Source organism: Caulobacter sp. FG121 (assembly GCF_057809815.1).
The window spans coordinates 1-57,671 of record NZ_JBMDKR010000006.1; the positions used below are offsets into that span (position 1 = coordinate 1).

Here is a 57,671-nt window from a genome sequence, read left to right on the forward strand (position 1 = left end):
CAACGGCCTCACACCATGGCAGCGTGTGAACAACCTTCTTGGAAACGACAGCTAGGCGTGTGGTTTAGAAGTTGGGGGCTTCGTCCCGTCGAATCCGTCATCTAGGCGGATCTATAGAATGGATACACAAGTTCAGGGCTACGACCCGCGCCCCATCCCAGCAACGGGGCAACGATCGAAGGTTCACTTCAACGGTTCCAGCGATTGGCCGCCTATCCGGGCACACGCCGCGCGCGCTGGACGACATGCAATGCCGCCATCCCTTCGCGCTGACGCCTCGGCAAAGTGGGCACCCCCTCGCTTCAGGGTGTTCGTTGGTGGGGAGGGAGACTAGGGGCTTGTGGCCTTGGGCTCGCTATCGCCCGCTTTATGCGGACCACCGCCTCGATCTATACGTGCGACCAGAGGCTATGTGGGGGCATATGCAGGAACGCCGCTAAACCTAACTCTACCCGTCTGTGACATGGTCACCCTCCCCCAGCTCCGGAACTGTAGTGTTGAAGGGGGAGGCTTTGCGTGCCTCTGTGCACGCCGAGATGGTCGGAACGAGCCTACGGCGTCATAGACCCAATTGACCTCGCGTCGTGCGGTGGACGCCCGCTGGCGCTGAATTGATCGCAAGAACTTCGCGGAGTGTGGCCGTACCTCTTTGCATACCCCTCACGCTCATGTTATCCGCCGGGAATGGTGACTGCAAAGGCGCGTATCAGGTCCTCCAAGGCCCCGGGCATCGCCCCTAGTCCGCTCCCAGTCCTCAGCCTTGGGATGTTGCTTGGTTACCATGTTAGCATTGCCGTCCCCCTACTTGGCGGAACGGTGCCAAACATCATCGGAATTCCATTCGCCATAGCGGCTGTCGCTATTCATCATCGCCGAATTTCGCTTCGTTTCGTAGGCGCTGGACTTGCGATGACCTTGTTTTTTGTCGTCAGCGCGCTTTGGGGCATTTTGGCTCACCGTGCCCACACGTCCGTGTTCAGTGCAGTAGCGCTTTGGCTCTACACAATCATTTATGCCACTGGCGGCTATCTGGCGATCACCGCATGGAATCCAAAAGCCGTCAGAGGATGGTGCGCGCTTCTATCTGTCGCTCTGATTCTCGGCGCAGCAATTGAGGTCGCCACACCACTGAAGGAAGTCGTTTGGGCGTTCTGGGATCGTTTCGGCATCCTTATGGGTGACACCGTTGCCATGAGTCGAGACTTGAATGTTTTCGGCGGCTACCGGCCTCGGATGTTCGCTTCTGAACCGGCGCATCTTGCCGCAACGGTCGTGGTCCTTCAAGTAGGCTGGATTGCTTTGACCCCGCGGATAAGTCCAAAATTACTAGCTCAAATTGCGATCTCCGTGTTGTCCGCCTTGTTTGTGATTAGGAGTCCTATTACGATACTTCCGTTTTTGTTCATCGTCGGGCGCATGACATTTAGTGTTCGGCGCGACGATAATAGAATGGGCGTCGCGCCGTTTCTGGCGCGGACTTCACTCGTTGTCCTGGGCGGCACGGTAATGGTCATCCTTGCCGGGAGTGTGCTCAGTTTTGTTTTTGCTACTCGCCTACACGATATTTCAAAAGGGGCAGACTGGAGCACGACAATTCGCACCTATGGCTCGGCCATCGCTGGGTGGCGAGCCGCCTTGGACTCCCCAATGTTCGGCGCCGGCATCGGGAATTTGAACCCCCTCTACGCCGTGTTTCAGCAAACCTATCTAGAATTTGGAGTCCCCCCGTCTGTCGTGTATTCTAACGCGCTGGATAGTATTATGGCCGGGAACGCCATCGCAGCAATTCTAATGTTCTTTGGGTTTATCGGGAGCGGAATCTACTTGTACCTGTGGTTAGGCCTATTCAAGGCGCTGGCACCGCAGGCATCGCCATACATTACATGGGTAATATTTTTTATGGTTTCATCGACGGCGGGGTCGATCTATAGCCCCGTCTTTGTCTATCCAGTTCTGTTGCTTGTGGGTACAATTGCGATGGCGACGCCGGTTCTGAAGGGCAAGGATGGTGCTCGTGATCCAAGATTTTCGCAGACTCGAGTATCGGCCACTATATCCGGCACGCGCAGCGACGGTGCCTAACACTATTCGGGGGTCAAGCTCGCCAACCCTCCACTCCATAGGGGTGGAAATGGCAGGGCATGACCCGACCGGGCAGCGTTTCCAGATAGCTTATGAGCCGGTGTCGTTTATCGGGGTCGGCGAATAGCAGTAGGAACCCCCCCCCGCCCGCCCCTGAAAGCTTTGCCGCCCGCGCGCCGTTCTGGAAACAACCTTCAATGAGAGCGTCGATTTCGTGGCTCGAGACCCCCGCAGCGGTGGATTTTTTTGCGATCCAACCACGGTTCAGCGTGTTGACGAACGCGTCAAAGTCGTGACGCAGCAGCGCGTCCTTAATCTCAAACGCCTCTGCCTTAAGCATTCTTAAGCCCGCGAGGGTCGCCGAATCGAGTGTCCGCATGTTGCTCTGCTGTGCCTGAATAACTGTAGCAGAATCGCGCGCCTGGCCGGTATAATATAGAACAATGGAAGCCTCTAGTTCGGTGAGGGTCGATGGATGAATACGCAGCGGATTGACCACAACACGATTGTCCCCGTAGAATTCCATAAAGTTGAAGCCGCCAAATGCCGCAGCGTACTGATCCTGGTGACCCCCCGAGAGGCCGAGGTCGTCTCGTTCAATTTCAAAGGCGAGGCGGGCCACCTCATGTTGCCTCAATGGAATGCGCAATAATTCTCGATAGCCTTCCACCAAAGCGACAGTGAGCGTGGACGAAGAGCCTAGGCCAGAACCAGCGGGAACATCCACGGTGGTCAAGACCTCGACCGATAACGGGGCACCGGCGTTGAATTGTCGCACTATTCGGTTGTAGACGCCCACATGTAGCTTAGCCCCCCGATCGGTCGGGAGATCACACGCCGCCTTTGCCTCAAAGTATTCGCCAATATCAGCAGCCTCGAAACGCACCAGCCCATCCGAGCGGAACCGCAAATGCGCATAGGCGTAGAGGCCAATTGTTGCATTGAGCACGCAACCCCCCTCGGTGTCACAAAAGGGTGACACATCTGTGCCGCCTCCCGCGAAACCGAGGCGCAGTGGGGCCCTGGCACGCACATTGCCGCCCGATGCATTCTGGCTGGGAGTGAACGCAGATGGTTCAGTCTTGGGGGGCATTGACAGCCTTTCGGTTCGTTGAGCCGTTCCAGGGGCGCACAAGGGTAACCAAAGCGCCCATCCGCCTGATAATTACCCCTTCACTTACATATTGGCGAGGACCCGCGTGACCAAACTGAGGCTCAGGAACTATTCAATCCAAAGGAGTGCGTTCACGCCGAAGGCCAGCGTTGGCTACGTGTCGTTAGCTCCGCATCCCGGGATATGCTATCGAAACGAGACGCTCGTAGGTTAGGGAGTACCTTCTTGAGATGTAGCGTTCTAGCTGGTCGCCGTTTCCGGGGAACGCAGTACAAACACGAACATCGCCCGAGGCAGTTGATGGCTGAGCAAGGATGCCTTAGGTTTTACCTGTCGTTGCAGGATTTGACGGCGGCAGACTTGCCGGTTGCCCCGGTTTACCAATGTGGGTGAGTCCTCTCGCGTATGCCTCAATCCGCGCTATCGGTTCGTCGGACACTCAACGCGGGCATCGATCCGGCACCGATCGGCAATTGTGGCTCGAGATGGTGAGCCCGGGCCGTCCACATGTGAGCCCGTCGGCTGTATTTCACCTCTGCCATGGTAGCGGAGCGGATCGCCCAAGTGGGTTCAACGGCTTAGTTGGCTCGGGCTCAGAAAGACGGTGACCGCCAAGTGGCTGAAGCGCACTCAACCCCTGAGCTTTTTTGAAAGTGAAACTTAAGGTGCCGCGAAGTCATCTCCGTTCACACTCACGCGTGAATGGCCGGCATAGGTTCGTCATCCAGTCGACTCGGTGAAAAATGGAGCCATTAGATCACCGCCCGTAGACCCCCAGCGGATCGCCTGAATGCGCGCCCAACGTCAATTGGCGTTTGATACAATGGGCTTGACCGGCTCCCCTAGCTTCACCGGAAGCTGTATTAGCGACATTTCACCACAAACTGTCCGCATGGACACGGAATTGCTTGGCGGCAGCGTCCAATGCAACATATGTCCGGAGGAAGAATGAAAAACTCTATAGAAGTGGCCCCCGTTACCCCCCCGGGTTCGACTCGACAGGCAGTAATTCTGGTCGGCGGACGCGGCACGCGCTTGGGTCACCTGGCAGCGGATACTCCCAAGCCGTTGATGGCGGTTGCAGGAGATCGCGTATTCTTAGATTTCCTTTTGTTGAATATCGCTAGGCATGGTGTGTCCGACATCGTTCTTCTTGCGGGTCACCTGGGCAACAAAATTCACGAACGCTATGATGGAAAACGCATATTGGGGGCCACGATTTCGGTGGAAATCGAACCGGTTCCAGCGGGTACCGCGGGAGCGTTGCTATATATCGAGGACCGATTGGACCGCACTTTCTTCTTGCTTAATGGTGACGGGTTCTTGGACTTCAATATCTTTTCGCTTTCGGCACAGCCGCTTCCGCCAGGTAGCGCCCGACTAGCACTTCGTTCCGTGGATGACGCGGCGCGGTACGGCCAGGTTCAGACTAGTGGTGAGCGAATAACTGCTTTTAGGGAGAAGCGCCAAGGGTGCGAAGCCGGTCTGATCAATGGTGGAGTATACTTGATCGATCGCGACGTTCTGAAGCTGATCTATACCACTCCTTGCTCGATAGAGGAGGACGTCTTTCCCGCGCTCGCAGAGGCAGGAAAGCTATTTGGCATTGAGACGACCGGGTACTTCATCGACATCGGCTTGCCCGAGACTCTCGCGCAAGCGCAGCGTGAACTGGTCCAGATAGAAAGGCGGCCGGCGGCCTTTTTTGACCTCAACGCTATACTTTGGCGCGGCCACCCCGGCGGGAGCTCCGCACCCCCCTTTTGTTTGGCGGATAGTGCGATAAGGATTATTCGGCGGTACAATGATGCTGGTTGGTACGTATTCATTTTCCGATGCCGATTTCGGACCGGATCGGATATCAATGAAGGGGCATCCGACCATACTTTGTTTAGTCACATAAATGGAGCCCTCGCCAGTTCTGGTGGTCATGTTGAGGCCCTCTATCAATGTGACTTGGATATTGGTGGAGATGATGAGCAGTATAGGCACTGCAGTGATCATAGTTGTCTCGGCCTGGATGTTGTGCTGCGGGCCGCCGGCGAATGGCCGGTGTGCCTTGAAGGCTCATTTCGGGCTGGCGGTGACGTCAGGAACGCGGCCGCCGCTGCTGTTGGCGGAATAAAAGTTGTGCCTCTGGGGGGGGGCGACATAGAGGAGGAGCTCAGGAAGGCGGACGTCCTTCCGGAAAGTGGGAGGCGCTGATGCGCGATTTACGACTTCAACTCTGCGCTCAAAGGGCCCGCACTTGGCTCTTTGATTCCGCTCTGCCGATATGGCTCAACGAAGGGTTTGATCGCAAGGTCGGCATTTTCGCCGAACAAATCGGTGAAGCGGGTAGGTCAATTCCGCTCGATAGACGGTTGCGGGTCCAAGCGCGCCAGACTTACGTTTGCGCTGAGGCAGCCGTTCTTGGTTGGCCAGGTGATTGGAATACGCCCCTTACGGCGGGCGTGAAAGTGCTCACCGGGGTAGGACGGCGCGCGGACGGCGGCTTCGTCCATCTTTTCGATCCAGCTGGAAAGGTAAAGGATTCACGAGCCGACCTATACGACCACGCCTTCGCGCTTTTCGCCCTTGCAAAGGCAGCGACAGTACTTGACGCGCCTAACCTTATCGCGGTCATCGATGATGGCTGGAGCTGGCTCGACAACCATTGGGCGCATCCGTCAGGTGGATACCATGAAGGGGAAATAGTGTCAGCGGTTGTTCGACGCCAGAATCCGCACATGCATCTTTTTGAAGCGGCACTGGCGTTGCACGAAGCTGATCCAGCGTCCGACGGACTTCAGCGTTGCGGGCGACTCGCAGAGCTGTTCTGCTTTCGCTTCTTTGACGAAAAGCATGGGGCGCTCCCGGAATATTTTGATCAATCGTGGAGGGCGTTGCCGGGTGACATTGGCAGGATAACTGAACCGGGCCATCATTTTGAATGGGCATGGTTGCTGCGCAAGTATTCGGTCGTATCGGGTGATATGCGAGTTTTGCCGGTTGCCGACCGACTAGTTGCCCACGCCCGTCGATATGGCATCGATCCGAAACGTGGCGTCGCGATTGGTGAAGTCTGGCTCGATGGAAGCACAAAAACCCCGGACGCACGACTTTGGCCCCAGACAGAGCGTCTCAAAGCTGCCGTTAGCGACCTGGCTCGCGATCCTGCGGTGGGTACGATCGAAGTCGAGGCGGCGCTTGATGGCCTGTTTCGCTTTTTGGACCAGCCTATTATTGGGACGTGGCGCGACGTATTACTGGAGGATGGTTCTCTGGCACCGGGAGCCTCACCAGCCAGTTCCCTCTATCATATCACCTGCGCGATCGGAGAGTTAGTCCGGGCAGCGGAAGCGTCAATCAATACGAAGGGCCTTTGAATAATCGTCGCGCGCTGACTACCTATTCCGAGGAGGTCTTTCGAATATGTGTTTCTTTTGGGGGAGGGGGAGGGCAGGCGATTATTGGAGCATTATTGTTTCGGTCGGTCGGTTGGCAGAAAGTGATCGGCTCTCCATAGCGGCTGCTCTTCCCTTTAGCTTCTCTCGAAAATGTGACCAATAGGAGCGGGGGTTTTCATATCTACAGCTAGATTCAGTAAGCAATGGTGCTGCTGGGATTCGTGAGTTGCTGTTTCAAGACTTTTGGACGCGAGCTCTGATATGGCCAAGCGGATCCGCTGGCTCTGCAACGAGGAGTGGGTGTGGCTCGAGCCCCTGCTGCCCCGCAGCCGTAAGAGAGTGCATCGGGGGGACAACTTTAGGGTGACCTTAGGTCTCATGCACACGCTCAGATGCGGCACGCGCTGGCGCGATTGTCCGGCGAAGTCTTGCCCTTACACGACGGCCTAAAGTCGCTTCAACCGCTGGGGTCGTCAGGGAAATCTGGCAGGACACATTCTTGGCGCCGGCCGGCCATAAAGGCATCTATGGTCGGCCGGCCTGAAAGACGAGGACGGCCGACCCCGCCTGCTGCTGGCCAGCGCCGGTATCTTCAACGACATCACCATGGCAGCCGCCCTAGTCGGTGCCGCCGGTTCCATCCCCAGGCAGCTCGGCGACCGCGCCCACGACGCCAACCACGTGCGCCAGCGGCTCACCTATATCGGCGGCAATGCATTCATCCCGTCGACGAGCTCGCGCAAGCTACCGATCCCCCACAACCCCCAAATCCTACAGGGATCGCAACCACGCCGAGCCCATGTGGTGCAGGCTCAAGGGCGTCCGGCGCGCTGGAATCCTATACGATAGCTCGCCCGGAATTGCCTCTCCGGAGCCCCACTCGCCGCCACATTTACCCACCGGCTCAACTGAGTCCGACCCCTAGCGGGCAAGCCAGGGAATGAGGAGCCGCCGTATGGAAGTTGTGATTCTGTGCGGCGCAGGAGGCTTTCATGCTGCTGCAGGCCGCGAAGGAGTTGTGGTTGGCGTACGTTCGTTAGGAGCCGGCGGTTCCGGGCCGATGTTCTACGTCTGGTGCTAGGAGCGTGCTAGCTTAGGGTGGTCTGAGATAGAGCGGCTACGATAAATGCGAGACCAGAATGGCTGTACCGAACAAGTCGGGGCGGATTTGCCACCCGGCGAGGAAATGCTGATGGGCGTCATCGCGCGAAAACTCTACGAGCCGCCGCTGAGGGTACTCCCATCTCTCACGTCGCTCTAGCGAGAGTCCTAGGTCGGCATGGACCTGTTGAATGGTTGTTTGGAAGGGGTATCTGCGCTGGGGTTTCAGGCCGCGGTGCATGCTCAAGGTTCTACCCGGAGCGTGATGGCATACTCCCCGAGCGTCAGGTCAGCGATCAAGGGGGTTGGCCGCGGTCGAAGATTGCCGCGTGCCCTTCCCGCAGAGGAGGATGAGCAGACAGAGGTGGGCAATGGGGGCATGTCACTTGTAAATTGTTGCCAAGCTAACTTAGTGCGGCAGAAGGGCATCTGCCTTCGTAAGACCCGCATCTTGCTCGCGCATGAAGATCATGATCTTCTTCTCCCTGAAAATCGACCAATTCATTCGCTCGTCCCTTTCCTTGGGGTGGAACTTCATTCTTTGGGGTGGACCTTCATTCTTTTTCGAGAGGCGATTTACTAGCGGCACATGACCAGCTGTACCCAAGGCAGTTGCCGGGTCTATCCCGCTAGGGGTTTCTGCCTATGGGCCACTGCAACCTGCAGCAGCTGCCTTGCGATGCGTAAGTAGGCAGGACGCCGCGAAGGCGAACACGCAGGCGAGGGCTTGTGTTCGAAGGGGATAGTCGACGACTGAATGAGCCAACAGGATAAAGGTAGAGATTCCTCCTGCGCGTGCGATTGTGACACGCGAAGAAAAGGGACCCTGCCAAACGTCCAGCGACGCCTTCGCGATCCAGAGAAGAGCGAAGAGCACAACTACGGGGCCAAGCCAGCCAGTTTCAAGCCAGAGCTCAAGGTAATCGTTATGGGCGTGGTTGACGAACTTGGGCGCCATTAGGTCCAGCGGCTCGTAGGCCCTGTAAACCGGTACGAACGAGCCTAAGCCGGTTCCAAAGGGAACGAATTCAGCACCCGCCTTCAACGTCGTCGACCATATGTCGAAGCGACCGTCACCTTCGGCAAGGATTGCGAACCGATCATACGCTGCACTGATCGCGAACTGGGCCACGAACACCAATGCGGCGGCGGCTATGCCAGCAATCAGCAGAGCTATACCCCGCAGTCGGCCAGCGCCGGAGGCAAACCAGAAAATGCCGATGCTGGAAATTATTCCTGGCCCCGCAAGGGTCACCGCCGCTCGGGAGCGAGTAACTAACGTGCCAACGACCAATAGCGCCACTAGGGCCGCGAAAACGATTCTCGCGGCGCGCCGTTGGTGTATCGCGTAGGAGTTCCAGATCGCCGCGAAGGCCGCTGCGATTGGAAGCGCGGCTACCATAGCCACGCCCTGATGATTGCGGTTCGCAAAGAAGCCGATTGGAATATCGGTATGCCCCCCCGCGGGGGAAGCGAAAAGACCGCCATCCTGGTCGGAGATCTGCAAGCCGCCCAATACTAGGCTGGCGATACAGAGCGCCAGTACAACCCCGGCCAGCCAGAAACGCGCGTCGACGTCGAGGTCGGCCACCGCAAGAAAGAGTGCCACCGGTGGAACTAGCCACAGAAAACACCGAAACGTCGACTCCGGATCCAGGCTAAGCGGCGCCCAGCCCGGTTCAACACCGGCGAGCCGGAGCGTGTCGGCAAATTCACATCGACCGGGAAGTGTCTCCCAGATCTCTGCTGGCATCGGGATGAGTTGCAACAGCGGAATGAGAAATACCGCACAAAGCAGGATGGTCTCCGGCCAGCCCACCCTCCAAGTCTTGGATCGCAACCCCGACCAAGCCGTCACGGCCAACACAAGGACAGCCATGAGCTCGATAGCCATCGTCGAAAGCGGATTGTCGCGACTCTGGCCCCCGAAGACGAAAGCGATCGTTAGCAATGCCGCGGAGGACCAAAAGGTGAGCGACAAGCGCTGCCACTGGGCGCTGCTTAACCGCGCATGACTACTGCGAACTGGGTTGCTTCCGTAACGATTCGTTTCGGTCATAGCCCGAGGTCCGGTTCCTGACTGGGATTGGAAACGGTAGTGGCTCGACGGATGTCGATATCGTCGATCGACAATTCAACAGTCTCACGGCGGTCGCCAGTAACCGGCACGACTTGAAGCCACTGCGCCTCACAGGCCTCCGGCGGTACGCCGAAGTGCGCATGTAGTCGCGTCGTGGATCCCGGAACCCCGCTTAGTGTCATCGAGACCAGCCTGGGTCCGCCCTCACAGGTGATCTGAAGTTTGAACCGTCCAGCGGCGGCGGGGTCCTCAACCCACGTTCGGGCGGTAACCTCATATGAGCCGGCGGAAAGAAGAATGAGTTGCCTGACCAAAGCGTCAGAAGAACTGAATCCGTCGTGGCTTACGCGCAAATTGCCCAAGGGCTCGCCGTTGTCCAAGGTCCAAGTAGCGCTTCCACCCGATCCGGCTGTGGCCTGCCAGTTCAGGGGTGGCGGGCCCGGGAGGCCTGCAAATCCGCCGTCGTAGACCAGGGTCGCCGGATGAGCCGATGAGCCCATAAGACTGTCGAAGTATACCTTCGCCTGCCGGTACTTCGCCTCCGACAAAAGGCGACTGAAGAAAACCGCTGTCTCCTCGCCTGTAGCCGGGGTGGTGGTGCGTTTGAGCGCCTCGAGCAGCGCTGCCACGTTGAGTTCCGCGGCATCCCTGCCCACCAGATCGAGGAATGTACCGCGCCACGGCGGCTGGCGAGAAAGTTGTCGCACAAGGGCGGCGCGCATCACGCCGTCGCCAAGCCGGGCGGAGAGCGTGAGGGATACCGCCGGCCAAACGTCTGGTGACCGCCGCATCACGGCGTCCGCGTGCGCAACCGCGAGGCTGTAGTCAGCCCGCAACATTGCATTTTCGAACAGCCAGTTCTGGGTCCGGGCATCCCGTGGATTGAGCTGGCCGGCCCGGCTCATCAGGGCAAGTGCCACGGCCGCCTGCCCCCTGGCCGATGCTGACAGAGCCAGCGTACGTAAGGCGTCGGCCCGCAATGCTGACTGATGCAGCGCCCGGCGGGCCATGGCGTCCGCGGCCGGGTAGTCGCCTTGTCGGACGAGTGCATCAGACCCGATGGCCAATGCTGCCGGTGAATCATGGCGCCAGCGCAACGCCAGCGGGCCGTTTTCATTCTTCTCAAAGTGGCCAGCCACGCCAGCCATGATCACGTCGTACGCCAACCAAACGCACAATCCGGCTACCAACGCAGGAAGGACGAGCCCCACCCAGCGGGACCGGAATACGTTCTCCATGTCTTCTCCCAGGAGCGGTTAGCGTCAGGCAACTTCCTTGTCGATGCGCTTTGGGCCGTACTCGTAGGAGTATGCGTAGCTGTAGCCATAACCATAGCCATAGCTGGAGGACTTTGCGTCAAACTTGGTCAGCAGGGCACCGAGTAGCCTGGCGCGAGCCTGGAGCAGCCGTTTGGTCGCAATTCGCACCACACTGCGCCTTGCGCCGCCGGCCTCAACTACCAGTATCGTCGCCGCGGCCCGCGACGCGAGGATCGGTGCGTCGGCTAGGCCGATGACCGGTGGTCCATCGATGATCAAAAGGTCGAACCGAGACCTGGCCTCCTCCAGCAGTTGGGCAAAGCGGGCGCCGGCGAGGAGTTCGGCCGGATTGGGCGGCAGCGGCCCACAAGGGATGACGGACATGCCAGGCTCACCAACAGTCTGCATGACAACATCCAGCTCTTCGCCGGTCAGAAAGTTGCTTAGGCCAATGCTGTTGTTGAGGCTAAGCAGCCGATGCATGGACGGATTGCGCAGGTCAGAGTCGACCAGCAGAACCCGCAGCCCAAGGTGAGCAAAGCTCCGAGCCAGCGACAGCGCTGTCGTGCTTTTGCCTTCCGATGGCCGGGAACTGGTGACCAGCAGACTTTGCGGCATGCCTTCGGTAGTAGAGAACTGGAGCGACGTTCGCGCCGAAGAATAGGCCTCAGTGAAGGCGGACCGCGGATCGGCGAGGGCGTTCAGTGGGGTGGCGCCTTTCTCTAGTTCGGGAATTGCGCCGACAAGCGTCAGTCCAAGTTTGGCGACGACGTCATCTGGCGTCCTGATCGATTCATCGAGCAGTTCGAGCAGCACCGAAACGCCGACGCCGAGCCCCAGGCCGAGCAGCAGGGCCAGCGCCACGTTAATCAGGGGTTTAGGCGATGATGGTCCATTGGGCGCGCGCGCGCGATCGACGACCGAGATGTTGTTCGAACCGAGCCCCCCGGCAACGCCGACTTCCTTGTAACGCTGAAGCAGACCTTCGTAGAGGGTGCGGTTGGTGTCCACTTCACGTTGAAGAATGGTGTATTGAATGTTGCGTTCGCGCAGGTCCATAAAGGACCCTTTGAGCTTTTCTACCTGCTCAGCGAAGGATCGTTCCTGTTTGAGCGCGATCTCATACTGTGACCGGATCGCCGAGAGATTAGCGTTGGCAACCGTGTTGATCTGCCGGTCGACCTCGTCGATCTGAGCCTGCAGCTGCTGCATCTCGGGGAAGTCAGGCCGATAGACTTTCAGCTTCTGTTGGTAGGTTGCCGAAAGGGTCGCGCGATCCTGCCGCAGGCGCTGAACCGTTGGATCCCCCAACACCTCAAGGAGCGACAGCACCGGAGTGGATTGTGCCTGGCGCCAACGCTGCTCGGCCTTGATGCGCTCTGCCTTTGCGGCGGTTAGCGCGGAGTTCAATGCTGACAGGTTTGAAGCCGTCAGCGACTGGGTGGCGCCCTCAGCGGTCGGGCCCGACCCGGATTCGGTAACCACGTTGATGATTTGTTGCTGTGCCGCATAGGCGACCAGCTGTTTTTCGGTGTCTTCCAGCTTCTGTTTGACCTGTCTAAGCCTCTCTTCAAGGAAGGTTCGGGCATAGGAGGACGCTTCAAAGCGGCGCTCCAGACTTGTCGTGACGAAGTTCGCGGCGAGGGCGTTGGTGACGCGCGCGGAGAGAGCGGGATCTGGACTCGTGAAAGCAATGCTTACTAGCCTCGAACCGCGCTGCTGCGTCACGGTCGTATTGCTCATCAGGGTTTGGGTCAGTTGGTCTTCTAGGGCCGTGGCGGACATGGTTCGGCCTCGGGCCTTGGCCGGGCGCCGCTTGTCGGACCGATCTTTGCCGGCCATGCGCATAAAGGTTTGGTCTTGGCTGAGATTCAACGATTGGACGACGCGGCGCGCCAGGGTCTCGCTCTTGAGCAATCCTACCTGCGTGGTAAGGAACTCGTCGCCGGTTAGCGCCTCTCTTGGCGCAAAATCTTCTACGTTCAGCACCTTGCTCGATTCCCGGTCGATCTGGAGCAGGGTTTGGGACGTATACAGCGGTTGCATGAGGAGGGTCGCGGCGATGCCGATCATAAGACAGCCGATGACCGATCCGATGATCACCCACTTGTGCTTGAGAGCAGCGCCCCAAATCGCGGCCAGCTGAAGTCGCTGAGACTCGTCGAACCCCGATGCCCCCCAACCATCACCGTCATCGAAACGCCCCTCGTCCCGCACAACAATCGGGTCGAAACGCGAAGTCAGCATCCGGTCGGACGGGAGCGGCGCGGCTCCACCTTCGTAGTCACCTCTGGCAGCCATGAATCGTCAAACCTCGAAATGAAACATAGAAACTACGCACGCAGCTTAGAAATAGCTGAAGACTGCTAGCCCCGGCAGTGCGGTCAGGATTTCGCGGAACACACTTTTCGTCGCCGAGCCTTCCACGACAATGACGTCGTTGCCCAGAATCACAGGGTCAACAGCTTGGCCCGCACGGATGGCCTTCAGGTCGAAAACAGCTGCTGCCCGCTGACCGTTTATCGTCCTGAAAATGGCCACGTGGTTGAGGTTGGCGTACTTCATGTCGGGGCCCTTGGCCATCGCCACTGCCTGTAGGAGCGTCGTGGGACCGCTCATGGTATAGACGCCAGGCTCGACCACCGAGCCATCCACCGTAACCTTTTGGCTGACAGCTTCGGCCACCGATACGGAAACCTGAGGCGATTGAAGCTGCCCCTTCAGTCGGTCGGCGATCTCAGTTGACAGCTCCTGCGTGGTTTTGCCGGCTGCAATGACACTCCCGATGAGGGGCAAGTAAATGCGGCCGCTGCCATCAACCTGGATCTTCTCGACCGTCAGGTCCTTGACCTGAAAAACCGTGATGTTCAGCTTGTCCTGGGGGCCGATACGGTAGTCTGGCGCCGCCTCAGCCTGAGGCTGGATCCCGGCGGCCAGGAAGGCGGCCTGCCCTTGCCCGACGCTTTGCGAGGCGCCCTGCGAGGCGCAGGCGGTCGTGGAAAGGACAGCTACGGTCAGCCCTGCGACCACCATCATCCTCGAACCGATCAATGTAGAAACTCCCCAAAGTCACTATGGTGCCGGATGGCACCTTACCCGATCAAAATGTCCACGGCGCGCAATATCCCAATACCGTGGCAGTGCTGTGGCATCTGATGGGAATCGCCGATCGAACAGCTTCGTCCAGTCCGGCGCTGATGGTTTGTCGCTTGTCTCGACGACCGTTTGCGCTGCCTGAGAGCGCAATCCATATCGCTGTATATCAAGCGGGGTGATGTCCGTGCCGCAAAACTGAGCTGGGCCAGCCAATCACTGCCATCTGAGGCGCCAGCCATGTCCTTGCGCCAAAGACGGATCGCCCAGGCGCGAACGCTGAAACCCCCGAACACTGACATGGCGACGCCGACGTGACTCAAGACAAAGGCCGCTGCCTGTTTAGCCAGCGGCCTCCATCAAGTAGCCCAACTAATTCTGACAGACCCGAAGGCCCGTCGAAATCTTAGTCGCTGGCGCCGTCGTCGTCGTTCGCGGCAACGACGATGCCGAGCGTGACGACACCGAACACCAGGTACAGGAGCGGGATACCGGCGAACTCGTTCGAGCGGCCCGATTGGGCGCCGACGCGTTCAACAGCACTCGTGGTAGCTTTGACCGACACTTGCTGGGCGAAGGCTTGGCCGGAAAGGCAAACCAGGCTGACAGCGAGGGCGGTGGCACATTTGCGGAGCATGATTCACCTCTTCGTGAGTTACAACGCAAGGACCGTAGGAACCTGAGCGTCAGAAAGACCAATACCAGCTGGAATTACCGGCGCAACCCCCGATTTCATGACACTCCGGCGAAAAGATGATCCGGGTTGCCAAATCGCGACACCTGCCCTCGGCGACCGTGCGATCAGTGTTGCATCTGGCGCGAAAATTTCACGCAGAAGGCGAGAATCCCGGGATTTTGTCAACCTGCCGGTAATTGATCTGAAGCCGGTCGCGGGATCGCCCCGCCGTCTGACACCGCCGCTGCCCGGGCCCGGATCCGGAATCATAGGTTGATTTGATTCCACCCGTGGACACGCCGCCCAAAAAGCCGAAAGGCCCCGGTGTTTCCACCGGGGCCCCGCTTTGGTTCAGCTTTACGCCGAAGATCGGGATCAGAAGTTGATCGAGATCGTCGAACGGCGGTTCAGCGGTTCCTTCACACCATCGCCGGTGGCGACGGCGAGATCGGTTTCACCCTTCCAGTCCACGGCCAGCGTACCGGCCGAGACACCCAGGCCCACCAGCGCATCGGCGACGGCCTTGGCGCGGCGTTCCGACAGGCGGACGTTGTAGGCGGGCGAACCCGAGGAGTCGGTGTGACCCACGACCACAACGCGCGTGGCGCCGCCGGCTTGAGCGTACTGGGCCGCTTCAGACACCACCGACTGGGCTTCCGGCGTCAGCACGTACTGATCGAACGGGAAGTAGACGATGAATTCCCGGGCTTCGTACTGCGGCGGCGGAGGCGGCGGCGGCGGAGGCGGGGGAGGAGGCGGCGGAGGCGGCGGCGGCGGGGGCGGCGGGGGCGGAGCAGCCGCCGGCGCGCCAAAGGCGTAGCGAAGGCCGAACGTCACCGACTGGTCAGCATAACCGCCGTTGAAATCCCCGGGGTTGAACGCGGGGGACGAATTGGTCGAGTTGATCTGCAGATCGCTGCCGTCGAGGTAGCGATAGGTGAGGTCGACGTTCATGCGGTCGCTCACATCGAACGACACGCCGGCGAGCAGCTGCCACGAGAACGCGGTGTAGGTATCGTCGATGTCGATCGCGCCGACGGGAACATTGCCCCGCGCGGCGACCCGGACGTCCGCCCGGTTTACGCCGACGCCGGCGCCGATGAAGGGGCGGAACTGGCTTTCCGGGAAAAAGTCGTAGATCACGTTCCCCATAAGGGTCCAGGCCTTGATGGACCCCCCGGGCGCCCGACAGGGGGCGATGCCGGACAGGCTGCAGAGCTGGTTGGGCAGCGGCCGGGCGGGGTCGCCCCTCGCGCTTTCAATATTACCGGGGCGGGAACCGCCCTCGAGTTCGACACGCCAGTTCGGGTTGATCCGGTAGCCAAGGCGGGCAAAGCCGACCACCTTGTTCTCGGTCTGGAAGTCGAACTGGTAGGGACGGCCGTCCGACGCGTTGTTGGACGACGTGGCGTCCCAGCCCGACGGCCAGTGGTAGCCGAGGTCGAAAGCGCTGTACCAACCGCTGTCCGGCTGGGCGAACGCCGCCGGCGCCAACGCCATCGCGCCGAGCAGAGTGCTCAGCATCAATGCTCTTTTATTCATGATCGAGCCCCTCGCTCTTGGTGCGCCATGCACCGAAAAGCCGGCGCATGCATCTGGAATACGGCCAGGGAGGCGCGGATGTCGGTCGGGCTGGTTTCCATAGCGGACCCCCCAGCCAATTCCGTTGACGCCTCAACTGAATACCGATGCAGCAACGCCCTCACCCCGGAACGGTTCCAAAGACAGAGCCTGTCGTCGTATTCCTGTGGCTGACATGGCTCATGAAGCCACGCCGCGCCTGTGCGTCAGCCGGGCGGACCTTGCCGGGGCGGAGGCGGCGGCGCTGGCCGCTAGTCGGGCGTATTGGCGTCCAGTTCGGCCAGCCAGACGTCCGCGCGCGCGTCGGACGGCATGCGCCAGTCGCCGCGCGGCGACAACGCGCCGCCCGACGAGATCTTGGGACCATTCGGCACCGCCGAACGCTTGAACTGATTGGCGAAGAACCGCGTCAGAAAGAGGCGCAGCCAGCGTTTGATCTCAGCCAGGTCATAGGCCTTTCGCTCGGCCGGCGGCACATCGTCCGGCCAGCCGCCGCGCGTCGCGTCGCCCCAGGCGACGTGCGCCAGCCAGGCGATCTTCGACGGCGCCGCGCCGGAACGCGTCATGTGGAACAGGGTGAAGTCCTGCAGCGCATAGGGACCGACGAAATCCTCCGTCGCCTGCGGCCTGCCGGTCCCGTCGGCCGGCACCAGTTCCGGCGAGATTTCGGTCGCCAGGATATCGCGCATGACGGCCGTGGCGGCGTCGCCGACTTCGGCGGCCCCCGCCGCGAAACGGATCAGATGCTGGATCAGCGTCTTGGGCACGCCGCTGTTGGGATTGTAGTGGCTCATGTGGTCGCCGACGCCGTAGGTGCACCAGCCCAACGCCAGTTCCGACAGGTCGCCCGTGCCGACCACGAGGGCGTTGTGCCGGTTGGCCAGGCGGAACAGATAGTCGGTCCGCAGGCCCGCCTGCACATTCTCGAACGTCACATCGTAGACCGCTTCCCCACGCGCGAAGGGATGACCGAGGTCGGCCAGCATCTGGGTCGCCGCCGGCCGGATATCGAGTTCTTCGCCCGTCACGCCGAGCGCCTTCATCAGGGCCCAGGCGTTCGTCCGTGTGCGTTCCGAGGTCGCGAAACCCGGCATGGTGTAGGCCAGCACTCCGTTCCGGGGCAGGCCCAGCTGATCCATGGCCTTGACCGCCACGACCAGCGCCTGGGTGGAATCAAGGCCACCCGAGACGCCGATAACCAGCTGCTTCAGTCCGGTGGCCTTGATCCGTTGCGCCAGCCCCTGGACCTGCACGTTGTAGGCTTCGCGGCAATATTCGGCCAACCGCGTCGAATCGTCCGGGACGAACGGGAACCGGTCGATCGACCGCAGAGGCGCAAGGGCGACGGCCGGAGCGTCCAGAGCAAAGTCAATCGTGCGCCAGGCAGCATCGCCCTGATGAACAGCGACAGCGTCGCCGAACGAACCCGTGCGGATACGCTCCTGCCGGACCCGGCCCAGATCGACATCGACGATCGCCATTGTCGATTCGAGCGCGAACCGGTCGGTCTCGGCGATGCAGTCTCCAAGCTCGAAGACCGATCCCTGGCCATCCCAGGCATTGTCCGTTGTCGACTCCCCGATGCCGGCGGCGGAATAGGCGTAAACCGCCTGACACCGCATCGACTGGGATGCGCACAGCAGGCGCCGGGCGCCGGCCTTGCCGATGACGATGTTGCTGGCCGACAGATTAAGCAGGATCTCGGCGCCAGCCAGGGCGGCCCGGGTCGAGGGTGGCTCCGGCGTCCAGACGTCTTCGCAGATCTCCGTATGGAACGTGAAGGGCGCCGAGCCGGTCGACCGGAACAGCAGATCCGTTCCGAACGGCGCGTCCTGCCCGGCCAGACGAAGAGTCTTTCCGGTCACGCCCAGCCCGCTGGCGAACCAGCGGCGCTCATAATACTCGCGGTAGTTGGGCAGGAAGGACTTCGGCGTCACACCCAGGATCCGGCCCCGGTGAATGACGACGGCCGTGTTGAACAGGCGCCCGCCGTAACGAAGGGGGGCGCCGACGGCAAACACCGGAAACAGGTCGACGCTCGCCTCGACCAGCCGGCCGATCCCGGCCTCGACCGCCTCAAGCAGGACATCCTGTTGCAGAAGATCGTCGATGGAGTAGGCGGAAAGCCCAAGCTCGGGGAAGACCATCAGCGCCACGTGCTGGTCATGGCCGCGCCGAAGCAGCGTCAGGGCCTCATCGACATTGGCCCCTGGATTGGCCAGCGTCGTCGTCGGAACGCAGGCCGCCAGCCGGACAAATCCGTGACGGTAGGGGGAATCGAAGGGCGGGCGGGCGGCGGGCTTGGACATCTTGGTTCTCTATTATCGTGGCCGGCGCGCCGGGACCAGCCAACGACCGTCCCGACTAGACGTCCTCCGACGGGTCGATCAGGTTCAGCGCGACCAGCAGGGCCTTGACCTCCTCGCGCGCGGACTTCCGGGGTGTTGAAACTTCGGCGGGTCTGAGGTTGGCGGAAATGTCCGCGAGCGTGAGGCCGAAGGGAAACATTTCGCGGTAGGCCACCCGCTCGCGCAGCGGCGGCCCAAGCCGGAATCCCACCTGCGCGGCCAGTTGCTCGAGGTTCACGGTGACGCGTTGACGATTGCGTCCGTCGTGGGGAGCCATCCGGTTGCGCAGAACCACCCAGTCCAGCTTTCGGCCATAGCCGGCGCGAGCGCGTCGAGCATCGTGCACCACGCCGGCATAGAGACTCGGTCGAACAAGCTTCAGCGTAATGGGGTCGATTTTCCCGAGCATGTCGAAATCGACGAAGCTGTCGTTCATCGGCGTAACGACAATGTCGGCCTGCAGGTGGGCGGCTCTGGACAGCGGCGTGTCCCCGCCGGGGGTGTCGATGACGATGATGTCGGCGGCGGACATGGCCAGGGCGAGAGCCTTGTCGAACAGCGCAACGACGCGGTGCGGGTCAGCGTTGGCCAGCTCGGCCGGGTCCTCGGCGAGCTTGTACTCCAGCGGCACCGGGGCAACCAGTTTCGCGGCCGGCAGCCAGCGGCGGCGGTTGGCGAAGAAGTGGCTGAGGCTCTGCTGTCGCAGGTCCACGTCAAGAACGGCGACCCGCCTGCCCTGATAGAGCATGGCCGTCGACAGCAGGGCCGCGACGGTCGATTTCCCGGCGCCGCCCTTCTCGTTGGCCACGGCGATGACCGTGGGGCGTGTGGCGAAGGACTTTTCCTTTCTCCCACCCCAGATCGCCACGATTTCCCCTTTCAAAGGGCCACTCGCGGGCGGCCCTCGACAGCCCCTCCAGACTCTGGCCTGAGCGTCCTCAAGTCAACAACACAACACGGGAGGACCAGCGACAAACAGCGCCAGCGGCGGCGCCCGGCGGAACAACCGGGCCGATGCCGGTCCCGAAATTGCGCGGCGGTGTGAAACGGCTAAGATCGCCCTCCCGGTAATCCAAGTTAGGTCGCCCGTGTCCCGACCCGTCCTCGTGATCGACGACCTCAAGGTCCGCTTCGAAACCCACGACGGGCCCGTTGAGGCGGTTCGCGGGGTGTCCCTTTCCGTCGCCGCCGGGGAATGCCTCGGCGTCGTGGGTGAGAGCGGGTCCGGCAAGAGTCAGACCTTCATGACGGTCATGGGTCTGCTGGCCTCGAACGGCGTCGCGTCCGGATCTGTGCGGTTTGAAGGCGAGGAGCTGCTGGGGCTCCGGCCGGCGGCGCTCAACCGAATCCGTGGTTCGAAGATGACGATGATCTTCCAGGACCCGCTGACGGCCCTGACGCCGCACGTGAAGATCGGCGAGCAGATCGCCGAGCCGTTGCGTCTGCATCTGGGCCTGTCGGACGCCGAGGCGCGCAAGCGGGCGCTCGACTGGCTGGGCCGGGTGCGCATCCCCGACGCGACGCGACGGATGACCCAGTATCCGCATGAGCTCAGCGGCGGCATGCGGCAGCGGGTGATGATCGCCGGCGCCATGGCCTGCGGTCCGAAGCTGCTGATCGCCGACGAGCCGACCACGGCGCTCGATGTCACGGTCCAGGCCGAAATCCTCGACCTCATGGCCGAGCTCATGCGCGAGACCGGTTCGGGGATGGTGCTGGTGACGCACGACATGGGCGTCATCGCCCGTCTGGCAGACCGGGTCTGCGTGATGAAGGACGGCGCCTACGTCGAGGAGGGGGCCGTCGAGGATGTCTTCGACCGCCCCCGGACCGACTACACCCGGACGCTTCTGGCGGCCATTCCAAGGCTGGATCGCATTGACCGTGGCGGCAGGCCGACACCGGCCGACGTCGCGCCCGACGCCCCGGTCGTGGTGAGGGGCGAGGACGTCAAGGTCTGGTTCCCGATCAGCCAGGGCCTGTTCGCCAAACCCCGCCCCTTGCGCGCCGTCGACGGCGTCAGCTTCGAGATCCGCCAGGGTGAAACGCTGGGGGTGGTCGGCGAGAGCGGTTGCGGCAAGTCGACACTTTCCCGGGCCGTGCTGAACCTGCTCCCGCCGGGCGGCGGCGACCTGGGCGGGACGGTTACGGTGCTCGGCCGCGACATCACCCACGCCGACCGCGAGGCGATGCGGGCCGCGCGCAAGGACCTTCAGATCGTCTTTCAGGATCCGCTGGCCAGCCTGGATCCGCGCATGCCGATCGGTGACTCCATCGCCGAGCCCCTTCAGGTCTTCCGCCCCGGTCTGGGCCGTGACGAGCGGCGGGCCGCCGCCGCCGCAATGATGGCGCGCTGCGGCCTCGCGCCGGAGCTGGTCAACCGCTACCCGCACGAGCTCAGCGGCGGTCAGAACCAGCGCGTCGGCATCGCCCGGGCGATGATCCTGGAGCCGAAGCTGGTCATCTGCGACGAGGCTGTCAGCGCCCTCGACGTGTCGATCCGGGCCCAGATCATCGACCTGCTGATCGACCTGCAGCGCCAGCTCGGCATGGCGATGATGTTCATCAGCCACGATCTGGCCGTGGTTCGCGAGATCAGCCACCGGATCGTCGTGCTCTATCTCGGCCGGGTGATGGAGCAGGCCAGTCGCGAGCAGCTCTACGACGACCCGCGCCATCCCTACACACAGGCCCTGCTCTCGGCCGCGCCGATCCCCGATCCGAAAATTGAACGCACGCGCAAGCGGGTCCGGCTGACGGGCGAGCCGCCCTCGCCGATGGATCCGTTCGCCGCCCTGCGGTTTCTGCCGTCCCGACGGTCCGCCGATCCGGCGGGCCCCGTCTATGTCCCGGTCCTGACCGAGGTCGCACCGGGCCATCTCGTCAGCGAATTCGACCCGATCTGACTCAAGCCTGCGTTCTGGGGAACAGACATGATCCGACGAGCCTTTCTGGGCGCCGCCGTCTCGGCGCTCTTCGCCACCACCGCCCTGGCCCGGGCCGCCGGCCCGGTGGTCAAGCGCCAGCAGGGAACGCTGACGCTGGAGAACGTCCCCGAAACGCCCGCCGATGTGCGGGAGGGCCTGCGCCGGTATCAGAACGCCCGCAGCGCGTCCTTCCAGGACTGGCTGGCGGATGGCTCGATGCTGATCACGACGCGCTTTGGCCAGACCGGCCAGCTGCACCATGTCGCGGTCCCCGGCGGCGAACGCTACCAGCTGACCTTCTTCGATGAGCCGGTGGCCAGCGCCGCGGCCCTGCCCCGCTCCGTCGACCGCTTCGTGTTCAGCAAGGACACGGGCGGCGACGAGTACTTCCAGCTCTACCTCGCCGGACTGACGCTGCCCGAGCATGCCTTCACCACGCCGGGAACCCGCAATCAGTCCGTCGTCTTCTCGAAGTCGGGCCGGCGCCTCGCCTGGGCCGAGGTCGGCAAGGGCAATCCGGACTACAGCGTGCGGGTCGCCGAGGTGAAGGATGGAGAAATCATCCCGGGTGAGTCCTTCAAGACCACGGGCGCCACCTCGCCCGTCGCCTTCTCGCCGGACGGCCGGGCGTTGCTTCTCAGTCGCTACATCTCCGCGGCCGCCAGCAAGCTGTACCTGCGCGAGGACGGCAAGCCGATCCGCGAGATCAATCCGTCCAGCGCCGACATCGCCTATGAGGGCGGCCAGTTCACGCCGGGCGGGCAGTCCATCCTGGTCATTTCCGACCAGGACTACGAGTTCAAACGGCTGGTTGAGATCGACCTGTCCAACGGACGGATCACGCCGATCACGCCGAACGATCTCAGCTGGGACATTGAATCCTTTGACCTGTCGGACGACGGCAAGACCCTGGCCTATTCGATCAACGAAAATGGTCGCTCCCGCGTCGTCGTGCGAGACTTCCGGACCCGCCGCGCCCTGCCTCAGCCGCCCCTGCCCGTCGGCGTCCTGACCGGCCTGAAATTCTCGCCGGATGGCCAGAGCCTGGCGATCGGGCTGAACGCCGCGACCTCGCCCGCGGACGTCTGGAGCTGGAGTCTGAAGTCCGGGAAGCTGACCCGGTGGACGACCAGCGAAAGCGGCGGTCTGGACCCGGCCGCCATGGTCGAGCCGACGCTGGCGACCTTCCGTTCGTTTGACGGCCTCGAGATACCGGCCTGGGTCTCCCGGCCGAAATCGCCCAAGGGCCCCGTACCGGTAATCATCGATATCCATGGAGGTCCCGAAAGCCAGGACCGGCCGGGGTTCAACAGTCGTCGGCAATACTGGACCAACGCCCTCGGCGTGGCGGTCATCGCGCCGAACGTCCGCGGGTCGGAAGGCTACGGCAAGACCTACCTCTCGCTCGACAACGGCCCGCTGCGTCAGGACAGCGTCAAGGACATCGGCGCGTTGCTCGACTGGATCGCGACCCAGCCGGACCTCGATAAGTCCCGGGTCGTCGTCTACGGCGGCTCCTATGGCGGGTTCATGGTGCTGGCCTCACTGGCGGCGTTCAACGACCGGCTGGCCGGGGCCATCGACATCGTCGGCATCTCGAATTTCACCAGCTTCCTGCAGAATACCGAAGGCTATCGCCGGGACCTGCGTCGCGCCGAGTACGGCGACGAGCGTCAACCGGCGATGAAGACGGTGTTCGACCGCATCTCGCCGCTCAACCTGACCGACCGGATGACCAAACCCCTGTTCGTCATTCAGGGCCGGAACGATCCCCGGGTGCCCTGGACCGAGGCCGAACAGATCGTCGCCAAGGTTCGCGCGAAGGGCGGGGAGGTCTGGTACATGCTGGCGGGCGACGAGGGACACGGCTTCCGCAAGAAGCAGAACACCGACGCCCAGCGCGAGGCCGAGACCCTCTTCCTGCGCAAGGTGTTCAGACTGTAGTCGTTAGACCCGGCGCACCGGTCCCGGGTAGCGGGCGACGATATCGTCCGACGTGAGCAGCGTAATGCCCTCGGCCATCGCCTGGGCGACCAGGATACGGTCGAAGGGATCCTTGTGGATCGGCGGAAGGGCGTCGACCTGGAGCGTATGCTCGCCGGTGATCGCGAGTTCCCGGTAGCCGTTGTCGGCTAGACCGCGCCGCAGCAGGCGTGGGTCGACCTGAAAGTCCGATCGGCCAAGCCCGCGCTTGATGGCGATCTCCCAAAGGCTGGCCACGCTGAAGGCCAGCTGATTGTCCGACGCCTCCAGCAGCGAACGGGCCTCGGCCGAAAGGCGATCAGGCGTACCAACGGCCCACAGCAACAGGTGGGTGTCGAGCAGCAGGATCACGCGGGCTCGCCGCTGAAGAGCTGTTCGATGGCTTCGGCGCCCATGGTGTCGAAATCATCGGGAACGCTGATCTGACCCGCCATGAACCCCAGACGCCGAACCTTGTCCGGCTCCGGAGCGTCAACGCGCGAAACCTTTACCATCGGCTTTCCCGCCTTGGCGATGACAAAGGATTCCCCCTCCATCGCATCCTCAATGAGGCGCGACAGGTGCGTCTTGGCTTCGTGGATATTCACGGTGCGCATGGCCGCCTCGATAAACTTAGTCTTATAGACTTAGTTTATTCGGATGTGCGTTTCAAGCTGGCTGGACAAGACTTCCGTCCCGCCCTCCGCTAGGAACGCCTCATGACCGCTTTCGCCGTATCGATCCGCCCGCAGCCGACCGTTCCCGTGCAGGGTTCGGACCGGCCGTTCCCCGTTCGCCGCATCCTTTGCGTCGGCCGCAACTACGCCGCCCACCGGCGCGAGATGGGCGGCGACGACCGCGATCCGCCGTTCTTTTTCAGCAAGCCGGCCGACGCGGTGGTCTTGCCCGGCGCTGACGTGCCCTATCCCTCGGCGACCAGCGACCTGCATCACGAGATCGAGCTTGTCGTAGCCATCGGCGACGGCGGGGCTATCTTCGGGTTCGCGGTCGGTGTGGACCTGACCCGCCGCGACCTGCAGAACGGCTTCAAGGCCAAGGGTCAGCCGTGGGACGCCGCGAAGGGTTTCGACGCCAGCGCCCCGATCTCGGCCATCGTCCCGACGACAGGCGCCATCCCGCAGGGCCGCATCACCCTCAGTGTGAATGGCGAAACCCGGCAGGCCGGAGAGGTCGCCGACATGATCTGGTCGGTCGAGGAAATTCTCGTCGAGGCCGGCAAGCTCTGGAACCTTGAAGCGGGCGACCTCATTTTCACCGGCACACCCGAGGGCGTCGGCCCGCTGGTGCGCGGCGACCGGGTCGAAGGCTCGGTCGAGGGCGTAGGCGCCCTGTCGTTCAGGATCATCTGATGTCGCTTGTTCTTCACAGCTTCTGGCGGGCCTCGGCCCCCTATCGGGTCCGTATCGGCCTCAACCTCAAGGGCCTGTCCTATGACTACGCTCCGGTCGATCTGGCCACCGGCGCACAGTCCGACGCGGCCTTCGGCGCGGTAAACGCCCAGCACCTTGTGCCCGCGCTCAATGTCGACGGCCGGATTCTGACGCAGTCCGTGGCGATCCTCGAATGGCTCGAGGAGGCCCACCCCACTCCGGCCCTGCTGCCGCGCGATGGCTTCGATCGTCAGGTCGTCCGGGCCATGGGCCTGATCGTCGCCTGCGATATCCATCCCTTGAACAATGTCCGCATTCTCAAGGCGCTGGCGCGACTGGAGGTCGACCAGGCCGATGTTGACGCCTGGGTCCAGCGCTGGATCAGCGACGGCTTCGCCGCGCTGGAGCCGATGATCGCCCGGCACGGCACGGGCTATGCCTTCGGCGACGCCCCCACCCTGGCGGACTGCATGATCGTGCCGCAGGTCTACAACGCCCGTCGGTTCAAGGTCGACCTGACCCCGTTTCCGGCGCTGGTCGCGGCCGCCGATGCAGCGGCGCTCCATCCCGCCATCGCCGCCGCCCATCCGAACAACCAACCTGACGCCAAAGTCTGAGGGACACCCGTGCTCGAAGATCTCAAGGACAACAATCGCAACTGGTCGCGCCGGAAGACCGAGGTCGATCCGGACTTCTTCAAACGCCTCGAGAACCAGCAAAGCCCCGAGTATCTCTGGATCGGCTGTTCGGACAGCCGCGTCCCCGCCAACGAGATCGTCGGTCTCGATCCCGGCGAGCTGTTCGTCCACCGCAACGTCGCCAACCTCGCCCCGCCGCAGGACGCCAACTATCTCAGCGTGCTGCAGTTCGCGGTCGACGTGATGAAGGTGAAACACATCATGGTCGTCGGCCACTACGGCTGCGGCGGCGTGAAGGCGGCGGTCGACGGCGTTCGGCGCGGGCTGGTCGATCATTGGCTACATCCGATCCGCGAAGTCGCCGCGCTTCACCGTGACGAGCTCGACGCGCTGGACGAGAAGGATCGCTGGGATCGCCTGTGCGAACTCAACGTCATCCGTCAGGTCCACAACGTCGCCTCGGACGTGTTCGTGCAGGACGCTTGGGCGCGCGGTCAGTCGCTGTCCGTGCACGGCTGGGTCTATCGTCTGTCGAACGGTCTGGTGAATGACCTCGGCGTGACCGTGACCAATCCCGTCGAGGCTGAAGAGCTGACCCTGCTCTAGCCCTTGATTCGGACCTTGGCCCGCGCTTCGCGACCCTGACTGTCGACAACCATCAGTTCGTAGAACCCCGCCGCCGCCGGTCGCCAGACCGGGCGGCCGCTGACCGGGTCGAGCGGCAACGGCTGCCCTTCGACATACCAGTTGAGACCCTCGCCGCCAGCCGACAGGACGAGGCCGCGCGAGGCCGGCCCGAAGGCCTCGACCTGCACAGTCGCGCCGTCGGGCGGAAAGATCAGGTTCGGCCCGTGTTCTGGCCGTTCAAGGGTCGTCAGGGCCCCGGGCGCGGCCTTTGGTGCGATACGCGGCGGCGCGGTCCGGGGCGCGGACAGGATGTCGGCGGCGTCGAACAGCATCGGCAGCGCGGCCTCGCGGCCTGTGAAGCCGCCCCGCGCGCCCCCGTCGGCGCGCCCGGTCCAGACGATGATCACATAGCCGCCGACCACGCCGGCCGCGACCGCATCGCGGAAGCCGTACGAGGTGCCGGTCTTGTAGGCCATGCCGGGCCCACCGAGTGTCAGGGCGTTGGGAATACGTCCCTTGGGGGCCGGCGCCTCGCGCAGGATGTCGAGCACCTGCCAGGCTGCGGCCGGCCGCACAAGTCGGCTGCCACGGGTGCGGTCGCGCCGGGCGGCCTCGTCCTCGGTCCAGGCCAGCGGTTTGGCCAGCCCCTCGTCGCCCAGCGCGCAATAGAGCACCGCCATGTCGCGCAGGGTCACGCCCTCGCCGCCCAGCGCCAGCGCCAGCCCGGGCGCCCGGGTCTTCGCGTCCGGCAGCACCAGGCTGACCCCCGCGGACTGCATGCGGGCGAGAAAATGCGCCGGGCCGATCCGCTCCATCAGTTGCACGGCCGGCACGTTGAGCGAGTGCGACAACGCCTCGCTGGCCGTGACCTTGCCGCGGAACACCCGGTCGAAGTCTTCCGGCTGATAGTCGGCGAAGCGGGTCTGAACGTCCTGCATCTCCGTATCGGGCGCGGCGATGCCATCGTCGAAGGCGAAGGCGTAGATGAACGGCTTCAAGGCCGAGCCGGGCGAGCGCAGTGCCACGGTCATGTCGATCCAGCCGCCCGGCCGATCAAGTCCGCCGGACCCGACCAGCGCCCGCACCGCGCGACCCCTGATCTCGACGACCATGATGGCGGCCGTGGCTTCTGCGCCCTGCTCACGGGCGTAGGCGGCGGCAAGGGGCTCCAGCCGCGACTGCAGCGTCGCGTCCAGCGTGCTGACGACCGTGGCCTGACCCACCGGCGCGGCGCGCGCCAGTTCGCCGGTCGCCTGCCAGGCCAGGGCGGGAAAGGCCGAGCGGGCCGGCAGGGCTTCGGTGTCAGCCTCGTCGGCCTCTGCCTGCGTCGCCAGCCGCGCCTTGACCATCCGGTCCAGCACCAGCCGCCGGGCGGCGCGGGCTTCGGTGGGGCGGCGGTCGGGGCGGCGCGCTTCAGGCGACTGCGGCAAGGCGATCAGCAACGCCTGCTCGCCGAGCGTCAGGGTCTCCGGCTCGTGGCCGAAGTAGGACAGGCTGGCGGCCCGCACGCCCTCGAGATTGCCGCCGTAAGGCGCCAGCGTCAGGTAAAGCGCCAGGATCTCCTTCTTGGAGTAGCGCGCCTCCAGCTGCACCGCCCGCACCATTTCGACGAGCTTCGCCCCGAAGGTTCGGGGATGCGGCTCGAGCAGCCGCGCGGTCTGCATGCTGAGCGTCGAGGCGCCGGAGACGATGTGGCCGCGCAGCAGGGCGGAGCCGGAAGCCCGCACCACGGCTGCAGGGTCGACACCGTCGTGGCGCCAGAACCGGGCGTCCTCGATCGCGATCAGTCGCTTCAGGAAGCTGGCGTCGGTCCGCTTCAGGTCGGCGCGGATCCGCCATCGGCCATTCTCGACGGGCAGGGCCCGCAGCCAGACGCCACGCCGGTCGAGCACGACCGGCGACGACCGCTGTCCCCGCGACAGATCCGGCGGGAACAGCGTATCCGCCGTCAGCAGCACGACCTCGAGGGTCAGGAACGCAATCAGACCAAGGACGAGACGACGCACCGGCCGGGGCTAGCTCCCCGGCGCGATGGTCGTACGGGCCGTCGATCCACGGGCGTAGACGCCAGGACGGTACATGTCGCGGGCCTCCGGCGCAGGGAGGAAGAAGTCCCCCGGCGTCACGGCGCGCGCCACATAGGCCATGGCGAACGGCTTGGCCCCGGCCAGATCGAGCGCGGCGATATAGCGATCGTCGCGCGCTTCCTGAACATCGGCGCCGGACAGTTCGCCGAGGAACTTGAAGGGCCCCTCCTTGGCGTCTTCGGGGCTGAGCACGGTCTCGATTTCCCAGCCGGCCGGCAGGGCGTCATCGACGACCAGCGGCACGGTGCGGGCCTGACTCGACCGGCCGTAGACCAGTACGATCACGCGATCCCCCTGCCGCAGACCAGCGAGGTTCACCGCACCGCCCTGCATGGTGAAGTAGCGCTTGTCGACGGACAGGCCGGATCCGGCCGCGCCGGGCGCATCCACCGTGGTGCCGCGCACGGTCACGGTCCGCCACAGGGCGCCGGAGCCCTTGTTGGTGAACACCGCGTCGGCCAGTCGACCGACCGCCCAGCGCGGCGCGCCGCCGGCGGGCGTCAGAGCCATGGCTCCGGTCGCATCGACGCGCATCACCCCGGCCGCCTTCAGCATGAAGGACGCCGCCTGCAGCAGGCGGGCCTGCTCCTGGGTGTTCAGTGAGTCGGGGTCGCGGACCGCGTTTTCCAGCCGCCCTTGCAGGCCGCGGGCGATGTCGGTCTCGCCGGCCTCGTAGGCGAGGGCGATGATCCCTGCGAGGTCGCGCAGCTGGCTCTGGTACCAGTCGGCCTCATCGCGGTAGCCGAGCGTGGCCACGGCGCGCTTGAAGGCCGAATGAGCCCGCGCCTTGTCGCCCATCAGGGCCAGACCGGCGCCGATCTGCGCGCGCGCCAGCGGAGAGTCGTCGTCCTTCATGTGGACGTCGTGCCACCAGCGCAGGCGGGCCAGATCGCCCCGGCCGGACTTGGCCAGGATGTAGAGGGCGTAGGCGGAGGCGCGGCTGCGCATCCGTTCGGTCGCCTTCTTCGACTCGGCGTCGTTGCGGTACCACCACTCCGGATACTCCAGGCGATAGGAGACGCTGGCCCAGCCTTCCGGCCGGCTGATCTGACGCATGGCGGTCAGGGCACGGTCCATCGCTGCCTGGGGCACCGGCGCGCCGCGCATCTTCGCTTCCCACAGGAAGTCGGTCGCGTAGGCGCCCAGCCAGGCGTCGGCCTCGCCATCGCCGACCCGCCACAGGCCGAAGGCCCCGTCGAGGGTCTGGCGATCGAGCAGCTTGCCGACCGCGTCGTTCAGCGCCGCCGAAGACGAGCGCCGTTTGGGATCGGGCGCCAGCTCGCGGGCGAACAGCAGCGGATAGGCCACCGACACCACCTGTTCGGTGCAGCCATACGGATAGCGCGACAGCGCCACCGCGATCGGCCCCGGGTCGAAGCCACGGAACGGCGAGTAGCTGACCTGCAGGCTGATATCGCCCGCCGCCAGTCCGGCAAGAAGCTGGGCCGATGGGGTGAAGGCCTCGCCCGGCCGCTGCAGCTCAACAGTCGTGCGGGTGATCGGGCTCCAGCCCAGACGCGTCTGGATCGAATAGTCCTTGCCGGTCGAGAAGTTCGGGCCGGTGACCGAGAAGCCGACCTTGCCGATGCCCGAACGCGTCGGGGCGTTGAACGGAATCCGTTCGGCGACCCGCTGGCCGAGCGCCAGCTGGAACAGCTTCTTGAAGGTCATCACCACGCCGCCGGACGAGCGCGTCTCGGCCGTGTAGCCGCCGGCCGCGCCCTCGACATTGTGCAGCTCGAGCGTCGCGAACGGCCGGTCGCCCGGCGCCAGGAAGCGCGGCAGGTTCAGGTCGGCGATCACCGCCTCGCGCACGGTCATGGGTTTGGAGACCGAGCCGACGGCTTCGTCGGTCCAGGCCACGGCCATCACCCGCAGCTCGCCATTGAAATCGGCGGCCGGGAGCTTGATCCGCGCCTTGCCGTCAATGCCCGTCTCGACCACGCCGGACCAGAGGGCCACGGACTTGATCGGCGTCACGGTCAGCCCCTCGCCGCCGAGCTGGTCGGCGCCGAAGTTGACGTTCGCCGGCGCGCCGAGGTTCGGATCGAGCAGGCGGCCGTAGTCGTCCCGGTAGTCGAGGGTCAGCGCCCGCTTGCCGAAGTACCACTTCACCGGATCGGGCGAGTCGAACTTGGTCAGACGCAGGATGCCCTCGTCCACCGCCGCCACGGTCACCCGCGCGCGCTGGCCGATGCCGAGGCCGCGGACGGTGACAGGCACCTCCACCGGAGCGCGGCTGTTGAGTTTGACCGGCGTGCCGAGGTCGACCGTCAGCTTGCGGCCCTTCGGGTCGAGCGGAACGTACATCAGCCCCAGCGCGCGGCGCGGCTTGGGCGTAACGGACGGATCGCGCGGCTGGATCACGCTGACCAGCACATAGGCCCCGCCGCCCCATGAGGCGTCGGTCTTCAGGGTCACCGACCCGCCGTTCGGGCCGACCGAGAAGGTCTTGAAGTCGATGACCCGGTCCGTGGCCACGGCCACCTGGGCCTCGCCTGCGTAGGGGGCCTTGATCGTCAGGGTGACGGAGTCGCCCTGGGCGTGGACGCCTGGTCCGGCGCTGATGCGCACGAAGTCCGGCGCCTCGGCGTCCTTGGCGGGCGCGCCCCAGCCGGCGGCGAAGCGGATGACGCTCTTGGCGCCGCCCGGTCCTTCGACCACCACGCGGTAATCTCCCCAGCCCAGTCGCCGGGTGATGCGCGCGGCCCCGCCGGCGCCGATGTTCAGTGCGCCCTTCTGGACGACGACGTCACGACTGGTGCGCCGCCACTGCCAGCGGCCGTCCTGCTGGAACCAGTCGTAGTCCCAGTTCTCGGCGATGAGGGTGTAGGTCGCGCCGGGGGCGGCGATGCGACTACCCTTCGAGTCCACGGCGATGAAGTTCAGCGCCACCGGCGCAGCGTTGCCGCCCGTCGCATCGGTCTGCTCGACCTTCACGCCCAGATAAACCGGCTTCGTGCGGACCTTGAGGAACAGGCTTTCACGGACGGGTCGGCCGCCCGGCTCGAACACCGAGGCGGTGACGGTGGCCTTCAGCGGCGCGGTAGTGTCGCCGACGTCGCCTGTACCCAACGACAGGATCGCCTTGCCGTCGCCGTCGGTGACCGAAGAGCCGAGCTCCAGGAACTTCTCGTCAAAGGTCGTCTGCTGGTCGCCCCATTCGAAGCCGGGGAAGGCCGGGAACGGATTGGGGTCGGCCATGATCCTGGCTTCGCCCTGGGTCTGCAGGCCCGCGCCTGCCGCGCCATAGAGGAAGCGGGCCAGCACGGACACCTGACGCGTCTCGCCGGCGCCGACCGGAATGGACTCCTGGCCGTCGGTGCTGACCGCCAGCCGCTGCGGCGCGAAATCCTCGACCGAGAAGCTCATCTCCCCGGAAGCGTCCTTGATGCCCTCGATTTCCAGCGTCGCCTTCCAGCGGCCGCGCGGCGCGCTCTTGGGCAGGCTGATGTCGGCCGTCACGGCGCCGGTGGGCGCGCGGTCGAACGCGATCCGTTTGAACTCGACGCCCGAGGGCCGCTTGATCACCAGCACGCCCTTGCGGTCCTTGACCGCGCGCGATTGCAGGTCGCGGATCAGGGCTGACAGGTGAACCGTCTCACCCGGGCGATAGATGCCGCGATCCGCGTAGAGGTAGCCGTCGATCTCGCTGTCGGCCACGCGGCCGCCGGTCTCGTCGTCGGCGCCGGGCGTTGTGCGGCCGCCCATCCCCTGCTTCGACAGGTCGACGGGCGAGCGGTCGAGATCCAGCACGGCCAGATCGCCCTGCGCGCCATAGGCCATGACCATCCGGGGATGCATGGCGCCGTCGCCTTCGAGCAAAGGCCGCAGGAACCGGACGCGACCGGCGCTGTCGGCCCGCGCCTCGCCAAGGGTCTCGCCGTTCTTGGCCACCAGCGCCACGCGCGTGCCGGGCATGACCCGGGCGGACTTCAGCGACCGCACGACCACGTCGAGCGATTCGGAGCCGTCGTAGGCGACCATCGCCATGTCGGTGAAAATGATCCAGCGACGGGCCTGGGCGGGCTGGGTGCCTTCACCCTCCTCGTCCTGGTCGTCCTTGGGCGCGCCACCCGAAGAAGCGTCGCGCGCCTTGATCACGTAGCCGCCGGGCTGCATGTCCTTGAGCACCGCGCCGAGCGGGAAGACGGTGGTGACGCGCTCACCCTGACCGCCGCGCACCGCGACCTGGCCCTTCCAGACCATCTTGCCCTCGTCATTGGGGCTGTCGTCGCCGTAGTCGCCCGGCCAGTCGCCCTCGCCCGTCGGGTCGGGCGCGCTGATCGAGGTGCGCACCAGATTGCGGTCGGCGACGCGCCAGACCTCGATGTTGAGGCGCGAGACATTGACGGTCTCGATGCCGACCCCGTCGGCGTCTTCACGCGGCAGGATCACGCCGTCGCCGGCGAACCCGACATAGGGCGGCTTCTCGCCGAAGGTGAAATCAACGTCGGCGTTGGCCGCCAGCTGTTGTCCGCCCACGCCGGGCAGACCCTTCAGCAGCGTCACGCGGCGCTCGGTCAGGCCAAGGCCGCCGATGCACAGCTCCGCCTTGTTCTTCTGGTTGACGCTGACCGCCGGGGTTCCACCGAGATCGGGGGAGACCAGTACATAGTCGGCGTAGGCCTTGCCCGGATCGAGGGGCTTGGTCATCTCGATACAGGCCAGCGGATCGGCGCGGCTGGTGTCGAGACGGGTCTTCCAGACCGCGAACCCGTCGGGCTTGGGAATCCCGCGGCGCGGGGCGCCGGGCGAACGCGGCTTGCCGAACATCGACCACAGGGAGGGCTTTTCGCTCGCGCCCGTGGCGACGGAACTCGAGGCGGCGCCCTTGCCGCCGAACCCGCCGGCCAGCACGCCCGCCGTCACAAGACCGCCGCCGAAGCCGGCCGCCAGGGCGATGGCCGCGATGGCTCCCACCGGCAGATGCCAGTTGGAGGTCCACTTCGACCAGAACGGCTTGGCCTCGCCGGACGACGTCAGAGTGAGCGGCTCATGAGCCTCCCCTTCAGGCGCGGATTCGTGCGGAGTTTCGTCGGACGGCGTCATGGGAGCCCTTCCCGGGCTTGAGAGTTCTTGGACGAACGATGTGAGCCCAAGCCTGCCAGCGGGTCAATCCGCACACGAGTCGGCTCCCGTCACAGGCGAACACGGCAAGATCGTGCTTGACCTTGCGGCAATGGCGGGACATTTCCCGCGCCAAACCCCTTGGGAAGGAAATGACCATGCGCGTTGGAGTTCCGGCGGAGATCAAGCCTGGCGAGCATCGGGTGGGTCTGACCCCAACCGCCGTCCGCGAGTATGTCGCACACGGCCATGACGTTCTTGTGGAAGCCGGCGCCGGACAGGGCGCGGGCTATGCCGACGAGGCCTTCCGCAAGGCCGGCGCAACGATCGTCGCCGACGCGGACGCCGTGTTCGCCGGCGCGGACATGATCGTGAAGGTCAAGGAACCGCAGAAGATTGAGTGGGAGCGCCTCGAACCGCGCCACATCCTGTTCACCTACCTGCACCTGGCGCCCGATCCCGCCCAGACCGAAGGCCTGGTGAAGTCCGGCTGCGCGGCCATCGCTTACGAGACCGTGACCGACGCGCGCGGCGGCCTGCCGCTGCTGGCGCCGATGAGCGAAGTGGCCGGCCGGATCGCCGTCTTCTCCGCCGCCGAGACCCTGCTCAAGCACAACGGTGGGATGGGCCTGCTGCTTTGCGGCGTGCCCGGCGTGTCGCCTGCCCGCGTGGCCGTTCTGGGCGGCGGCGTGGTCGGCATGAACGCCGCCCGCATGGCCATGGGCCTCAACGCCGAGGTCGTGGTGCTGGAGCGGTCAATCCCGCGTATGCGGGAGCTGGACGACATCTTCATGGGTCGGGTCTTGACCCGCTACTCGACGCTGGACGCCGTTGAGGACGAGATTCTCAAGGCTGACGTGGTCATCGGCGCGGTGCTGACGGCCGGGGCCGCCGCCCCCAAGCTGGTCAAGCGCGAGCACCTGTCCCGCATGAAGCCGGGCTCGGTGCTGGTCGATGTCTCGATCGACCAGGGCGGCTGCTTCGAGACCAGCCACCCGACGACCCATGCCGAGCCGACCTACACCGTCGACGGCGTGGTCCACTACTGTGTGGCCAACATGCCGGGCGCGGCGCCGCGCACCTCGTCCGAAGCCCTCGGCAACGCGACCCTGCCCTTCGGCCTGGCCCTGGCCGACCACGGTCTGGACGCTCTCAAGCGCGACAAACACCTGGCCAGGGGGCTCAACGTCCTCAAGGGCGAGCTGACCCACCCGGCCGTGGCCGAGGCGCTCGGCAAGCCGTTCGTCGACCCCTACGGCGCCTGGGGCTGATAGAAAAAGGCGCAGGCGTCTCACGAAATCGGGCTCGGCGTCCCGGCCCGGGGTGCTAATAGTCGCGGCAGGTCATGAAGACCCGCCGCGACGGACAGGCCGCCCCACGATGATCACGCCTGTTCTGGGGCCGATTGACAGTCACGCCCGCGCGCTGGCCAAGGCCGTCAGCTGGCGCGTGATCGGCACGCTCGACACCTTCCTGTGGAGCTATCTGATCACCGGCCACCCGATGGCCGCCGGCGCGATCGCCTCAATGGAGACGGTCACCAAGATCGTTCTCTACTACCTGCATGAACGGGTCTGGCGCGTCGTCCGCCTTGCGCCCTCGTCGCGCTGGCGCTCGCTGATCAAGTCGTTCACCTGGCGGTTCGTCGGCAGCCTGGACACCTTCATCCTCAGCTGGATCGTCACGCACCGGCTTCGCTACGCGGTGTCGATCGCCTCGGTCGAGGCCCTGACGAAGATCGTCCTCTACTTCGTGCACGAACGGGTCTGGCGGCGCGTGGCCTGGGGCCGGCTCAACTAGAAGGCCTTGAGTTTTCAGCGGCGCGGGTTCAATCAGGCCGCAGGCGGTTCCCCTTCCGGGGGGCCAAGAGGGAACGGGGTGAAAACCCCCGGCTGTGCCCGCAACTGTCAGCGGCGAGGGCCGCATCCATTCGCGCAAGCGACGCCACTGGGAAACCGGGAAGGCGGGATGCAGTCCGATGACCCGCAAGCCAGGAGACCTGCCGCCGTCGTCGCTCGTCCGCAGCCCGGGTCCAGGCTGATGGCGCGGGGAAGGCTTGCCTTCCCGTCGAAGCGACCGTCGGCCGGCGCGTCGACGTTCGCTTTGGACAAACTCCGCCACGCGGCGCCGCGCGGGCTCACAGTTGTGAGGACCTGCGCCATGAAGCGCCTTCTTCTGCTATCCGCCTCGGCCCTGCTGGCCACGGCCACGACGGCTCACGCCGCCGATGTCGAAAGCACCACGGTCGGGGAACTGATCGTCACCGCGACCCGGCTGGAAACCCGGATCGACGACGCCCCGGACGCCCGGGTGATCACCGCCGAGGACATCACCGCCAGCCAGGCGGCCTTCGCCGGCGATATCCTGGAAACGATTCCCGGCCTTTCGTTGAGCCGCAACGGCGACTTCGGCGGCGTCACCTACGTCCGCATGCGCGGGGCCAGCGCCGACAAGACCCTCGTGCTGGTCGACGGCGTGGTCCAGAACGACCCGTCCAGCCCCAACGGCGGCTTCGATTTCTCCAGCCTCGACCTCGGCGACATCGAGCGGATCGAGGTGCTGTCCGGTCCGCAGGGCTCGCTCTGGGGGTCCGACGCCATCGGCGGGGCGATCGCTTTCACCACCCGGGAACTGGACGGCTGGCGCGCCTCGGCCGAAGCCGGATCGTTTGGAACGGTGCGCGGGACGGCCGCCATTGGCGTCGCTGACGACCGGCGGGCGCTGGGGCTCACCGCATCGGCCTATTCCGGCGACGGCATCTCCAAGGCGGCGAACGGAACGGAGACGGACGGCTTCACCAGCTGGACCGTCGGCGGCAACGCCCGCCTGACGCTGTCTGACAGGGTCAGTCTCGACGCCCGTCTGCGCTACAACGAGGCCGAGGCCGACATCGATGGCTATGACGCCTTCTTCGCCTTCGGCGACACGCCAGACCGCAGCAAGAGCCGAAGCTGGACCGGGTTCGGCCGGGTCACGGCCGAACATCTGCTAGGCCTGGACCAGGTGTTCAGCGTCAGCCTGTACGACCTCACGCGCGACAATATCTCGGCCTTCGCGTCCAGCTATGACGCCCGGCGCACGACCTGGCGCTGGACGGCCGGGCGGGGCGGGGCGGGCGACGCCTTCGCCTTCCTGCTGGGCGTCGAGCGGGACGATACCGAGGCTTCGATCAGCACCGGCGCCACGTCGAACCTGGGCGCGACCTCAGCCTTCGGGGTCGTGCGCGCATCACCGGTCCAACGCCTGACGCTCACCGCCAGCCTGCGCCACGACGCGCCGGATGACTATGACGCGAAGACCACGGCCCGACTGGCCGGCGTGATCGACCTTGATCATGGCTTCCTGCTGTCGGCCAGCGTCGGTCAGGGCTTCAAGACCCCGACCATCAGCCAGACGGTCTGTGATTTCTGTTTCCCTGCCGGACCGTCAACGGGCCTCAAGCCAGAGACCGCCGAGGGCTGGGACGCGGCCCTGTCCTGGCGGTCAGCCGACGACCGGTTCTACGCCCGCGTCACTGGCTACCGGCTCGATATCGAGGACCAGATCAACTACGGCGTCGGTCGGTATGTGAACATCGACCGCACCAGCACGACCGGGGTCGAGGCAGAACTCGAGGCCGAGCTCACCGACCGTCTCTCGCTCAAGGCGTCCTATGCCTTCACCGATGCGGTCGATGAGTCGACAGGAGCCGAGTTGATCCGCGCACCGGAGCATGCGGGTTCCCTGACCCTGCTCTGGACCGGGAACCGCCTGAAGACCGCGCTGACGGTGCGGGCGGAGGGTGAACAGGCCGACTCCGACCCCTCGACCTTCTCGCCTGCGCGACGGGACGGTTTCGTCGTCGCCAATCTTGCCGGCAGCTGGGCGCTGACCGACACGATCGACGTGACGGCGCGCGTGGTGAACCTCACGGACGAGGCCTACCAGCAATCGCTCGGCTACAGCGAAGCGGGACGCGGCCTGTTTATCGGCTTCAGGCTGCGTAACTGAAGCGGGCCAGGTCCTGACGTCCGCCGACCAGGTCAAGCACATCGGCCATGCCGAAGCCCGGGTCGGCGGCGTACAGGGCGCCGTAGATCGATCGGGCGAAGGCGAGGTCGGCGGACGTCTTCACCCGCCAGTCCAGTTTCGACAGATCGCGGGGGTGACTGAAGCTCGCCTGCGAGAAACGACCCGGATTGGCGCGGATGAAGGCGGTCGGGGATACGCGCGCCAGTCTCTCGCGCGGCTCGGCGGCCGCCGCGATCAACGCCGGCGTGGAGATCACCTCGACCTCCATGCCCAGCGGGAAGCTGGCCGGCTCACGGTTGGAGACGTAGTCGGCGCCGCTGACCCGGGCCATGCGCACGGCCTCATCGATCACGCGGGGATCGACGAAGGGCGCGTCGCCCTTGATGCGGACGACATGGGCGGCCGGGCCGGCGGATTCGGCGCAGCGGGCGAACCGGTCGAGCAGATCGCTGGGCGCGCCGCGGAAGACGGCCTGGCCCTGTGACACCAGCCATGACGCGAGCGCGTCATCGGCCGGCTCGCAGCTGGTGGCCACGACGATGCGGGTCAGGGTGCGGGCGCCCTTGAGGCGTTCCAGCTGACGCCAGATCAGGGGCTGGCCGGCGAGCGGGGAAAGCGCCTTGCCGGGCAGCCGCTTGGAGCCCATTCGGGCCTGGATGATGGCGAGGGTCATTGGCGTGCTCCTTCTGAGCGTTGCCGGGGTGGGCGCCCTCTAGGCGGCGGCCCACCGGCGAGGATCAAGGGCCACCGGGTCGTCGATGGCCATCTCGGTCCAGTCCAGATCAGGGGGCGGGCTGGCGGCGGCGGCGATGACGGCCGACAGCTCCGCGGCGGTGGTGACATTGACCAGCACGGTGCTGGCCTCGGGACGCGACAGGGCGAAGCCGAGCGCGGCCTGCAGCGGATCGCTGCGGCCCTCGGCGATCATGCGCCGCACCTTCGAGAGCGAGCCCGAAGCCGCCTTCAGCGGCGTCGGGATGCGGTCGAGCGGCAGGAACAGCAGGCCGTTGAGGAAGATCGAGCGCAGTTGCACCTCAACCCCCATGCCGGCGATCCGCTCCAGCGTGCCGTCAGCGAGCATCCGCTGATCGAGCAGGGACGCGGGGGCCTGGATCAGGTCCGGCTTGAAGCGGCGGACGACGCCGACGGGGTCGTCCGTGGAATGCAGCGAGATGCCGATCTTGCCGATCAGGCCGCTGTCGCGCAGCTGTTGCAGGCGCGTCCACATCGCCATGCCCTGGGGACCGAACAGGTCCCCGGCCAGCGGCACGACGACCGCGTCCGCGTGCTGGACGGCGAGGCGGGCCAGGCTGGCCCGCAGTTCCTGTTCGACGAAGTCCGGGCCCTTGTCCGGGCGCACCGTGGCGATCACCAGCCGGAACGGCAGAGGACGAGGCATCAGATCGCCCAGCAGCGTCTCCGAACGGCCCCAGGCGCCGCTGGCGTCGAACACCGACAGACCGGAACGGGCGGCGATCGTCAGGATGTCGCGCGCCTCGACCTCGGGCGTGCGGCCGCGTGTCGGCATCGACGCGCCGGGGACGAACTGGGCGGAGCCCAGGCCAAGCTTGTTGAGCAGAGGGTTCATGCGTGTCCTTCTGGACGAACGTCGTAAACAAAGTCCGCGCGGCGGGTCGGACCCAGGCGGCGGCCTTCATCGACAAACGTCGACAACAGGGCGGCGTAGGCCGCGATCAGGGCTGCGACTTCGGGTTCGCCGTGGGCGGCGCAGAGGGCGTGGGGCCCCACGACGACCAGGCCCTGCAGGGCCATGCCGCGAAGCCACAGGCCTTCAATCTGGGGCCGGGCGAACAGAGGCGTCGGCAGCGAGGGATCTCCGTCGAGCACGAACAGCCGATCGGCGCCGGCCTGGTCCGCCAGGCGGGTAACTTCGGCCTGAAGTTCGGCGCCCAGTACACGAAGGCGCGGCGCGACGGGATCGGCGGCCAGCAGGCGCAGGGTGGCCCCTGCGGCGGCCAGCGAGGGCGTCGAAGGCGCGGGAAGGTCCTCGGGGTCGAGCGCCGCGATCAGGTCGGACCGGCCGCAGACCGCGCCGATCGACCGGCCGTTCGCAAGCGCCGAGCCGAACACGGCCAGGTCGGGTGAAACGCCGCTCAGACCCTGGGCGCCGTTTTCGTGCACACGGAAGGCGGAGACGCCCTCATCAAAGATCAGCACCGCGCCGGCGGCGTCCGCAGCGCGGCGCACGGCCTCCAGATCGGCGGGATCGGCGCCCAACGGGTCGATGACGATGGCGGCCAGATCATCCACGCCGCCGAACGGTCCTCCGCCCGTGTCCCAGACGGCGGCGCGACGGCGGCCGGTAGCGCGGCGGGCGGCGTCGATCGCCGCCGGCAGGGCCTGGGACTCCTCGGCGCAGAAACGGACGGCGACGGATCCTGGCAGCAGATCGGTCAGCGCAGCCTCGACGCTGCCCTCGGCGGGCGGGCCGTCGGCGACGGATGATTCAACGACAGGGTGCCCGTGCCCTAGCAGCGATGCGCCGCCGGCCATGTCGAAATCGATGCGCTCGACGCCGTCGCAATCCCACAGCCGGCACCCCTGCGCGCGCAGGCGCGGCCCCCCTTTCGGGGCGGGTGGAGCGGGGATGAAGGCGGCGCGGCCCATCGGGGTCCTTCCCGGGCTTCGTGGTGAAGTCAGTCGTAACCATGCGCGCCAACCCCTTAAGGAAGCGGTATCGAGAGCGTTTAGCGGGGGTTAATGTCGCGCCGATGGACACGCCGCTTCCCGACTGGCCGGACTACGGCCTCGCCGACGATCAGAGACCGGCCCTGCGCGCGGCGCTCGCCGCCGGAAGTCCCGCCGTTCTGGCGACCATCGCCGCGCTGGGCGACGGCGGTCCCCGACCGGTCGGCACGCAGATGGTTTTCGCCGAGGGGCGGGTGTCGGGCTTCCTGTCGGGCGGTTGCGTGGAGGGCGATGTCGCCGGCCATGCGCGCGCCTGTCTCGCCGACGGCCAGCCCCGCCGGCTGGTCTATGGCGAGGGCAGTCCCTGGCCGGACATCCGCCTGCTCTGCGGCGCGCGCATCGAGATTTTGCTGGAAAGGATCGCGCCGGACGACGCGGCCGCTGCGGAGCTGTTCCGGCTCATGGACGCCAGGCGGCCGGCGGTCTGGGTCAGCGACGGTGAGCGGCGGGTCTGCGGTGACGCCCCGGCCCCCTGGCCCGGCGCGTTGGTCCGCCGGCACGACCCGGTCTGGCGGCTGGCGGTGATCGGCGGCGACCCGACCGCGCTGGCCATCGCCCAGTTGGGCGCACAGTCGGGGTTCGATACGACGCTTGTCCGCCCGCGCGGGCCGTCGGCGCCGCCGCCGCTGACGGGCGTCGGCTATCGCCGCGATGACCCTGCCGCCGCGCTGGCCAGCATCGGCCTCGACCCCTGGACCGCCGTCGCCGTCTGCAGCCACGACCTGGACGCTGATCACGCGGCCCTGCTGGCCGCCCTGCCCTCACCGGCGCCCTACGTCGGACTGCTGGGCGCCAGAAAGCGCCTGGCCGAGCGGCTGGCCTTGCTGCGGCGGGACGGGATCAGCGAGGCGGACCTGAAGAAGCTCCGCGCGCCCATCGGCCTCGACCTCGGCGGCAAGGCGCCCTGGGAGGTTGCCGTGGCGGCGGTGGGGGAGGTGATCGGAGTGCGTGCGTCCTTCGAGACGCGATCCTGAGGGATCGCTCCTCAGGATGACGGGCAGAGGGGACTTGCGCTTCTCTTCGTCATGGTGAGGAGCGAGCCTCAGGCGAGCGTCTCGAACCACGCACGACGCTACAGCGTATGCAGCCGCTTCCACTCACCCGACTTGCCGCCGGTCTTCTCTTCCAGCCGCACGGCCTCGATAACCATGCCTTTGTCGGCGGCTTTCAGCATGTCGTAGATCGTCAGACAGGCGACAGACACGGCCGTCAGCGCCTCCATCTCCACGCCCGTCGGGCCGGTGGTCTTCACCCGCGCGGTCACGGCCAGCCCCTCGTCGTGCGGCGTCACCGACACCTCGACCTTTGACAGGGCCAGCGGGTGGCAGAGCGGGATCAGGTCCGACGTCTTCTTGGCCGCCATCACTCCGGCGATCTCGGACACCGCCCGCACATCACCCTTCTTCGCATCGCCGGACAGGGCCAGATCTCGGGTCGCCGCGTCCATGCGGACCAGCCCCGTGGCGACGGCTTCGCGGACGGTGTCCGGCTTGCCGGTGACGTCGACCATCCGGGCGCGGCCCTCGGCGTCGATGTGGGTCAGCTTGCTCATTGCTCGAGGAGCCGGGGCATCAGCTCGACCATGTTGCAGGGGCGATGACGGCTGTCGAGCTGGGCGGCGATGACCTTGTCCCAGCCGTCCTTCACCGCGCCGTTGGAGCCCGGCAGGCAGAATACGAACACACCCTTCACGATTCCGGCGAGGGCCCGGGACTGCAGGGTCGAGAGGCCCACCGACTGGTAGCTGACCAGGTGGAAGATCACCGAGAAGCCGTCGATCTCCTTGTCGAACAGCGGCCGCACGGCCTCGGGCGTCACGTCGCGGCCGGTCAGGCCGGTGCCGCCGGTGGTGACGATGGCGTCGACCGAGCCGGACGCAACCCAGGCCTCGATCTGCTGGCGGATCCGGGCGACATCGTCCGGCACGAGACGCTTGTCGGCCAGTTCGTGGCCGGCGGCGGTCACGCGACCGGCCAGCAGGTGGCCGGAGGTGTCGCTCTCCTCGTCGCGAGTGTCGGACACGGTCAGAACGGCCACGCGCACCGGCGTCACCGCCAGGCTCTCGTCGATCTTGCCGCCGATGGGGAAGGGCGAGGTCATTCAGGTCTCCCAGCGTTCAGCATCTGTCCTGTCACGATCGGTCGGCTCGATCCAGCGGGCGCCGTCCGGGCCGTGCTCCTTCTTCCAGAAGGGCGCGCGGCTCTTGAGGTAGTCCATCAGATGGTCGCAGGCCTGGAAGGCCTCGCGGCGATGCGCGGAGGCGGTCGCCACGAAGACGATCGGTTCGCCGGGCGCGATCGGCCCGGTGCGGTGGACCACCAGCCAGTCCTGCAGGCCCCAGCGCTCGGCTGCGGCCGCACCGATGCGGCGGATCTCGGCGTCGGTGAAGCCGGGGTAGGCCTCCAGCTCCAGGGTCGTCGTCGCTCCGGCCTCGGCCCGCGCGAGGCCGGTGAAGCTGGTCACCGCGCCCGTCTCGGACCGGCCGGCCGTGAAGGCGGTCAGCAGGGCGCCCGGATCAAACGGCGCGGTCTGCAGGCGCACGGTCATCCGCCGCTCATCGGCGGCAGGAAGGCGACCTCGGACGCCGCCGTCAGGGACGTGTCGCCGCGAACGATGACCTTGTCGACAGCGGCCTGGACGCCCTGCCCGCCCAGCGCCTCGCCCAGCGCCGCGTCGGTGGCGGTCAGGCTGTCGCGCAGGTCGGAGAGAGTGTCCGCCGCGATCGTGGCCTCCCGCCAGCCGGCGATGTCGGCCAACCGACCGAACAGCAGCACCCGCGCCATCTCAGCCCCCCGTCGTCGACATATGGCGACGGGTCGCCGGAGCCTGGCCGCGCGCGATCTGGAAGTCGTGGCCCTGCGGCTTGGCGTCGACGGCGTGGCGGATCGCCTCGACGAGGTCCGCGTCGCTGGCCCCGGCGCGCAACACGGCCCTCAGGTCGGACGCGTCCTCCCGGCCGAGGCAGGTGTGCAGCGTGCCCGTGCAGGTCAGGCGCACGCGGTTGCAGGCCTCACAGAAATTGTGGCTCAGCGGCGTGATCAGCCCCAGCCGCCCGCCGGTCTCCTCGACCCTCACATAGCGCGCAGGCCCGCCGGTGTTCAGCGGCAGGTCGGTCAGGGTCCAGTAGCTCGAAAGCTCGCGACGAACCTGCTCCAGCGACAGGAACTGGTCGGTGCGGTCGGCCTCGACCTCGCCCAGCGGCATGGTCTCGATCAGGGTCATGTCGAGGCCCCGGCCGTGCGCCCACTGGATCAGGTCCGGGATCTCGGCGGCGTTGTCGTGCGCCAGGGCTACCGCGTTGATCTTCACCGCGAGGCCGACCGCCTGCGCCGCCTCGATCCCGGCGATGACCTTCGCCAGGTCGCCGCCGCGGGTCAGGGTGCGGAACAGGTCGGGCTTCAGCGTATCGATCGAGACGTTGACCCGCTTCACGCCATGCCGCGCCAGATCGGCGGCGAACTCGGCCAGCCGGGTGCCGTTGGTCGTCAGGGTCAGCTCATCGAGCGCGCCGGACTTCAGATGTCGTGACAGGCTCTCGACCAGGCTCATGAAGCCCTTGCGCACCAGCGGTTCGCCGCCGGTCAGCCGCAGCTTGCGCACGCCGAGGCCGATGAAGGCGCTGCTGATCCGGTCAAGCTCCTCGAGCGTCAGCACCTCGGCCTTGGGCAGGAAGACCATCTTCTCGGCCATGCAGTAGACGCAGCGCAGGTCGCAGCGGTCCGTCACCGAAACCCGCAGATAGGTCACGGCGCGGCCAAAGCCGTCGATCAGGGCGGGACGGGCGGGCGCGGCTGTCATACGGTCCCAAGAATAGGGCGGAGGCGGGTGTGAATACAGGGGCGCTGGAAGCGATTGTGCTGGCGGCGGGATCTGGCCGTCGTTTCGGTGGCGGAAAGCTGACCTCTCGGCGGGGAGAGGGGGTGCTGCTGGACGGTGCGCTCGAGGCCGCCTTCGCCGCGCCGGTGCGAACGGTCACCGTGGTCTGGGGCGCCGACGAGGGCGTGCTGCAGGCCGCCAGCCGCTTCGCCGACCGGACCGGCCAGAGCGCCAGGCTGCATCTTGTCCGCAACGCCCGGCATAATGAAGGCATCGGCGCATCCCTGCGCACCGGCGTCGCCAGCCTGCCGCCGGACGCCGCCGGGGCCTTCGTGTTCCTCGGCGACATGCCGCGCATTCCTCACGACATCGCCCCGAAGCTGGCCGACGCCCTCTCCGCCGGCGCACGGGCCGCAGCGCCGGTTCACGGCCAGCAACGCGGCCATCCGGCGCTGTTCTCGGCGGAGCTGTTTCCTGCCCTGCTGTCGCTGGCCGGCGACCGCGGCGCCGGCTGGCTGCTCAGCGCCATGACCCATGGCCTCACGCTCATCCCGACCGACGACGACGGGGTGCTGTTTGATGTGGATGAGCAAGATCCTCCCCCATCGGGGGAGGTGGATCGGCGATAGCCGAGACGGAGGGGGTCCGCTCCGGTCACGGGAGACCCCCTTAGTCGTCGCTACGCGCCGACAGCTCCCCCGAAGGGAAACAACTACACCGAACGAACGAACGGCAGCCGGTACGTCGCCGGCTTGCCGGCCCCGAGCAGTGCGTTGGCGACGGCCGGGCCGATCACCGGGGTGCCGGGTTCGCCCACGCCCGACGGCGCGTTGCCGGACGGGACGATGTAGGTCTCGACCGTCGGCGACTCGTTCATCCGCAGCACGCGGTAGCCGTCGAAGTTGGTCTGCTGCACAGCGCCGTCCTTCAGCGAGACCTCGCCGTAGAGAGCCGCCGACAGGCCGTAGCAGGTGCCGCCTTCCATCTGGGCCGCGACCTGGTCGGGCGAGATCGCCACGCCGCAGTCGATGGCCGTGACCACCCGCCGCACGCGGGGTTCCGCGCCCGACAGGTCGACATCGGCGATCTGGGCGACCACCGAACCGAAGGATTCATGCACGGCGATGCCGCGCGAGACACCGGCCGGCGCGGGTCCGGCCTTGGCGATCGCCAGATCCATCACCGCCAGATGCCGTTTGGCGCCCGCGCGTGTGTAAAGGGTCCGGCGGTACTCGACCGGATCCTTGCCGGTCCTGCGGGCCAGCTGGTCGATCGTGTGCTCCATGACGAAGGCCGTGTGGGTCGCGCCCACCGACCGCCACCACAGCACCGGCACGCCGACTTCGGGCAGCGCGACCTGGGCGTCCACCGCCGGCGTGGCCTTCAGATAGGGCGAACCCATCGCGCCCTCGACCGCCGAGGTGTCGACGCCCTTGGACGGCATCGGCGAGCCCTTCATCACCGTCTGGGTGACGACGCGGTGGCGCCAGACAGCCGGGTAGCCGTCCTTGTCGAGGTTGATCCGCACGTTGTGGTGGACGATCGGGCGGAAGTAACCCGCCTGCATGTCGTCCTCGCGGGTCCAGACCAGCTTCACCGGGCGACCGCCGCCGACCTTCTTGGCGATGTGCACGCACTCGGCCGAATAGTCTGACTGGAAGTTGCCGCGGCGGCCGAACGAGCCGCCGGCGAACAGGGTCTCGATCTGCACGGCGCCCGGCAACGTCCCGACGATCTTGGCGGCGTTCAGCTGGTCCATGGTCGGAATCTGCGAGCCGAACGTCATCGTCACGCTGTTGCCCTTGACCCGGGCGACGGCGTTCATCGGCTCCATCGTGGCGTGCGCCAGATAGGGGAAGTCGTAGGTCGCTTCAAAGATCTCGCCGTCGGCCTGCGAGGCGTCGCCATGGGTGTCGAACGACTCCCACTTCAGGTCGGCCGGGCCCTTGCCGGCGGCCGCGTCGCGGAACTCGGCCATGATCTGGTCGGAGCCGCGCTTTTCAGCCTTCGAACTGTCCCACTCGACCTTCAGGGCGTCGCGGCCCTGACGGGCGGCCCAGGTGTTGTTGGCCACCACGGCGACGCCGGTCGGGATCTGATAGACCTCGACCACGCCGGGCACCTTCTTCGCCGCCGTCGCGTCGAAGCTCTTCACCTTGGCGCCGAACAGCGGCGCATGGGCGACCATGGCCACCAGAAGGTTCGGCTCCTGGACGTCCTGGGTGAACCGGGCGGTCCCGGTGCTCTTGGCCAGGCTGTCCTTGCGCCGCACGCGGCTCGTGCCGATCAGGGTGAAGGTCTTGGGGTCCTTCAGGACCGGCGCTTCCGGCGGCTTGACCTTCGCCGCATCGGCCAGCAGGTCGCCGAAACCGGCCGACTTGCCGCTCTTGTGGCTGACGACGCCGTCCTTGACGGTGATTTCCGCCGCCGGGACGTTCCACTTGCCGGACGCCGCCTGGACGAACATCGCCCGGGCGCCCGCGCCTGCCGTGCGCAGCTGCGTCCAGCTGTTGGAGATGGCCGACGAACCGCCCGTTCCCTGCACGCCCATGCCGAGATTGGCGTACAGTTTGGCATTGGCCGGCGCCTGTTCGACCGTGACCCGCGACCAGTCAGCATCGAGCTCTTCGGCGACGATCGCCGACAGACCCGCGTGGTTGCCCTGGCCGAATTCGATGTGCTTGGAGATCACGGTCACGGCGCCGTCGGCGGCCACCTTGATGAAGGGCCCGAAGGCGCCGACGTCCACCTTGGATCCGGCGCTGAGCAGATCGGCCGGCGAGCAACCGACGAGCAGGGCGCCGCCCACCAGGGTCGCGCCGACAACCAGGTCGCGACGGGTAGGTTCGATGGTCTTGCTGTGCGCGTTCATGACGATGTCCCTCACGCCTTGGCCGGCAGGGCGGCGGCGATGCCGGCCGCGTCCTTGATGGCCGCGCGGATGCGCTGATAGGTGCCGCAACGACAGATGTTGCCGCTCATGGCGGCGTCGATGTCTTCGTCGCTGGGGTGTTTCTTTTCCGCCAGGAGCGCGGCGGCGCTCATGATCTGGCCGGACTGGCAGTAGCCGCACTGGGGCACGTCGGCGGCAACCCAGGCCTGCTGCAGCGGGTGATGTCCGCCCAGCCCCTCGATGGTGGTGATCTTCATGCCGGCGACGGCGCTGACCGGGGTCTGGCAGGACCGCGTCGGCTGGCCGTCAATGTGCACCGTGCAGGCGCCGCACTGGGCGATGCCGCAGCCGTATTTGGTCCCAGTCAGGCCCAGTTCGTCCCGCAGGACCCAGAGCAGGGGCGTGTCGTCGGACGCGGTGACGCTGACGGCCTTGCCGTTGATGTCGAGTGTGGTTGCCATGTCTGAACGTTCCCCGGTCTGCGTTCGATTATAGCCACGGGCCTGGCCAGTCCCTAGGCGATCTATATCTTAACGCTGTTAAGGGGAGGGCGCGCCAGTGAATTTTTCTCGGGGCTGGTCTACGGTGACCGTCCCTCGACGGAGACTGTTCATGCGCATCGCCCTCGCCGCCGCCCTCGTGCTGGCGTTCGCCCTGCCTGCCGCCGCCGAAGACGGCAAGGCCCTGTTCAACGCCCAGTGCAAGAGTTGCCACACCCTGACCGGGACCAGCGGACCCACCGGGCCCACGCTCAAGGGCGTCGCCGGCCGAAAGATCGCCGGCGCGCCGGGCTTTGCCTATTCGGCGGGCCTGAAGGCCAAGGCAGGGACCTGGACCGACGCCAGCCTCGACGCCTACCTTTCAGCGCCGTCCACCTTCGCGCCTGGAACACGAATGTTCGCGCGTGTGGCGCAACCTGCGGCGCGTTCAGCCGTCATCGCGTATCTGAAGACCCAGCACTAGGAGCGCCCATGCGCCGCCTGTCCCTCATCGTCGCTCTGGGCCTGACCCTCGCCGGCTGCGCCACCGCGCCCGCGCCGGGCACGGACAGCGGCCCGCTGCGCTATCGCTGCGACGGCGGCAGGGGATTCACGGCGGCCTGGAACCAGCCCGGCGACCGGGTGCAGGTGACCGCGGGCGGCGTGACGAAGGCGCTGCCGCATGTCCGGTCTGGCTCCGGCGCCCGCTACGCGACCGGTCCGTTCGAGATCTGGGGCAAGGGCGAAGGCGCCATGCTGTCGGGCTTTCCCGGCGGCCCCTACGACAACTGCCGCGTCGGCTGACGGAGACCCGGTGGACGCCTTTCCAGCCTTCTTCCCCCTGGCCGGCCGCAAGGTGGTCATCGCCGGCTCCGGTGAGGCCGCCGACGCCAAGGCGCGGCTGTTCGATGGCTCGCCCGCGCACATCGTGCGACTGGACGGACCCTCGGCCTTCCTCGCGGGGGCCTATTCGGGCGCCATCCTGGCCTTCATCGCCGGCGACGAACTGTTCGTGCAGGCGGCGGCCGGCGCGGCGCGGGCGGCGCGGGCCCTGGTCAATGTCGTCGACCGCCCCGACCTGTCGGACTTCTTCACGCCCGCTCTGATCGACCGGGGTGAGGTCGTCGCGGCCATCGGCACGGGTGGCGGGGCGCCGATGCTGGCGGCCCTGCTGCGCAATGCCATCGAGACCCGCATTCCCGAAGGCTCCGGCCGGGTCGCGGCCCTGCTGCGCCAGCATCAGGCCGAGGTCCGCGAAGCCATGCCCGACGCGGCCACGCGCCGGACCTTCCTGCGAGAGATCCTCGCCAGTCCCACGGCCCAGGCGGCGATGGACGGTGACATGGAGCGCGCAAGCGCCCTGTTGAAGGAAGCGATCGCCCGCGGCGTTCAGCCCACCGGCCTGGTCCGGTTCGTCGCCGGCAAGGGCCCCTCGGACCTGCTGACCCTGCGTGCCGCGCGGGTGTTGTCCGAAGCGGACTGCCTGGTCATTCCCGACGGCGTCGAGCCGTCCATTCTCGGCATGGCGCGCCGTGACGCGGGCCGGCTGACGCTCGGTGACGCCGGCGCGGAACATCTGATCGCCCTGGCCCGCGCCGGTCGGCAGGTCGTGCGCCTGGTCACCGGCCCGATTGATCCGCGTGAAATCAGGGCGTTGGCCGAGGCCGGCGTGGCGGTCGAGGTGCTGCTCGCCGCGCCTGAGGCGTGACCGCCCTGTCGCCCGCCGACCTGGACGCGATCGCCCTGTCGCTGAAGGTGGCGGCGACAGCTACGCTGTTTTCCCTGCCGGTCGCGTTCGGGGTCGCCCTGCTGCTGGCGCGCGGGCGGTTTGCCGGCCGGTCCCTGCTCGATGCGCTGGTGCATCTGCCGCTGGTGCTGCCGCCTGTGGCGACCGGCTATGTCCTGTTGATCCTGCTCGGCCGCAACGGACCGCTCGGGAGGCCGCTGGCGGAGATGGGCATCGTGTTCGCCTTCGACTGGACCGGCGCGGCCCTTGCCTCGGCGGTGATGGCCTTCCCGCTCATGGTGCGGCCGATCCGGCTGGCCATCGAGTCGATCGACCCCGAAGTCGACGAAGTGGCCCGCACCCTCGGCGCCCGGCCGTTGCTGCGCCTTGTGCGGATCACCATCCCGTTGGCGGGTCCAGGCTTGATCGCCGGGGCGGTGCTCGGCTTCGCCAAGGCGCTCGGCGAGTTCGGGGCGACCATCACCTTCGCCGCGGCGATCCCGGGCGAGACCCTGACCCTGCCGACGGCCATCTACCAGGCGGTGCAGTCCCCGGGCGGCGAGGGCCGCGCCCTGACGCTCTGCATCGTCGCCGGCGCCATCGCGGTGGCGGCGGTGTTCGCGTCGAACGCGCTGGTCAGGGCGGTGGAACGGCCGACGGGGCGGGGTTAGGCGTCCAGCGATCGTCCCCGCGTCTCGGGCCAGAGGAACAGGGTCGCGACGACGCTGATCAGGGTGAAGATCAGCGGGTACCAGAGCCCGGCGTAGATATCGCCGGTGGCCGTCACGATGGCGAAGGCCGTGAACGGCACGAAGCCGCCGACCCAGCCGGTGCCGACGTGATAGGGCAATGACAGCGCCGTATAGCGAACCCGGGTCGGAAACAGCTCGACGAGGGCTGAAGCCTGTGGCCCGTATAGCGCCGTGGCGGCGACGACGAAGATCATGATGATCCCGAACAGCGCCGGCAGGTTCATGCGCGCGGCATCGGCCTTGGCCGGATAGTCGGCGGCGGCCAGCGCGGCCTTCAGCCGGGTCTCGAAGTCGGTCTTGGCCGCCTTGAGCGCCGCCTTGTCCAGACCTGCGCCTTCGACGGCCACGACTTCAGCGGCGCCCACCTCGACGCGCGCCACGGCGCCGGCGGGCCCGGGCCTGTTGACGTAGGACACGCCGGCGTTGGCCAGGGCGCTCTTGGCGATGTCGCAGGAGCTGGTGAACACGGCCTTGCCCACCGGGTCGAACTGCAGGTGGCAGGCGGCCGGATCGGCGATCACGGTCACGGGCATGCGCTGCTCGGCCTCGGCCAGCGCGGGGTTGGCGTAGCGGGCCATCTGGTGGAAGGCGGGGAAGAACGCCGCCAGCGCCAGGGTCATGCCGAACCACAGCACCCACTTGCGGCCGACCTTGTCCGACAGCCAGCCGAAGAAGACATAGAGCGGCGCGCTGACGGCGGTCGCGGCCATCACCAGTAGGTTGACCGTCTTCGGCTCGACCTTGAGGAAGCGCTCGAGAAACACCGGCAGATAGAAGAAGGCGGTGTACCAGACGGCCCCCTGGGCGAACATGATCGCAACCAGCGCCAGCAGCACCAGTTTCAGGTTTTTCCACTGGCCGAAGGCTTCGCGGAACGGGTGCTCGGCCTGTTCGCCGGCGTCCTTGAGCTTCTGGAACGAGGGGCTCTCCGACAGCTTAAGGCGCATGAAGATCGACACGCCCAGCAGGCCGACCGAAACGAGGAACGGAATGCGCCAGCCCCAGGCGAGGAAGGCCTCTTCGCCCAGCGCCGTGCGGGCCGCCAGGATCACCAGCAGGGCGCCGAGCAGGCCGAAGGCGGCGGAGGTCTGGATCCAGCCGGTCATCGCGCCGCGCTTGCCGTCCGGCGCGTGCTCGGCGACGTAGATCGCCGCGCCGCCGTACTCACCGCCCAGCGCTGTGCCCTGGATGATGCGCATCAGGATCAGCAGCAGCGGGGCCAGCGGCCCGGCCATGGCGTAGGTCGGCAGCAGGCCGATGGCGAAGGTCGCCGCGCCCATCAGGATGACGGTGATCAGGAATGCGCCCTTGCGGCCGGCCTTGTCGCCGATGCGGCCGAAGATCAGGGCGCCGAGCGGCCGGAAGAAGAAGCCGGCGCCGAACAGGCCCAGGGCCGCAAGGACACCTGCCGTGTCGCCGAGCTCGGCGAAGAAGTTCTTGCCGATGACCGACGCCAGCGTGCCGAAGACGAAGAAGTCATACCACTCAAAGGCCGTGCCGGCGGAAGACGCCAGGACCACGGTCCGCATCGAGACGGGCGCGTCTTCACTGGTTGTCGTGCTGGCCATGGTTACGTACCCCCCGGTTTTGACGCAGGTCTAGCACGACCCACGCCGGGGGGAAGGTGTCAGGCGATCCGGGCCTGTTCAGGCGTCGCTTCACCCGGGTCGGCGGCGAGCCGGGAAATCTCCGCCAGCAGAGCCGCGGGCGAGACCGGTTTGCCGACCACGCCGTCCATGCCGGCGGCCAGATAGGTCTCCCGCTGATGCGCCAGGACGTTGGCGGTCAGGGCGATCATCGGGGTTGTCGCGGACGGACCGGTCTGCGCGCGGATGCGGCGGCAGGCCTCCATGCCGTCCATGTCGGGCATCTGGATGTCCATCAGGATCAGGTCGAACGCCCCCGCGGCGGCGGTGGCCACGCCCTCGGCTCCGTCGCACGCGGTCTGCGCGGACGCGCCGAGGCTCTCGAGCATCTTCACCGCGATCATCCGGTTGGTCGGGTTGTCCTCGACAACAAGAATTCGCAGCCCTTCGAGCGGCGCCCCCGCCAGCTCGGCGGCGGGGCCCGCGGCGACCGCGTCCACGGCGGCGATCTCGATCCGGAAGGTCGAGCCGACGCCTGCCGCAGATTCGAAAGTGACCTGGCCACCCATCATCTCCGCCAGTCGGCGGGTGATGCTCAGACCGAGGCCGGAGCCGCCGAACCGTCGGGTCGTGGTAGCGTCGGCCTGGTGGAAGCGTTCGAACAGCCGGTCCTGGGCCTCCGGCGCGATACCGATGCCGGTGTCCCGCACGCCGAACGCCAGCCGCCCGGGCGCCGGGCGCTCGCAGCGCAGCGTCACCCCGCCCTCCAGCGTGAACTTCACGGCGTTGCCCATCAGATTGAACAGGCATTGGCGCAGCCGCACAGGGTCGGTTCGCACCCAGCCCAGGTCGTCCGCACCCTCCAGCGTCAGCGTCAGGCCCTTGGCGCGCGCCTGCGGCTCCAGCAGCCGGAAGACGCCGCGCGCCAGTTCGCCGGCGTCGACCGCCTCGTCTGAAAGTTCAAGCCGGCCCGCCTCGATCCGCTCGAAGTCGATCACGTCATCGAGCAGTGTCGAGAGCATCTCGCCACAGGTCAGGGCTTCGTCCAGCAGCCGCTGGCCGCCGTCGCTGATCGTCTCGTTCTTCAGCAGATGGAGCACGCCGAGCACGCCGTTCATCGGCGTGCGAATTTCGTGGCTCATGTTGGCGAGGAAACTCGCCTTGGCCTCTGCCGCTGCTTCAGCGGCCCGCTGCGCCTCGACCAGCGCCAGTTCCTGCCGCTTGCGGGCGTCGATATCCAGAACAAGACCCACGCCTTTTCGGCTGGGCCTGTCGAGCCGGTAGAAGGTGCGCACCCAGCGCTCCTGGCCGTCCGGCATGAGAATGCGGAATTCCATGGAGACGTTTTCAACGCCGCCGGCCCAGCGCCGGTTCGTTTCCCGCACGAGCGTCCTGTCTTCGGGATGCACGAACGGCCAGAGCGGGACGGCCATTTCCTTGTAGGTCATGCGCCGGCCGACCAGCCGGAAGAACTGCTCGCTGGCCCAGAAGGTTCGGCCGGCGTGATCGATCTCGAAGGCCCCGGCGTCGGCGGCGCCAAGCGCCAGCTCCTGCCGCCAGGCATCCATGCGCGCTCGCTCCATCAGCGCCTGAACCCGCGCCTCGCCCTCGCGCGCGGCATCCCGGGCCTCGGCGAGCTCGCTCACGTCCTGCGAGATGCCCTTGAGGGCGAAGACCCGTCCCCGCCGCTCGGTGCGGAAGGTGGCCCGCATGGTCAGCCATCGGCCGTCCCGGGTGAGGAACCGATGCTCGATCGTCGCGCCTTCGCCTGACCGGACGCTCTGACGGAAGGTCGCGTCGACCATGTCCCGCTGAGCCGGATCGACGATGGCGTGAAATTTCTCAGGCGTGTCGATGTCCGCCTGGTCCCAGCCGCAGAGCGCCAGGATATCGTCGGACCATTCGATGCGATCGCTGTAGGGCTCATAGCTCCAGCTGCCGATGCCGGCGGCCTCGGACAGCATCGAGCGGGTCCGGCGGGCGGCCTCGAGCTCCTCCTTCTGGAGGACGGTCTCGGTGATGTCCTGCAGGGTGCCGACCATGTGGTCGTTCGGGTCAAGCCTGGACCGGCCCTGGATCCAGATCCAGCGCCCGTCCTGACAGCGGATCTTCAGCTGGTTGACCGTGTGGCCGTCGCGCTTCATGCGCCGACGGGAGTCGCGGGCCTCGTCGTAGCTGTCCTCGTGGAGGAACTCGAAGATCGTCTTGCCGACCAGGTCCTCGCGTCGCCAGCCGGTGATCCGCTCCCACGCGTCATTGACGTCGGTGAAGACGCCGTCGCGGTTGACCACCGCGAACATGTCGAGGGAGTTGTCGAAGAACCAGCGCGCCGCCGCGGATTTGGGTCCGCGCCGTTTCGCCGATGCTCTTCCGGTCTTTGCGCCGGCCATGCCGTTTCCGCCCTGTTCGCGGCGAGCATGACGACCACGGGTAAACGCGGGGTATTCAAACGGTCGTGGACGTGGCCCGGAACGGGGGTTCAGGTCTCGGCCCACATCCGCAGCAGGTTGTGGTACGCGCCGGTCAGCGAAACCACCGCCGCGTCCCCGGCCCCCAGACCGGCCCCGGCCCGCTGGATGGCCAGGTCCATATCGAACAGCAGGGTGCGGCGAGCGTCGTCCCGCACGAGACTCTGGATCCAGAAGAAGCCTGAGACGCGGGCCCCGCGGGTGATGCGCTCAACCCGGTGCAGACTGGAGGCGGGATAGAGGATCAGATCCCCGGCGGCGAGTTTCACCTGGTGAACGCCGTAGGTGTCGTCAACCGTCAGCTCCCCGCCATCGTAGTCCTCGGGCTCGGTCAGGAAGAGCGTCGCCGAAAGGTCGGTGCGGAACTGTCGCCCCTCCCGGTCGCGGCGGATCGCGTTGTCGATGTGATCGCCGAAGCCGTCGCCGACGCCGTAGGCGTTGAACAGAGGCGGAAAGATCCGCGCCGGCAGCGCGGCCGAGAGGAACAGCGGATGGCGCTGAAGCGCCGCCAGAATGGCCGCGCCGGCCTCGCGGGCCGCGTCGGAGCCTTCCGGCAGCTGCCGGTTCTGCTTGGCCAGGGCCGACTGGAACCCGGATGTCACATTGCCATCGGTCCAGTCCGCCGCATCGATCAGGGACCGAATCCGCGCGACCTCATCCTTGTCCAGCACGCCGGGAATCTGGAGCATCATCGCGCTGGTCCTCCCGCGCCCGTCAAAACCGGTAGTTCAGGGTTATCTGCGCCGACCGCGCGTCACCCGGCGTCGCCCAGCCGAACCCGGCGTTGGAGCGGATGCGCGTGTAGTAGGCCTGGTCGGTCAGGTTCTTGATGTTGACCTGGACGCTGACGGCGTCGCTGGCGGTCCAGGTCAGCGAGGCGTTGTGCAGCCAGTAGCTGTCCGACCAGAGCAGCGGCGCCCCGACGGCGGCGCGGGCGAAGGCATACTCGCCGGCGTAGGTCGCCCCGTACCCCATCATCACCCTGTCGGTGACCATCACCGTGGTCCACAGGTTGAAGGCGTGGCGCGGCGTGATCGGGATCGGGTCACCCCTGGTGTAGTCGACGTCGTTCGGCGGCAGGGCCGTGCCGGCGACGTTCTGAAGGATCTCGCTGTCGAGGAAGGTGTAGTTGGCGAGGATCGTCCAGCGATCGGTCAATTGGCCGGCCGCGCCGAGGGCCAGACCGCGCACGCGGGACGCGCCGTCCAGCTGCTGCACCGGGATGGCCGGGTCGTTGGAGTTCAGGCGGATGTTGGTCCGCTCGTTCTGGAACAGGGCGGCGGTCAGCGACAGCCGGCCGTCGAACGTGTCCCACTTGGCGCCGACCTCGAGCACCTGGCCCTTTTCCGGATCGACGTTGCAGTTCTGGGCCGTGCCGGTCACCGCGCAGCCGCCGTTGACCGTCGCCTGCGACGGCGTCTGGGTGTTGCCATAGGCGATGTAGAGGCTGGCGTTGGCCGCCGGCTTGTAGACCAGACCCAGACGGTAGGAGACCAGCGTCTCCTCGTTCCGGGCGATGGTCGTGGCCCCGGCCACTCGCACCGGCGGCGTTCCGACCATCCAGGTGTAGGGCGTAGAGACGAATTCGCCTTCGTTGTGCTCGACCCGCGCGCCGCCGTTCAGCTGCCAGTGCGGGCCAAGCTCGACCGTGTCGAACAGGTACAGCGCCTGGTTGGCCAGCTGGCCGTCGCTGATCGCGCTTTCAAGGAAGTTGACCGGCCCGGCGTAGAGGCTGTCGGGATTGGCGATGCTCATGGTCGGCAGCGCCACGGCGGAGCCGTTGCCGTTGAAGAACAGCCGCCCAGTGGTCAGGTCGTAGGTCTCGTTGGAGAAGGACGCCCCCAGAACCAGGTTGTGCGACCAGGACCCCGTGGTGAACTTCCAGTTGAAGTCGGTCTGGCTGACCAGCTGGGTGTTGGTGGTGTCGCGCAGGTTCCCGCGCGGTCCGCTGAGGCTGTAGACGCCGGGCGTGCCGCAAGCCGCGCCGGTCTGGGCGTTGAAGCCGCTGGCCAGGCACCAGGCCCCCTGCGGCGGGTCGACGATGGTCAGCTGGGTGATCTGCTGCCAGCGGCTGGTGTTGGTCACCGTCAGGCTGTCGCTGATCTCGTGCACGATGTTCAGGGTCAGGCTGTCGACGCCGATCTCCTGCGTGTCGATGTTGCGGTAGCCGTAGTAGCTCGACGGCTTCACGCCGGGCAGCGGCCCGTTGAGGAAGGCGTTCGACGCATAGGGCACGCCGTACTGCGGAACATTCTCGTCCTCCTGGTGCAGGTAGGAGACCGTCACCCGCGTGGGGCCGGTGAGCCCGAAGGTGATCGACGGCGCGATCCCCCAACGGCTGAAGTGCTCCACGTCGCGGCCCGGCGCGTCGTTGTTGTGCGCCATGGCATTCAGGCGGACGGCGATCTGGTCGCCGATCACGCGGTTGGCGTCGAGCGTCAGCCGGCCGTAGCCGTCCGTGCCGACCCCGGCGGTGAAGACGCCGCTGTCGGAGGCGCGCGGCGCCTTGCTGACCAGGTTGATCGATCCGCCCACGGAGCCCGCGCCGGCGTAGACGGAGTTGGCCCCGTTGATCACCTCGATCTGTTGCAGGTTGAACGGGTCGGTGCGGCTGTACTGGGCGCTGTCGCGCAGGCCGTCGGTGGTCACGTCGTTGTTGGCCGAGTAGCCGCGCAGATTGATGCTGTCGCCGTAGCCGCCGCCGCCCTCGCCGGCCCCGAAGGTGATGCCGGGCACGGTCTGCAGGATATCGCGCAGGGTCAGCAGGTTCTGGTCACGGATCGTCCGGCCGGACACGACGGTGACGGTCTGCGGCGTATCGACCGGCGCGGTGGTGTACTTCGGCGAGCTCGGGCGGTCCTTTTCGCCATGCACCTCGATGCCGGACAACTCGGTGGGCGCCGCGTCGGCGGCGGCCGTCACCATGGCGCTGCTCTCGGCGGCGTTCGCCAGGGCCGGCGACAGGGACAACCCGGCCGCGCCCGCCACCGCCGCTACGCCGAGAGCCCGTTTGGCGCGGGCGGTGACGCCGCCTGAAATCGTACGCATGAAGTCTGTCCCCGAAACCTGATGCGCCGCGGCGGCGCATAATTGCGATTGCGAGTCGTTCTTAACTTTCACATTGCAACGCCGCAATGAGAATCATTCTCAAAAAGAGATTTAATCCGCGTGCGTGGCGCGCAGGCGGCTCAGGTGGGCGCGGCGGCCGCGGCGACGCAGCCACATCACCGTGCCGGTGACGCCCAGCAACGCCGGCGCGACGCCGGTGATGAACACCAGCAGCTGCCAGAGCCAGGGCGCGTCCTGCGCGTCATGGACCGTCCGCATGGTGCGCGACAGCGGGTCGGGTTGTCCGGGGCCCGTCGGGCCCCGGCCTTTGCGGATGGATCCGTCTTCGTCGGCGACCTGGACCATCGGTCCGGGCCCCTCGCCCTCGGCCGCGAACTGGATGCGCCAGGCCGGCCGGCGGCCTTCGGTGGGCAGGGTGATGGCGGCGAGCCGCGCGCCGGGCTTTTCAGCCATGGCGGCGGCGACGGCCATGTCGATCGGCAGGCCGGGCCGGGCCAGCGGCGGCGCGGCGGCCGGACGCTGGCCGCCTCGCGGGCCGCCGGCCGTCTCGATGCCGAACAGCCTGCGGCTGGTCTCCGGGAAGGAGATGTAGACGCCCGTCAGGGACACGATCAGCAGCGGGACCAGCACCCAGAACCCGACCATGTGGTGCAGGTTGTTGAAGGTCGAGGGCGAGCGCAGCCAGCGCAGGCCCCGCACGACCTTGCCGTTGCGCGGCCACCACAGCCACAGGCCGG

The 57,671-nt window shown here is 66.3% G+C and carries 46 protein-coding genes and 1 riboswitch (1 of these 47 running past the window's edge); of the genes, 18 read left to right on the top strand and 28 right to left on the bottom strand.

The genetic code is table 11. The features are described 5' to 3' along the window. The first annotated feature begins 909 nt into the window (after positions 1-909). Positions 910-2,082 (top strand): hypothetical protein, encoded by a 1,173-nt coding sequence (locus ACODSL_RS14805; protein WP_488901477.1) that lies wholly within the window; start codon positions 910-912, stop codon positions 2,080-2,082. Positions 2,083-2,095: 13 nt separating this feature from the next. Here ACODSL_RS14805 and ACODSL_RS14810 read toward each other — a convergent pair whose 3' ends face one another. After that, entirely contained in the window at positions 2,096-3,031 is a 936-nt protein-coding gene (locus tag ACODSL_RS14810; protein WP_488901478.1) for a GHMP family kinase ATP-binding protein, read from the bottom strand. 1,113 nt (positions 3,032-4,144) lie between these two features. On the opposite strand from ACODSL_RS14810, the gene ACODSL_RS14815 reads away from it, so the two are divergent. The 3 genes from ACODSL_RS14815 (at position 4,145) to ACODSL_RS14825 (ending at position 7,035) form a co-directional block, all read left to right on the top strand. Next, positions 4,145-5,401: a sugar phosphate nucleotidyltransferase gene (locus ACODSL_RS14815; RefSeq protein WP_488901479.1), complete on the top strand. Its 1,257-nt coding sequence runs from the start codon at positions 4,145-4,147 to the stop codon at positions 5,399-5,401. Beyond that, a complete protein-coding gene (locus tag ACODSL_RS14820; protein WP_488901480.1) occupies positions 5,401-6,564 on the top strand; it encodes an AGE family epimerase/isomerase in 1,164 nt (387 codons plus the stop codon). Before ACODSL_RS14815 ends, ACODSL_RS14820 begins: the two co-directional genes overlap by 1 nt. 282 nt (positions 6,565-6,846) lie before the next feature. Next, positions 6,847-7,035, top strand: coding sequence for a transposase (locus ACODSL_RS14825; protein ID WP_488901481.1), 189 nt, complete (start codon positions 6,847-6,849; stop codon positions 7,033-7,035). A gap of 1,294 nt (positions 7,036-8,329) precedes the next feature. Here ACODSL_RS14825 and ACODSL_RS14830 read toward each other — a convergent pair. The 8 genes from ACODSL_RS14830 to ACODSL_RS14865 all read right to left on the bottom strand — a co-directional run bounded on the left by ACODSL_RS14830 (position 8,330) and on the right by ACODSL_RS14865 (position 19,591). Next, on the bottom strand, positions 8,330-9,745 hold the full coding sequence (locus ACODSL_RS14830) for an O-antigen ligase family protein (protein ID WP_488901482.1): 1,416 nt from the start codon (positions 9,743-9,745) through the stop codon (positions 8,330-8,332). Further along, a complete protein-coding gene (locus ACODSL_RS14835) occupies positions 9,742-11,004 on the bottom strand; it encodes a tetratricopeptide repeat protein (RefSeq protein ID WP_488901483.1) in 1,263 nt (420 codons plus the stop codon). The genes ACODSL_RS14830 and ACODSL_RS14835 overlap by 4 nt, the downstream gene beginning before the upstream one ends. 24 nt (positions 11,005-11,028) lie before the next feature. Further along, positions 11,029-13,326 carry a GumC family protein gene (locus ACODSL_RS14840; protein WP_488901484.1) on the bottom strand — a complete coding sequence of 766 codons (2,298 nt, stop codon included), beginning with the start codon at positions 13,324-13,326 and terminating at the stop codon, positions 11,029-11,031. Between the two features lie 45 nt (positions 13,327-13,371). Next, positions 13,372-14,076 carry a polysaccharide biosynthesis/export family protein gene (locus ACODSL_RS14845; protein WP_488901485.1) on the bottom strand — a complete coding sequence of 235 codons (705 nt, stop codon included), beginning with the start codon at positions 14,074-14,076 and terminating at the stop codon, positions 13,372-13,374. A gap of 448 nt (positions 14,077-14,524) precedes the next feature. Continuing rightward, on the bottom strand, positions 14,525-14,755 hold the full coding sequence (locus ACODSL_RS14850; RefSeq protein ID WP_488901486.1) for a hypothetical protein: 231 nt from the start codon (positions 14,753-14,755) through the stop codon (positions 14,525-14,527). 414 nt (positions 14,756-15,169) lie between these two features. Continuing rightward, positions 15,170-16,318 (bottom strand): OmpA family protein, encoded by a 1,149-nt coding sequence (locus tag ACODSL_RS14855; RefSeq protein ID WP_488901487.1) that lies wholly within the window; start codon positions 16,316-16,318, stop codon positions 15,170-15,172. Between the two features lie 308 nt (positions 16,319-16,626). After that, a complete protein-coding gene (locus ACODSL_RS14860; RefSeq protein ID WP_488901488.1) occupies positions 16,627-18,684 on the bottom strand; it encodes an NAD(+) synthase in 2,058 nt (685 codons plus the stop codon). 55 nt (positions 18,685-18,739) lie between these two features. Beyond that, the gene (locus ACODSL_RS14865) at positions 18,740-19,591 is read right to left on the bottom strand and encodes a division plane positioning ATPase MipZ (protein ID WP_488901489.1); all 852 of its coding nucleotides are present in this window, start codon (positions 19,589-19,591) and stop codon (positions 18,740-18,742) included. A 220-nt stretch (positions 19,592-19,811) separates the two neighbouring features. Here ACODSL_RS14865 and ACODSL_RS14870 point away from each other — a divergent pair, with 220 nt between their 5' ends. Together ACODSL_RS14870 and ACODSL_RS14875 are read left to right on the top strand one after the other, a co-directional pair. After that, on the top strand, positions 19,812-21,629 hold the full coding sequence (locus tag ACODSL_RS14870) for an ABC transporter ATP-binding protein (RefSeq protein WP_488901490.1): 1,818 nt from the start codon (positions 19,812-19,814) through the stop codon (positions 21,627-21,629). A gap of 27 nt (positions 21,630-21,656) precedes the next feature. Next, entirely contained in the window at positions 21,657-23,594 is a 1,938-nt protein-coding gene (locus ACODSL_RS14875; protein ID WP_488901491.1) for a S9 family peptidase, read from the top strand. 3 nt (positions 23,595-23,597) lie between these two features. On the opposite strand, the gene ACODSL_RS14880 is transcribed toward ACODSL_RS14875, so the two are convergent. Then, a complete protein-coding gene (locus ACODSL_RS14880) occupies positions 23,598-23,984 on the bottom strand; it encodes a type II toxin-antitoxin system VapC family toxin (protein WP_488901492.1) in 387 nt (128 codons plus the stop codon). Further along, positions 23,981-24,229, bottom strand: coding sequence for a type II toxin-antitoxin system Phd/YefM family antitoxin (locus ACODSL_RS14885; RefSeq protein ID WP_488901493.1), 249 nt, complete (start codon positions 24,227-24,229; stop codon positions 23,981-23,983). The genes ACODSL_RS14880 and ACODSL_RS14885 overlap by 4 nt, the downstream gene beginning before the upstream one ends. Positions 24,230-24,331: 102 nt before the next feature. Between ACODSL_RS14885 and ACODSL_RS14890 the strand changes: the two genes are divergently transcribed. Genes ACODSL_RS14890 through ACODSL_RS14900 form a run of 3 tightly spaced genes read left to right on the top strand, consistent with a single transcriptional unit; the run spans position 24,332 to position 26,247 of the window. Beyond that, positions 24,332-24,982 carry a fumarylacetoacetate hydrolase family protein gene (locus ACODSL_RS14890; RefSeq protein ID WP_488901494.1) on the top strand — a complete coding sequence of 217 codons (651 nt, stop codon included), beginning with the start codon at positions 24,332-24,334 and terminating at the stop codon, positions 24,980-24,982. Continuing rightward, the gene (maiA, locus tag ACODSL_RS14895; RefSeq protein WP_488901495.1) at positions 24,982-25,620 is read left to right on the top strand and encodes a maleylacetoacetate isomerase; all 639 of its coding nucleotides are present in this window, start codon (positions 24,982-24,984) and stop codon (positions 25,618-25,620) included. The genes ACODSL_RS14890 and maiA overlap by 1 nt, the downstream gene beginning before the upstream one ends. Before the next feature lie 9 nt (positions 25,621-25,629). After that, a complete protein-coding gene (locus ACODSL_RS14900) occupies positions 25,630-26,247 on the top strand; it encodes a carbonic anhydrase (protein WP_488901496.1) in 618 nt (205 codons plus the stop codon). Here the strand turns inward: ACODSL_RS14900 and pbpC are convergent. Both pbpC and ACODSL_RS14910 read right to left on the bottom strand, forming a co-directional pair. After that, positions 26,244-28,274: a penicillin-binding protein 1C gene (pbpC, locus tag ACODSL_RS14905; protein ID WP_488901497.1), complete on the bottom strand. Its 2,031-nt coding sequence runs from the start codon at positions 28,272-28,274 to the stop codon at positions 26,244-26,246. The two genes, ACODSL_RS14900 and pbpC, sit on opposite strands and share 4 nt — an antisense overlap. Before the next feature lie 9 nt (positions 28,275-28,283). Next, positions 28,284-33,407, bottom strand: a complete 5,124-nt coding sequence (locus ACODSL_RS14910) for an alpha-2-macroglobulin family protein (protein WP_488901498.1) — start codon at positions 33,405-33,407, stop codon at positions 28,284-28,286. A gap of 176 nt (positions 33,408-33,583) precedes the next feature. Here ACODSL_RS14910 and ald point away from each other — a divergent pair, with 176 nt between their 5' ends. The 3 genes from ald to ACODSL_RS14925 all read left to right on the top strand — a co-directional run bounded on the left by ald (position 33,584) and on the right by ACODSL_RS14925 (position 37,415). Next, positions 33,584-34,696 (top strand): alanine dehydrogenase, encoded by a 1,113-nt coding sequence (gene ald / locus ACODSL_RS14915; RefSeq protein WP_488901499.1) that lies wholly within the window; start codon positions 33,584-33,586, stop codon positions 34,694-34,696. Between the two features lie 109 nt (positions 34,697-34,805). Further along, positions 34,806-35,225, top strand: a complete 420-nt coding sequence (locus ACODSL_RS14920) for a DUF2061 domain-containing protein (protein ID WP_488901500.1) — start codon at positions 34,806-34,808, stop codon at positions 35,223-35,225. Positions 35,226-35,252: 27 nt separating this feature from the next. Next, a riboswitch (cobalamin riboswitch) is annotated at positions 35,253-35,446 on the top strand. Positions 35,447-35,585: 139 nt separating this feature from the next. Beyond that, the gene (locus ACODSL_RS14925; protein WP_488901501.1) at positions 35,586-37,415 is read left to right on the top strand and encodes a TonB-dependent receptor plug domain-containing protein; all 1,830 of its coding nucleotides are present in this window, start codon (positions 35,586-35,588) and stop codon (positions 37,413-37,415) included. On the opposite strand, the gene ACODSL_RS14930 is transcribed toward ACODSL_RS14925, so the two are convergent. Genes ACODSL_RS14930 through ACODSL_RS14940 form a run of 3 tightly spaced genes read right to left on the bottom strand, consistent with a single transcriptional unit; the run spans position 37,399 to position 40,064 of the window. Then, a complete protein-coding gene (locus tag ACODSL_RS14930; protein WP_488901502.1) occupies positions 37,399-38,109 on the bottom strand; it encodes a cytidylyltransferase domain-containing protein in 711 nt (236 codons plus the stop codon). The two genes, ACODSL_RS14925 and ACODSL_RS14930, sit on opposite strands and share 17 nt — an antisense overlap. A 39-nt stretch (positions 38,110-38,148) precedes the next feature. After that, on the bottom strand, positions 38,149-39,024 hold the full coding sequence (locus ACODSL_RS14935; RefSeq protein ID WP_488901503.1) for a bifunctional regulator KidO: 876 nt from the start codon (positions 39,022-39,024) through the stop codon (positions 38,149-38,151). Next, positions 39,021-40,064: a PLP-dependent aminotransferase family protein gene (locus tag ACODSL_RS14940; protein ID WP_488901504.1), complete on the bottom strand. Its 1,044-nt coding sequence runs from the start codon at positions 40,062-40,064 to the stop codon at positions 39,021-39,023. The genes ACODSL_RS14935 and ACODSL_RS14940 overlap by 4 nt, the downstream gene beginning before the upstream one ends. 104 nt (positions 40,065-40,168) lie before the next feature. On the opposite strand from ACODSL_RS14940, the gene ACODSL_RS14945 reads away from it, so the two are divergent. Then, on the top strand, positions 40,169-41,119 hold the full coding sequence (locus ACODSL_RS14945; RefSeq protein WP_488901505.1) for an XdhC family protein: 951 nt from the start codon (positions 40,169-40,171) through the stop codon (positions 41,117-41,119). A 98-nt stretch (positions 41,120-41,217) separates the two neighbouring features. On the opposite strand, the gene moaC is transcribed toward ACODSL_RS14945, so the two are convergent. Genes moaC through moaA form a run of 5 tightly spaced genes read right to left on the bottom strand, consistent with a single transcriptional unit; the run spans position 41,218 to position 43,943 of the window. Next, positions 41,218-41,697 (bottom strand): cyclic pyranopterin monophosphate synthase MoaC, encoded by a 480-nt coding sequence (gene moaC, locus ACODSL_RS14950; protein ID WP_488901506.1) that lies wholly within the window; start codon positions 41,695-41,697, stop codon positions 41,218-41,220. After that, the gene (gene moaB, locus ACODSL_RS14955; protein WP_488901507.1) at positions 41,694-42,245 is read right to left on the bottom strand and encodes a molybdenum cofactor biosynthesis protein B; all 552 of its coding nucleotides are present in this window, start codon (positions 42,243-42,245) and stop codon (positions 41,694-41,696) included. The genes moaC and moaB overlap by 4 nt, the downstream gene beginning before the upstream one ends. Next, positions 42,246-42,692, bottom strand: a complete 447-nt coding sequence (locus ACODSL_RS14960) for a molybdenum cofactor biosynthesis protein MoaE (protein ID WP_488901508.1) — start codon at positions 42,690-42,692, stop codon at positions 42,246-42,248. It lies immediately after the preceding gene. After that, positions 42,689-42,928 (bottom strand): MoaD/ThiS family protein, encoded by a 240-nt coding sequence (locus tag ACODSL_RS14965; RefSeq protein WP_488901509.1) that lies wholly within the window; start codon positions 42,926-42,928, stop codon positions 42,689-42,691. Before ACODSL_RS14965 ends, ACODSL_RS14960 begins: the two co-directional genes overlap by 4 nt. 1 nt (position 42,929) lies before the next feature. Further along, complete coding sequence (gene moaA / locus ACODSL_RS14970) at positions 42,930-43,943, bottom strand: GTP 3',8-cyclase MoaA (protein WP_488901510.1); 1,014 nt, start codon at positions 43,941-43,943, stop codon at positions 42,930-42,932. 29 nt (positions 43,944-43,972) lie between these two features. On the opposite strand from moaA, the gene ACODSL_RS14975 reads away from it, so the two are divergent. Continuing rightward, a complete protein-coding gene (locus ACODSL_RS14975) occupies positions 43,973-44,590 on the top strand; it encodes a nucleotidyltransferase family protein (protein ID WP_488901511.1) in 618 nt (205 codons plus the stop codon). Positions 44,591-44,673: 83 nt separating this feature from the next. Here ACODSL_RS14975 and ACODSL_RS14980 read toward each other — a convergent pair whose 3' ends face one another. Next, the gene (locus ACODSL_RS14980) at positions 44,674-46,833 is read right to left on the bottom strand and encodes a xanthine dehydrogenase family protein molybdopterin-binding subunit (protein ID WP_488901512.1); all 2,160 of its coding nucleotides are present in this window, start codon (positions 46,831-46,833) and stop codon (positions 44,674-44,676) included. Positions 46,834-46,844: 11 nt separating this feature from the next. Continuing rightward, on the bottom strand, positions 46,845-47,315 hold the full coding sequence (locus ACODSL_RS14985; protein WP_488901513.1) for a (2Fe-2S)-binding protein: 471 nt from the start codon (positions 47,313-47,315) through the stop codon (positions 46,845-46,847). A gap of 151 nt (positions 47,316-47,466) precedes the next feature. On the opposite strand from ACODSL_RS14985, the gene ACODSL_RS14990 reads away from it, so the two are divergent. Genes ACODSL_RS14990 through modB form a run of 4 tightly spaced genes read left to right on the top strand, consistent with a single transcriptional unit; the run spans position 47,467 to position 49,730 of the window. Then, positions 47,467-47,817 (top strand): c-type cytochrome, encoded by a 351-nt coding sequence (locus tag ACODSL_RS14990; RefSeq protein ID WP_488901514.1) that lies wholly within the window; start codon positions 47,467-47,469, stop codon positions 47,815-47,817. Between the two features lie 8 nt (positions 47,818-47,825). Continuing rightward, positions 47,826-48,137 (top strand): MliC family protein, encoded by a 312-nt coding sequence (locus ACODSL_RS14995; RefSeq protein ID WP_488901515.1) that lies wholly within the window; start codon positions 47,826-47,828, stop codon positions 48,135-48,137. Between the two features lie 10 nt (positions 48,138-48,147). After that, complete coding sequence (locus tag ACODSL_RS15000; RefSeq protein ID WP_488901516.1) at positions 48,148-49,041, top strand: NAD(P)-dependent oxidoreductase; 894 nt, start codon at positions 48,148-48,150, stop codon at positions 49,039-49,041. Beyond that, on the top strand, positions 49,038-49,730 hold the full coding sequence (gene modB / locus ACODSL_RS15005) for a molybdate ABC transporter permease subunit (protein ID WP_488901517.1): 693 nt from the start codon (positions 49,038-49,040) through the stop codon (positions 49,728-49,730). Before ACODSL_RS15000 ends, modB begins: the two co-directional genes overlap by 4 nt. On the opposite strand, the gene ACODSL_RS15010 is transcribed toward modB, so the two are convergent. The 5 genes from ACODSL_RS15010 to ACODSL_RS15030 form a co-directional block, all read right to left on the bottom strand. Beyond that, positions 49,727-51,379 (bottom strand): MFS transporter, encoded by a 1,653-nt coding sequence (locus ACODSL_RS15010; RefSeq protein WP_488901518.1) that lies wholly within the window; start codon positions 51,377-51,379, stop codon positions 49,727-49,729. The genes modB and ACODSL_RS15010 overlap by 4 nt on opposite strands. A gap of 59 nt (positions 51,380-51,438) precedes the next feature. Continuing rightward, positions 51,439-53,787: a PAS domain-containing hybrid sensor histidine kinase/response regulator gene (locus ACODSL_RS15015; protein WP_488901519.1), complete on the bottom strand. Its 2,349-nt coding sequence runs from the start codon at positions 53,785-53,787 to the stop codon at positions 51,439-51,441. Between the two features lie 89 nt (positions 53,788-53,876). After that, positions 53,877-54,557: a Fe2+-dependent dioxygenase gene (locus ACODSL_RS15020; protein WP_488901520.1), complete on the bottom strand. Its 681-nt coding sequence runs from the start codon at positions 54,555-54,557 to the stop codon at positions 53,877-53,879. 22 nt (positions 54,558-54,579) lie between these two features. Next, a complete protein-coding gene (locus tag ACODSL_RS15025) occupies positions 54,580-56,913 on the bottom strand; it encodes a TonB-dependent receptor (RefSeq protein WP_488901521.1) in 2,334 nt (777 codons plus the stop codon). A gap of 111 nt (positions 56,914-57,024) precedes the next feature. Then, on the bottom strand, positions 57,025-57,671 hold the 3' portion of the coding sequence (locus ACODSL_RS15030) for a PepSY-associated TM helix domain-containing protein (protein ID WP_488901522.1). The gene runs 511 nt beyond the window's last position; 647 of the gene's 1,158 nt are visible here — the last part of the coding sequence; its start codon lies off the right edge, out of view — the gene reads right to left on this strand; the stop codon is at positions 57,025-57,027.

Coding starts and splice junctions, on each gene's coding strand:
- ACODSL_RS14805 (WP_488901477.1), top strand. CDS start 910: ATGACCTTGTTTTTTGTCGTCAGCGCGCTTTGGGGCATTTTGGCTCAC.
- ACODSL_RS14815 (WP_488901479.1), top strand. CDS start 4,145: ATGAAAAACTCTATAGAAGTGGCCCCCGTTACCCCCCCGGGTTCGACT.
- ACODSL_RS14820 (WP_488901480.1), top strand. CDS start 5,401: ATGCGCGATTTACGACTTCAACTCTGCGCTCAAAGGGCCCGCACTTGG.
- ACODSL_RS14825 (WP_488901481.1), top strand. CDS start 6,847: ATGGCCAAGCGGATCCGCTGGCTCTGCAACGAGGAGTGGGTGTGGCTC.
- ACODSL_RS14830 (WP_488901482.1), bottom strand. CDS start 9,745: ATGACCGAAACGAATCGTTACGGAAGCAACCCAGTTCGCAGTAGTCAT.
- ACODSL_RS14835 (WP_488901483.1), bottom strand. CDS start 11,004: ATGGAGAACGTATTCCGGTCCCGCTGGGTGGGGCTCGTCCTTCCTGCG.
- ACODSL_RS14840 (WP_488901484.1), bottom strand. CDS start 13,326: ATGGCTGCCAGAGGTGACTACGAAGGTGGAGCCGCGCCGCTCCCGTCC.
- ACODSL_RS14850 (WP_488901486.1), bottom strand. CDS start 14,755: ATGCTCCGCAAATGTGCCACCGCCCTCGCTGTCAGCCTGGTTTGCCTT.
- ACODSL_RS14855 (WP_488901487.1), bottom strand. CDS start 16,318: ATGCTGAGCACTCTGCTCGGCGCGATGGCGTTGGCGCCGGCGGCGTTC.
- ACODSL_RS14860 (WP_488901488.1), bottom strand. CDS start 18,684: ATGTCCAAGCCCGCCGCCCGCCCGCCCTTCGATTCCCCCTACCGTCAC.
- ACODSL_RS14875 (WP_488901491.1), top strand. CDS start 21,657: ATGATCCGACGAGCCTTTCTGGGCGCCGCCGTCTCGGCGCTCTTCGCC.
- ACODSL_RS14885 (WP_488901493.1), bottom strand. CDS start 24,229: ATGCGCACCGTGAATATCCACGAAGCCAAGACGCACCTGTCGCGCCTC.
- ACODSL_RS14890 (WP_488901494.1), top strand. CDS start 24,332: ATGACCGCTTTCGCCGTATCGATCCGCCCGCAGCCGACCGTTCCCGTG.
- maiA (WP_488901495.1), top strand. CDS start 24,982: ATGTCGCTTGTTCTTCACAGCTTCTGGCGGGCCTCGGCCCCCTATCGG.
- ACODSL_RS14910 (WP_488901498.1), bottom strand. CDS start 33,407: ATGACGCCGTCCGACGAAACTCCGCACGAATCCGCGCCTGAAGGGGAG.
- ald (WP_488901499.1), top strand. CDS start 33,584: ATGCGCGTTGGAGTTCCGGCGGAGATCAAGCCTGGCGAGCATCGGGTG.
- ACODSL_RS14920 (WP_488901500.1), top strand. CDS start 34,806: ATGATCACGCCTGTTCTGGGGCCGATTGACAGTCACGCCCGCGCGCTG.
- ACODSL_RS14925 (WP_488901501.1), top strand. CDS start 35,586: ATGAAGCGCCTTCTTCTGCTATCCGCCTCGGCCCTGCTGGCCACGGCC.
- ACODSL_RS14930 (WP_488901502.1), bottom strand. CDS start 38,109: ATGACCCTCGCCATCATCCAGGCCCGAATGGGCTCCAAGCGGCTGCCC.
- ACODSL_RS14935 (WP_488901503.1), bottom strand. CDS start 39,024: ATGAACCCTCTGCTCAACAAGCTTGGCCTGGGCTCCGCCCAGTTCGTC.
- ACODSL_RS14940 (WP_488901504.1), bottom strand. CDS start 40,064: ATGGGCCGCGCCGCCTTCATCCCCGCTCCACCCGCCCCGAAAGGGGGG.
- ACODSL_RS14945 (WP_488901505.1), top strand. CDS start 40,169: ATGGACACGCCGCTTCCCGACTGGCCGGACTACGGCCTCGCCGACGAT.
- moaC (WP_488901506.1), bottom strand. CDS start 41,697: ATGAGCAAGCTGACCCACATCGACGCCGAGGGCCGCGCCCGGATGGTC.
- moaB (WP_488901507.1), bottom strand. CDS start 42,245: ATGACCTCGCCCTTCCCCATCGGCGGCAAGATCGACGAGAGCCTGGCG.
- ACODSL_RS14960 (WP_488901508.1), bottom strand. CDS start 42,692: ATGACCGTGCGCCTGCAGACCGCGCCGTTTGATCCGGGCGCCCTGCTG.
- ACODSL_RS14965 (WP_488901509.1), bottom strand. CDS start 42,928: ATGGCGCGGGTGCTGCTGTTCGGTCGGTTGGCCGACATCGCCGGCTGG.
- moaA (WP_488901510.1), bottom strand. CDS start 43,943: ATGACAGCCGCGCCCGCCCGTCCCGCCCTGATCGACGGCTTTGGCCGC.
- ACODSL_RS14980 (WP_488901512.1), bottom strand. CDS start 46,833: ATGAACGCGCACAGCAAGACCATCGAACCTACCCGTCGCGACCTGGTT.
- ACODSL_RS14985 (WP_488901513.1), bottom strand. CDS start 47,315: ATGGCAACCACACTCGACATCAACGGCAAGGCCGTCAGCGTCACCGCG.
- ACODSL_RS14990 (WP_488901514.1), top strand. CDS start 47,467: ATGCGCATCGCCCTCGCCGCCGCCCTCGTGCTGGCGTTCGCCCTGCCT.
- ACODSL_RS14995 (WP_488901515.1), top strand. CDS start 47,826: ATGCGCCGCCTGTCCCTCATCGTCGCTCTGGGCCTGACCCTCGCCGGC.
- ACODSL_RS15010 (WP_488901518.1), bottom strand. CDS start 51,379: ATGGCCAGCACGACAACCAGTGAAGACGCGCCCGTCTCGATGCGGACC.
- ACODSL_RS15015 (WP_488901519.1), bottom strand. CDS start 53,787: ATGGCCGGCGCAAAGACCGGAAGAGCATCGGCGAAACGGCGCGGACCC.
- ACODSL_RS15020 (WP_488901520.1), bottom strand. CDS start 54,557: ATGATGCTCCAGATTCCCGGCGTGCTGGACAAGGATGAGGTCGCGCGG.
- ACODSL_RS15025 (WP_488901521.1), bottom strand. CDS start 56,913: ATGCGTACGATTTCAGGCGGCGTCACCGCCCGCGCCAAACGGGCTCTC.